The organism is Kitasatospora sp. NPDC032757 (assembly GCF_055579305.1).
Genome location: NZ_JBVINN010000047.1, coordinates 1 through 54,066, shown reverse-complemented (window position 1 = coordinate 54,066; position 54,066 = coordinate 1). Strand labels below are relative to the sequence as shown.

Annotated in this window: 53 protein-coding genes and 3 pseudogenes (1 of these 56 only partly in view); 25 read left to right on the top strand and 31 right to left on the bottom strand. The window is 73.7% G+C overall.

The genetic code is table 11. The features are described from left to right. Nucleotides 1-667, bottom strand: partial view of a fumarate reductase/succinate dehydrogenase flavoprotein subunit gene (locus ACZ5WK_RS34530; protein WP_465553557.1) — the 5' portion only. Its footprint begins 1,289 nt before the window's first position; 667 of the gene's 1,956 nt are visible here — the first part of the coding sequence; it begins with the start codon at nucleotides 665-667; its stop codon lies off the left edge, out of view. Then, nucleotides 664-1,368, bottom strand: coding sequence for a succinate dehydrogenase cytochrome b subunit (locus ACZ5WK_RS34525; protein WP_331741096.1), 705 nt, complete (start codon nucleotides 1,366-1,368; stop codon nucleotides 664-666). Before ACZ5WK_RS34525 ends, ACZ5WK_RS34530 begins: the two co-directional genes overlap by 4 nt. Before the next feature lie 83 nt (nucleotides 1,369-1,451). Between ACZ5WK_RS34525 and ACZ5WK_RS34520 the strand changes: the two genes are divergently transcribed. The 3 genes from ACZ5WK_RS34520 to ACZ5WK_RS34510 all read left to right on the top strand — a co-directional run bounded on the left by ACZ5WK_RS34520 (nucleotide 1,452) and on the right by ACZ5WK_RS34510 (nucleotide 5,741). Further along, nucleotides 1,452-2,378 (top strand): LysR family transcriptional regulator, encoded by a 927-nt coding sequence (locus ACZ5WK_RS34520; RefSeq protein WP_465553554.1) that lies wholly within the window; start codon nucleotides 1,452-1,454, stop codon nucleotides 2,376-2,378. Nucleotides 2,379-2,722: 344 nt separating this feature from the next. Beyond that, nucleotides 2,723-4,624, top strand: coding sequence for a protein kinase domain-containing protein (locus ACZ5WK_RS34515; protein WP_465553552.1), 1,902 nt, complete (start codon nucleotides 2,723-2,725; stop codon nucleotides 4,622-4,624). A 61-nt stretch (nucleotides 4,625-4,685) separates the two neighbouring features. Then, nucleotides 4,686-5,741 (top strand): hypothetical protein, encoded by a 1,056-nt coding sequence (locus ACZ5WK_RS34510; protein ID WP_465553550.1) that lies wholly within the window; start codon nucleotides 4,686-4,688, stop codon nucleotides 5,739-5,741. A 169-nt stretch (nucleotides 5,742-5,910) separates the two neighbouring features. On the opposite strand, the gene ACZ5WK_RS34505 is transcribed toward ACZ5WK_RS34510, so the two are convergent. Next, entirely contained in the window at nucleotides 5,911-6,612 is a 702-nt protein-coding gene (locus tag ACZ5WK_RS34505) for a TetR/AcrR family transcriptional regulator (RefSeq protein WP_465553548.1), read from the bottom strand. A gap of 127 nt (nucleotides 6,613-6,739) precedes the next feature. Here ACZ5WK_RS34505 and ACZ5WK_RS34500 point away from each other — a divergent pair, with 127 nt between their 5' ends. Continuing rightward, nucleotides 6,740-7,237 (top strand): SRPBCC family protein, encoded by a 498-nt coding sequence (locus ACZ5WK_RS34500; protein WP_465553546.1) that lies wholly within the window; start codon nucleotides 6,740-6,742, stop codon nucleotides 7,235-7,237. A 153-nt stretch (nucleotides 7,238-7,390) separates the two neighbouring features. Here ACZ5WK_RS34500 and ACZ5WK_RS34495 read toward each other — a convergent pair whose 3' ends face one another. From ACZ5WK_RS34495 to gcl, 6 genes are all read right to left on the bottom strand, one after another. After that, nucleotides 7,391-9,463 carry a helicase C-terminal domain-containing protein gene (locus ACZ5WK_RS34495; protein WP_465553544.1) on the bottom strand — a complete coding sequence of 691 codons (2,073 nt, stop codon included), beginning with the start codon at nucleotides 9,461-9,463 and terminating at the stop codon, nucleotides 7,391-7,393. A gap of 894 nt (nucleotides 9,464-10,357) precedes the next feature. Beyond that, the gene (locus ACZ5WK_RS34490) at nucleotides 10,358-11,563 is read right to left on the bottom strand and encodes a hypothetical protein (RefSeq protein ID WP_465553542.1); all 1,206 of its coding nucleotides are present in this window, start codon (nucleotides 11,561-11,563) and stop codon (nucleotides 10,358-10,360) included. A gap of 138 nt (nucleotides 11,564-11,701) precedes the next feature. After that, nucleotides 11,702-11,848, bottom strand: a complete 147-nt coding sequence (locus ACZ5WK_RS34485) for a hypothetical protein (RefSeq protein ID WP_465553540.1) — start codon at nucleotides 11,846-11,848, stop codon at nucleotides 11,702-11,704. A gap of 281 nt (nucleotides 11,849-12,129) precedes the next feature. Next, nucleotides 12,130-12,618, bottom strand: a complete 489-nt coding sequence (locus ACZ5WK_RS34480; RefSeq protein WP_465553538.1) for a glutathione peroxidase — start codon at nucleotides 12,616-12,618, stop codon at nucleotides 12,130-12,132. An 83-nt stretch (nucleotides 12,619-12,701) separates the two neighbouring features. Continuing rightward, nucleotides 12,702-13,103, bottom strand: a complete 402-nt coding sequence (locus ACZ5WK_RS34475; protein WP_465553536.1) for a pyridoxamine 5'-phosphate oxidase family protein — start codon at nucleotides 13,101-13,103, stop codon at nucleotides 12,702-12,704. Nucleotides 13,104-13,123: 20 nt separating this feature from the next. Next, nucleotides 13,124-14,911: a glyoxylate carboligase gene (gene gcl / locus ACZ5WK_RS34470; RefSeq protein WP_465553534.1), complete on the bottom strand. Its 1,788-nt coding sequence runs from the start codon at nucleotides 14,909-14,911 to the stop codon at nucleotides 13,124-13,126. Between the two features lie 1,014 nt (nucleotides 14,912-15,925). On the opposite strand from gcl, the gene ACZ5WK_RS34465 reads away from it, so the two are divergent. Next, nucleotides 15,926-17,458 carry a SulP family inorganic anion transporter gene (locus ACZ5WK_RS34465; RefSeq protein ID WP_465553578.1) on the top strand — a complete coding sequence of 511 codons (1,533 nt, stop codon included), beginning with the start codon at nucleotides 15,926-15,928 and terminating at the stop codon, nucleotides 17,456-17,458. Nucleotides 17,459-17,557: 99 nt separating this feature from the next. Beyond that, nucleotides 17,558-17,851, top strand: coding sequence for an MTH1187 family thiamine-binding protein (locus tag ACZ5WK_RS34460; RefSeq protein ID WP_465553532.1), 294 nt, complete (start codon nucleotides 17,558-17,560; stop codon nucleotides 17,849-17,851). A 169-nt stretch (nucleotides 17,852-18,020) separates the two neighbouring features. Here the strand turns inward: ACZ5WK_RS34460 and ACZ5WK_RS34455 are convergent, their stop codons facing one another. Next, complete coding sequence (locus tag ACZ5WK_RS34455; RefSeq protein ID WP_465553530.1) at nucleotides 18,021-18,506, bottom strand: DoxX family protein; 486 nt, start codon at nucleotides 18,504-18,506, stop codon at nucleotides 18,021-18,023. 167 nt (nucleotides 18,507-18,673) lie between these two features. Here ACZ5WK_RS34455 and ACZ5WK_RS34450 point away from each other — a divergent pair, with 167 nt between their 5' ends. The 3 genes from ACZ5WK_RS34450 (at nucleotide 18,674) to ACZ5WK_RS34440 (ending at nucleotide 21,607) form a co-directional block, all read left to right on the top strand. Continuing rightward, nucleotides 18,674-19,264, top strand: coding sequence for a TetR/AcrR family transcriptional regulator (locus tag ACZ5WK_RS34450; RefSeq protein ID WP_465553528.1), 591 nt, complete (start codon nucleotides 18,674-18,676; stop codon nucleotides 19,262-19,264). Nucleotides 19,265-19,436: 172 nt separating this feature from the next. Then, nucleotides 19,437-20,849 carry an MFS transporter gene (locus ACZ5WK_RS34445; RefSeq protein ID WP_465553526.1) on the top strand — a complete coding sequence of 471 codons (1,413 nt, stop codon included), beginning with the start codon at nucleotides 19,437-19,439 and terminating at the stop codon, nucleotides 20,847-20,849. Further along, the gene (locus ACZ5WK_RS34440; RefSeq protein WP_465553524.1) at nucleotides 20,846-21,607 is read left to right on the top strand and encodes an SDR family NAD(P)-dependent oxidoreductase; all 762 of its coding nucleotides are present in this window, start codon (nucleotides 20,846-20,848) and stop codon (nucleotides 21,605-21,607) included. The genes ACZ5WK_RS34445 and ACZ5WK_RS34440 overlap by 4 nt, the downstream gene beginning before the upstream one ends. 207 nt (nucleotides 21,608-21,814) lie before the next feature. Here ACZ5WK_RS34440 and ACZ5WK_RS34435 read toward each other — a convergent pair whose 3' ends face one another. Then, nucleotides 21,815-22,801, bottom strand: a complete 987-nt coding sequence (locus ACZ5WK_RS34435) for a MerR family transcriptional regulator (protein WP_465553522.1) — start codon at nucleotides 22,799-22,801, stop codon at nucleotides 21,815-21,817. 64 nt (nucleotides 22,802-22,865) lie between these two features. On the opposite strand from ACZ5WK_RS34435, the gene ACZ5WK_RS34430 reads away from it, so the two are divergent. Beyond that, complete coding sequence (locus ACZ5WK_RS34430; protein WP_465553520.1) at nucleotides 22,866-23,630, top strand: maleylpyruvate isomerase family mycothiol-dependent enzyme; 765 nt, start codon at nucleotides 22,866-22,868, stop codon at nucleotides 23,628-23,630. 195 nt (nucleotides 23,631-23,825) lie between these two features. Here the strand turns inward: ACZ5WK_RS34430 and ACZ5WK_RS34425 are convergent, their stop codons facing one another. Continuing rightward, entirely contained in the window at nucleotides 23,826-24,230 is a 405-nt protein-coding gene (locus ACZ5WK_RS34425) for a hypothetical protein (RefSeq protein WP_465553518.1), read from the bottom strand. Between the two features lie 171 nt (nucleotides 24,231-24,401). Between ACZ5WK_RS34425 and sigJ the strand changes: the two genes are divergently transcribed. Beyond that, nucleotides 24,402-25,346 (top strand): RNA polymerase sigma factor SigJ, encoded by a 945-nt coding sequence (gene sigJ, locus ACZ5WK_RS34420; RefSeq protein WP_465553516.1) that lies wholly within the window; start codon nucleotides 24,402-24,404, stop codon nucleotides 25,344-25,346. A gap of 129 nt (nucleotides 25,347-25,475) precedes the next feature. Here sigJ and ACZ5WK_RS34415 read toward each other — a convergent pair whose 3' ends face one another. Next, nucleotides 25,476-25,745 carry a helix-turn-helix domain-containing protein gene (locus ACZ5WK_RS34415; RefSeq protein ID WP_465553514.1) on the bottom strand — a complete coding sequence of 90 codons (270 nt, stop codon included), beginning with the start codon at nucleotides 25,743-25,745 and terminating at the stop codon, nucleotides 25,476-25,478. Between the two features lie 80 nt (nucleotides 25,746-25,825). Here ACZ5WK_RS34415 and map point away from each other — a divergent pair, with 80 nt between their 5' ends. The 3 genes from map to ACZ5WK_RS34400 all read left to right on the top strand — a co-directional run bounded on the left by map (nucleotide 25,826) and on the right by ACZ5WK_RS34400 (nucleotide 28,766). Then, nucleotides 25,826-26,593 (top strand): type I methionyl aminopeptidase, encoded by a 768-nt coding sequence (gene map / locus ACZ5WK_RS34410; RefSeq protein WP_465553576.1) that lies wholly within the window; start codon nucleotides 25,826-25,828, stop codon nucleotides 26,591-26,593. A 97-nt stretch (nucleotides 26,594-26,690) separates the two neighbouring features. Beyond that, nucleotides 26,691-27,116 (top strand): acyl-CoA thioesterase, encoded by a 426-nt coding sequence (locus tag ACZ5WK_RS34405; protein ID WP_465553512.1) that lies wholly within the window; start codon nucleotides 26,691-26,693, stop codon nucleotides 27,114-27,116. 276 nt (nucleotides 27,117-27,392) lie between these two features. After that, complete coding sequence (locus ACZ5WK_RS34400) at nucleotides 27,393-28,766, top strand: DUF2254 domain-containing protein (protein WP_465553510.1); 1,374 nt, start codon at nucleotides 27,393-27,395, stop codon at nucleotides 28,764-28,766. A gap of 80 nt (nucleotides 28,767-28,846) precedes the next feature. On the opposite strand, the gene ACZ5WK_RS34395 is transcribed toward ACZ5WK_RS34400, so the two are convergent. The 3 genes from ACZ5WK_RS34395 to ACZ5WK_RS34385 all read right to left on the bottom strand — a co-directional run bounded on the left by ACZ5WK_RS34395 (nucleotide 28,847) and on the right by ACZ5WK_RS34385 (nucleotide 31,614). Continuing rightward, complete coding sequence (locus ACZ5WK_RS34395; protein WP_465553574.1) at nucleotides 28,847-29,494, bottom strand: HAD family acid phosphatase; 648 nt, start codon at nucleotides 29,492-29,494, stop codon at nucleotides 28,847-28,849. A gap of 183 nt (nucleotides 29,495-29,677) precedes the next feature. Continuing rightward, entirely contained in the window at nucleotides 29,678-30,577 is a 900-nt protein-coding gene (locus tag ACZ5WK_RS34390) for an NAD(+)/NADH kinase (RefSeq protein WP_465553508.1), read from the bottom strand. Then, nucleotides 30,574-31,614 carry an SPFH domain-containing protein gene (locus ACZ5WK_RS34385; protein WP_465553506.1) on the bottom strand — a complete coding sequence of 347 codons (1,041 nt, stop codon included), beginning with the start codon at nucleotides 31,612-31,614 and terminating at the stop codon, nucleotides 30,574-30,576. Before ACZ5WK_RS34385 ends, ACZ5WK_RS34390 begins: the two co-directional genes overlap by 4 nt. Nucleotides 31,615-31,732: 118 nt before the next feature. On the opposite strand from ACZ5WK_RS34385, the gene ACZ5WK_RS34380 reads away from it, so the two are divergent. Together ACZ5WK_RS34380 and ACZ5WK_RS34375 are read left to right on the top strand one after the other, a co-directional pair. Continuing rightward, nucleotides 31,733-32,812, top strand: coding sequence for a hypothetical protein (locus ACZ5WK_RS34380; protein WP_465553504.1), 1,080 nt, complete (start codon nucleotides 31,733-31,735; stop codon nucleotides 32,810-32,812). A gap of 185 nt (nucleotides 32,813-32,997) precedes the next feature. Next, nucleotides 32,998-35,310 (top strand): transglycosylase domain-containing protein, encoded by a 2,313-nt coding sequence (locus tag ACZ5WK_RS34375; protein ID WP_465553502.1) that lies wholly within the window; start codon nucleotides 32,998-33,000, stop codon nucleotides 35,308-35,310. A gap of 76 nt (nucleotides 35,311-35,386) precedes the next feature. On the opposite strand, the gene ACZ5WK_RS34370 is transcribed toward ACZ5WK_RS34375, so the two are convergent. Continuing rightward, the gene (locus ACZ5WK_RS34370) at nucleotides 35,387-36,670 is read right to left on the bottom strand and encodes a glycerophosphodiester phosphodiesterase (protein WP_465553500.1); all 1,284 of its coding nucleotides are present in this window, start codon (nucleotides 36,668-36,670) and stop codon (nucleotides 35,387-35,389) included. A 2-nt stretch (nucleotides 36,671-36,672) separates the two neighbouring features. On the opposite strand from ACZ5WK_RS34370, the gene ACZ5WK_RS34365 reads away from it, so the two are divergent. Continuing rightward, nucleotides 36,673-37,284, top strand: coding sequence for a hypothetical protein (locus tag ACZ5WK_RS34365; protein WP_465553498.1), 612 nt, complete (start codon nucleotides 36,673-36,675; stop codon nucleotides 37,282-37,284). A 35-nt stretch (nucleotides 37,285-37,319) separates the two neighbouring features. On the opposite strand, the gene ACZ5WK_RS34360 is transcribed toward ACZ5WK_RS34365, so the two are convergent. Beyond that, complete coding sequence (locus ACZ5WK_RS34360; protein ID WP_465553496.1) at nucleotides 37,320-37,865, bottom strand: RBBP9/YdeN family alpha/beta hydrolase; 546 nt, start codon at nucleotides 37,863-37,865, stop codon at nucleotides 37,320-37,322. 262 nt (nucleotides 37,866-38,127) lie between these two features. On the opposite strand from ACZ5WK_RS34360, the gene ACZ5WK_RS34355 reads away from it, so the two are divergent. From ACZ5WK_RS34355 to ACZ5WK_RS34345, 3 genes are all read left to right on the top strand, one after another. Then, nucleotides 38,128-38,694: a DJ-1/PfpI family protein gene (locus tag ACZ5WK_RS34355; protein ID WP_331741138.1), complete on the top strand. Its 567-nt coding sequence runs from the start codon at nucleotides 38,128-38,130 to the stop codon at nucleotides 38,692-38,694. 367 nt (nucleotides 38,695-39,061) lie between these two features. Beyond that, nucleotides 39,062-40,408 (top strand): serine hydrolase domain-containing protein, encoded by a 1,347-nt coding sequence (locus ACZ5WK_RS34350; protein ID WP_465553494.1) that lies wholly within the window; start codon nucleotides 39,062-39,064, stop codon nucleotides 40,406-40,408. 91 nt (nucleotides 40,409-40,499) lie between these two features. Continuing rightward, nucleotides 40,500-41,042: a gamma carbonic anhydrase family protein gene (locus tag ACZ5WK_RS34345; protein ID WP_465553492.1), complete on the top strand. Its 543-nt coding sequence runs from the start codon at nucleotides 40,500-40,502 to the stop codon at nucleotides 41,040-41,042. A gap of 97 nt (nucleotides 41,043-41,139) precedes the next feature. Here ACZ5WK_RS34345 and ACZ5WK_RS34340 read toward each other — a convergent pair whose 3' ends face one another. Continuing rightward, the gene (locus ACZ5WK_RS34340; RefSeq protein WP_465553490.1) at nucleotides 41,140-42,414 is read right to left on the bottom strand and encodes an MFS transporter; all 1,275 of its coding nucleotides are present in this window, start codon (nucleotides 42,412-42,414) and stop codon (nucleotides 41,140-41,142) included. Nucleotides 42,415-42,660: 246 nt separating this feature from the next. Between ACZ5WK_RS34340 and ACZ5WK_RS34335 the strand changes: the two genes are divergently transcribed. The 4 genes from ACZ5WK_RS34335 to ACZ5WK_RS34320 all read left to right on the top strand — a co-directional run bounded on the left by ACZ5WK_RS34335 (nucleotide 42,661) and on the right by ACZ5WK_RS34320 (nucleotide 44,583). Beyond that, nucleotides 42,661-42,897 (top strand): DUF2277 domain-containing protein, encoded by a 237-nt coding sequence (locus ACZ5WK_RS34335; RefSeq protein WP_331741143.1) that lies wholly within the window; start codon nucleotides 42,661-42,663, stop codon nucleotides 42,895-42,897. Nucleotides 42,898-42,966: 69 nt separating this feature from the next. Then, complete coding sequence (locus tag ACZ5WK_RS34330; protein WP_465553488.1) at nucleotides 42,967-43,203, top strand: DUF6296 family protein; 237 nt, start codon at nucleotides 42,967-42,969, stop codon at nucleotides 43,201-43,203. Nucleotides 43,204-43,353: 150 nt separating this feature from the next. After that, entirely contained in the window at nucleotides 43,354-43,638 is a 285-nt protein-coding gene (locus tag ACZ5WK_RS34325) for a DUF427 domain-containing protein (protein WP_331741145.1), read from the top strand. Nucleotides 43,639-43,674: 36 nt separating this feature from the next. Further along, entirely contained in the window at nucleotides 43,675-44,583 is a 909-nt protein-coding gene (locus ACZ5WK_RS34320) for a hypothetical protein (RefSeq protein ID WP_465553486.1), read from the top strand. 144 nt (nucleotides 44,584-44,727) lie between these two features. On the opposite strand, the gene ACZ5WK_RS34315 is transcribed toward ACZ5WK_RS34320, so the two are convergent. The 5 genes from ACZ5WK_RS34315 to ACZ5WK_RS34295 form a co-directional block, all read right to left on the bottom strand. Beyond that, complete coding sequence (locus tag ACZ5WK_RS34315; protein ID WP_331742599.1) at nucleotides 44,728-45,012, bottom strand: hypothetical protein; 285 nt, start codon at nucleotides 45,010-45,012, stop codon at nucleotides 44,728-44,730. A gap of 181 nt (nucleotides 45,013-45,193) precedes the next feature. After that, nucleotides 45,194-45,355 (bottom strand): hypothetical protein, encoded by a 162-nt coding sequence (locus ACZ5WK_RS34310; RefSeq protein WP_331741147.1) that lies wholly within the window; start codon nucleotides 45,353-45,355, stop codon nucleotides 45,194-45,196. 335 nt (nucleotides 45,356-45,690) lie between these two features. Continuing rightward, on the bottom strand, nucleotides 45,691-46,902 hold the full coding sequence (locus ACZ5WK_RS34305) for a cytochrome P450 (RefSeq protein ID WP_465553483.1): 1,212 nt from the start codon (nucleotides 46,900-46,902) through the stop codon (nucleotides 45,691-45,693). Between the two features lie 127 nt (nucleotides 46,903-47,029). After that, a complete protein-coding gene (locus tag ACZ5WK_RS34300) occupies nucleotides 47,030-47,239 on the bottom strand; it encodes a ferredoxin (protein ID WP_465553481.1) in 210 nt (69 codons plus the stop codon). Nucleotides 47,240-47,448: 209 nt separating this feature from the next. Next, nucleotides 47,449-48,990, bottom strand: a complete 1,542-nt coding sequence (locus ACZ5WK_RS34295) for an ATP-dependent DNA ligase (RefSeq protein WP_465553479.1) — start codon at nucleotides 48,988-48,990, stop codon at nucleotides 47,449-47,451. A 356-nt stretch (nucleotides 48,991-49,346) separates the two neighbouring features. On the opposite strand from ACZ5WK_RS34295, the gene ACZ5WK_RS34290 reads away from it, so the two are divergent. Beyond that, nucleotides 49,347-49,904 carry a GNAT family N-acetyltransferase gene (locus ACZ5WK_RS34290; protein WP_465553477.1) on the top strand — a complete coding sequence of 186 codons (558 nt, stop codon included), beginning with the start codon at nucleotides 49,347-49,349 and terminating at the stop codon, nucleotides 49,902-49,904. Nucleotides 49,905-49,913: 9 nt separating this feature from the next. Here ACZ5WK_RS34290 and ACZ5WK_RS34285 read toward each other — a convergent pair. From ACZ5WK_RS34285 to ACZ5WK_RS34255, 7 genes and pseudogenes are all read right to left on the bottom strand, one after another. After that, nucleotides 49,914-50,374: pseudogene (locus ACZ5WK_RS34285) on the bottom strand (recombinase family protein); the annotation flags it as partial. A gap of 319 nt (nucleotides 50,375-50,693) precedes the next feature. Then, entirely contained in the window at nucleotides 50,694-51,302 is a 609-nt protein-coding gene (locus ACZ5WK_RS34280; RefSeq protein ID WP_465553475.1) for a Fic family protein, read from the bottom strand. Continuing rightward, complete coding sequence (locus ACZ5WK_RS34275; RefSeq protein WP_465553473.1) at nucleotides 51,289-52,011, bottom strand: hypothetical protein; 723 nt, start codon at nucleotides 52,009-52,011, stop codon at nucleotides 51,289-51,291. Before ACZ5WK_RS34275 ends, ACZ5WK_RS34280 begins: the two co-directional genes overlap by 14 nt. A gap of 152 nt (nucleotides 52,012-52,163) precedes the next feature. Next, nucleotides 52,164-52,520, bottom strand: a complete 357-nt coding sequence (locus ACZ5WK_RS34270; protein ID WP_465553471.1) for a Tn3 family transposase — start codon at nucleotides 52,518-52,520, stop codon at nucleotides 52,164-52,166. After that, complete coding sequence (locus ACZ5WK_RS34265) at nucleotides 52,517-52,858, bottom strand: Tn3 family transposase (RefSeq protein WP_465553469.1); 342 nt, start codon at nucleotides 52,856-52,858, stop codon at nucleotides 52,517-52,519. The genes ACZ5WK_RS34270 and ACZ5WK_RS34265 overlap by 4 nt, the downstream gene beginning before the upstream one ends. Before the next feature lie 153 nt (nucleotides 52,859-53,011). Beyond that, nucleotides 53,012-53,158, bottom strand: a pseudogene (locus ACZ5WK_RS34260) (Lsr2 family DNA-binding protein); the annotation flags it as partial. Between the two features lie 66 nt (nucleotides 53,159-53,224). After that, nucleotides 53,225-53,725: pseudogene (locus tag ACZ5WK_RS34255) on the bottom strand (SMI1/KNR4 family protein); the annotation flags it as partial. Between the last annotated feature and the right edge of the window lie 341 nt (nucleotides 53,726-54,066).

Genomic DNA, 54,066 nt, shown 5'->3' with positions numbered 1-54,066 from the left:
GGTCACGGGCGACGATGCCGCGGGCCCGGCCGTCGACCACCAGCAGGTCGAGCATCTCGGTGCGCGGGTGCATCTCCACGTTCCCGGCGGCGATCTGGCGCTCCAGCGCCTGGTAGGCGCCGAGCAGCAGCTGCTGGCCGGTCTGGCCGCGGGCGTAGAAGGTGCGGGAGACCTGGACGCCGCCGAAGGAGCGGGTGTCGAGCAGGCCGCCGTACTCGCGGGCGAAGGGGACGCCCTGGGCCACGCACTGGTCGATGATCTCCACCGAGACCTGGGCCAGGCGGTGCACGTTGGACTCGCGGGCGCGGAAGTCGCCGCCCTTGACGGTGTCGTAGAAGAGCCGGCGGATCGAGTCGCCGTCGTTGCGGTAGTTCTTGGCCGCGTTGATGCCGCCCTGCGCGGCGATCGAGTGGGCCCGCCGGGGGGAGTCCTGGAAGCAGAACTGCACGACGTGGTAGCCCTGTTCGGCGAGCGTCGCACCGGCGGCGCCCCCGGCCAGGCCGGTGCCGACCACGATGACGGTGTGCTTGCGCCGGTTGGCCGGGTTGACCAGCTTGGCGTCGAACCGCCGCTGGTCCCACCGCTGTTCGATCGGCCCGGCGGGGGCCTTGGTGTCGGCGACGGGCTCGCCGACCCGGTAGTCGCTGTACGACGCCTGCGTGCTCAACTCACCACTCCGGTCATCACGGCCACGGGGACGGACAGGAAGCCCACGGTCAGCACCAGCGCCAGGCCGTTGGCGGTCAGCTTCAACGCCTTGTCCCGGCGGGCGTTGTTGGCGCCGAGGGTCTGCGCGGCGCTCCAGAACCCGTGCCGGATGTGCAGGCCGACGGCGAGCATCGCGACGATGTAGATCACGCCGCTGTACCAGTGGGAGAAGGAGGCCACGATGTTCTGGTACGGGTGGCCGTGCTCCGCGGCCGGGTTCACGGTGAGCGTGGTCAGGTCGAGGATGTGCCAGACGATGAAGAGCGCCAGGATCACCCCGCCCCAGCGCATCGTCCGGGTGGCGTAGGAGGCCCGCCTCCGCTGGTGCACGTACTTGCTGGGCCGGGCGGCGAGGTCGCGCCGGCTGAGCTGGTACGCGGCCACGCCGTGCAGCAGGACGGCGGCGAGCAGGCCCGCCCGGGCGATCCAGAGGAACCACTCGTAGCGCAGGAACGGCTCCCCGAGGGTGCGCAGCCAGTGCGCGTAGCCGTTGAGCTCGTCCGGGCCGAAGAAGATCTTGAGGTTGCCCAGCATGTGCGCGACCAGGTACAGCAGCATGACCAGTCCGCTGACGGCCATGACCGCCTTCTTGCCGACGGTCGACCGCCACAGGGTCACCAGGGTGGACGGATGCCGGGCCGTCCGAGTCGCGGTTGTCATGGCTGCAACGGTAGGGAGCGGGGGATGGTCCGTCCAAGACATGATGCGGCTTGTGACGATAGGCTTGACCTATTCTGAGAGCTGTGCAGCTTCAGCAGCTCCGCTACTTCCTCGCCGTTGCCGAGACCCGCCACTTCACCCGGGCGGCCGACGCGGCGCACGTCGCCCAGCCTTCGCTCTCCCAGCAGATCCGTGCGCTGGAGCGGGAGTTGGGCGCGGAACTGTTCCACCGCACCCGTGGCAACATCGCCCTCACCGACGCCGGTGAGGCACTGCTGCCGCTGGCCCGGCGCATCCTGGCCGACACCGAGAGCGCCCGGCTGGCCGTCCAGGAGACGGTGCAGCTGCGCCGCGGCCGGGTGCGGCTGGGGGCGCCGCCGAGCCTCTGCACCAGCCTGGTGCCGGACGTGCTGCGGGTATTCCGGGACCGCTACCCGGGGGTGGCGCTGGTGGTCCGGGAGGGCGGCTCGCGCGACCTGGTCCGGACGCTGGCGGAGGGGGAGCTGGACCTCGCGCTGATCATCACCCCGGCGAGCGGCGAGGCGGCCCCGGCGCTGGACGTCACCGAGCTGCTGCACGAGGAGCTGGTGCTGGTCGCCCGGTCCGCGCAGGGCCGGCGGCGCACCGTCCGGGTGACGGAGCTGCGCGGGCGGCCGCTGGTGATGTTCCGCGAGGGCTACGACCTGCGCGAGGCCACCCTGGCGGCCTGCCGGGCAGCCGGGTTCGAGCCGGAGTTCGCGGTGGAGGGCGGCGAGATGGACGCGGTGCTCGGCTTCGTCCGGGCCGGGCTCGGGCCGGCCGTGCTGCCGGGCATGGTGGCCGCCCGTTCGGGGCTGGCCGTCACCCCGTTCGCCGGGCCCGGGCTGGGGCGGACCATCGCGGTGGCGCACGGGCACGAGGTGCCGCTGACCCGGGCGGCGTCCGCGCTGCGCGAGAGCCTGCTCGCCCACCTGCGCGACGCGGCCCGGTCGGGCGAGCTGCCGCCGGGCACCCGGCTGCTGCTGTCGTGAGCGCGCCGCTGTGCTTCGCCCGCCGCTGCTCTCGTGTGCCTGGCCCTGTGGTGGGGCTGCCCTTGGTTCGCCTGCCCGCTGTGGTGAGCCCGTTCCCGGTCCTGTGAGCCGTGCCCGCGGTGCCCCCGTGCCCCGCCGGCCGAGGCATCGGCAGGGCCGCCGGACCGGGCCGCGCGGGTGAATGGTTGGCACGGTGTGCGAATCACCCGAATCGTGACCTCACGGAGCCGGCGCCCCGGAACCCGCTGTTCACGGGCCGCGTCCCAGGCAGTGGTTGCGGTGCCGTAGGGTGCGTCGCCGCAGAGCGGAGCAGGCAGGCAGTCGGGCACGGGGAGAGTACGGCGATGGACGACGGGAAGCAGCAGGACGGCAGACCGGCCGGGGGCGGCGCCGCCCCCGCGGGCGGCGAACCGGTGATCGAGGACGAGCGCCCCTGGGAGCTCCCCGACTACCTCCACGACCGGGAGCTCGGCGCCGGTGCGAGCGGCCGGGTCGTGCTCGCCCGCCACCGGGAGACCGGGACCCCCGTCGCCATCAAGTACCTGCACGGCTCCGTCGGCACGCCCGCCCTCCGCGCGGAGGCGCAGGTCCTGGCGACCATCGACTCCCCGCACGTCACCCGGCTCTACGAGTACGTGGAGGGCGAGCGGGGCTCGGCCATCGTGATGGAGCTGGTGGACGGCATCGCGCTGCGCGACCTGCTCCGTGCGGAGGGCGCCACCACCCCGGAGGCCGCTCTGGTGGTGCTGAAGGGCTCCCTGCTGGGCCTGGCCGCCGCCCACGAGGCCGGGGTGGTCCACCGCGACTACAAGCCCGCCAACGTGCTGGTGGACACCTCCGGCATCTCCAAGCTGGTCGACTTCGGCATCGCGGTACCGGCCGGCGACGACCGCGACGTCTCCGGCACCCCCGCCTACATGCCGCCCGAGCAGTGGGCGGGCCGGCCCGCTTCGCCGGCCGGCGACGTCTACGCCGCCACCGTCACGTTCTTCGAGTGCCTCACCGGTGCCCGCCCGTACGGGGGCAGCACGATCGCCGAGCTCGCCGTCCAGCACACCGAGGCGCCGATCCCGGCCGAGCTGGCGCCCGACCCCGTCCGGCCGCTGATCCTGGCAGGCCTCGCCAAGGACCCGCAGGCCCGGCCCGGGAGCGCGGCCGCCCTGGTCGAGGAGCTGGAGGCCGTCGCGGCGGCCGGGTACGGCCGGGAGTGGGAGGAGAAGGGCCGCCTCGACCTGACGGCACTGGTCGCACTGCTCGCCCTGCTGCTGCCCGGTTCCGGCGGGGCGGCGGGCGGCACCTCGCTGGCCCACACCGCGCTGGGCGGCGCCGACGCGTCGACCGGGCCGCAGGCCGCCGCCGGGGCCGACACCGCGCCGGCCGCCGTCGTCCGGGAGACGCTCGTCCGTCGCGGCGCTCGCCCGGGCAGCCGGGGCAAGGCGCTCGTCGGCGTCGTCGCCGGCACCCTGACCCTGGCCACGCTGGCCGGGATGGCGATGGCGGGCGCCGCCGACGGCGGTGCCCGTACGGTCGTCGGCGGCGCCGTCCCGGAGGCCACCACCACGCTCGGCGCGCCCGACCCGACCGGTGACGCGTCGCCCGCGCCGGGCGGTGCCACGGACACCCCGAGCGCCGGGCCGTCCACCCCGACGGCCTCGCCGTCGACGCCCTCCGGCAGCCCGAGCGGCTCTCCGGCGGCGAGCAGCTCGGCCACGGCCGCGCCGACCGGCAGGACGCCCACGGCCCCCGGCAAGCCGCCCGCCGGTGGCGGCCCCACCACCGGCCTGCCGCCGGCCCCGCCCGGCGGCGGCCCCGCGACGGTGGCGCCCTCGGCCCCGCCCGCCGGTCCCACCGCCACCACCGCGCTGCCGACCCTGACCATCGCCCCGGTCACGCCGACCCTGACCATCGCCCCGGCGACCATCACGGTCAGCTCGGTGAACCTGGACTCGCTGACCTGCAGCGGTCGGTGGAGCCTGACCGCGACGGTGACGGTGGTCGCCCAGGGCACGGGCGCCGGCACGCTGACGCTGAACTGGTACCACACCTCGGGCGGACGGCCGGTCACCGTCGGGACGGACACGGTGGTGGTCCGCGACGGCCGCGCCACCGTCACCCGGCCGCACGACTTCGGCTCGGCCGACACCTTCCCGACCTGGGGCGTGAGCGTCGGCACCACGCCGGCGGCGGCCAAGCCGGGCAAGACGTCGGCCACGATGGCCGCCTACCTCTGCGACCCGCCGCGCTGAGCCCGGCGCCGTCACCGCCGATCCCCGAACCACCCGCCCCGCCCCGCTCGTTGGAGAAGCCATGCCCACGCCCCGCCCCGACTCCGCCCCGGTCACGGGCGCGGCCGACGACCAGACCGTACGGCTCGGCGCGGGCCCGGAGGACGCCGAGGGGACCGTGCGGCTCACCTCGGCGGCCTCGGGTGCCGAGGAGACCGTGCGGCTCGGGTCCGCGCCGAAGGGCGCCGAGGAGACCATGCGGCTCGCTTCGGCGCCCGAGGGGCCCGAGGGGCCCGAGGACGTCGCGCAGACGGTCCGGCTCGGGTCCGCGTCGGCGGCGGACGAGCGGACCGTCAAGCCGGACGGGGGCGCCGGCGTACCGGCCGGCGGCGGGCCCGACTCCGGGGCCACCGCCCGGCTCGACGGCGACGACGCCGCGAGCGCGACCTTCCTCGACCCCCGGGTCTGGGGCGATGCCCCGGAGGCGGGGGAGACCACCACGCGCGTACAGACCCCGGCCTACGGCAGTACGGTGCCCGCCCCGCCCCTGACCCGGACCACGGAGGCAACCGGTCCGGCGGGGTCCGGTACCACGTCGTCACCCAGGCCGGCGCCCGCTGACGGCTCGCCGGACGAACGGCCGCTCGCCCCGGGCGAGCTGCGGCGGTTCGGCCCCGGCGTCCCGCCGCAGGCCGCCGCGGTCTGGCACGGCGCCGCCGGGCCGGAGCCGCAGAAGCCGCGCCGCCCGCGTCGGGTGTGGCGGTGGCTGGTGCCGGCGGCGGTGCTGCTGGCCGTCCTGGCCTTCCTCCTCTGGCGCCTCACCATGCCCGCCCTGGCGGTCACCGGTGTCGGCGTGACCACCGACTCCGCGGGCCCCGGCTGCGGCGGTACGGCGGTGGTCACGGCCGGGGTGGAGACCAACGGCGGGGCCGGCACCATCCGGTACCGCTGGCTGCGCAGTGACGGCACCACCTCGGGCGAGCTCTCCCAGGACGTCCGCGCCGGCGCGCACCGCACCGACCTGGTGCTGCGTTGGAGCTTCGAGGGCCAGGGCTCGCTCCAGGCCACCGCGACACTGGAGATCCTCTCGCCGGAGACCCGGACCGCGGCCGCCTCGTTCGCCTACCGCTGTCCGTGAGAGAGCTCTCCTGTGCCCGGGGCGGCGGCCTCGACGAGATTGCGGACGCCGAGCCTGTTCTGAACGGCCGCCAGGCGGCTCCTGACGGTGCCGGGGCGAGGGTGCCGCGGATCATCGTCCGGGCCGTCGAGCGGTGGGTCCGGGCCCACCGGCCGTCGCCGTAGGTCGGTCAGGCGGGGGTGAGGCCGATCAGGGCGGCCAGGGTGCGGGCGTTGTGCTCGAACGCGGCCTCCGGGTCGAGGATCGTGCCGGCGAACTGGCCGGAGAGCTCGAAGCCGAGCCAGCCGAACAGCCCGGTCCAGGCGGTGAGGGCGCGGTAGACCACGGCGTCCGGCACCTCCGGCATCACCGTGCGGACCCGCTCGGCGTCCGGGCCGAGGGCCGGCGGGGGAACGGGGAGGTGTTCGGGGACGGCGAGGGCCGCCGCACGGTGGGCGTCGGAGACGATCCGGCCGAAGGCCAGAGTGCCGCGCATCGCGGGCGCGATGGTGTCCTCCGGAGCCCGGTAGCCGGGGACGGGGGAGCCGTACAGCAGGGCGTATTCGTGCGGGTGGGCGAGCGCCCAGGCCCGCAGGGCGCGACAGAGCGCCAGCCAGCGGCCCGTGGGGTCCCCGGCGGGCCTGGTGGTGACCGCGAGCTCCAGGGCGTCGCCGAGCGCGTTGTACGCGTCGATGATCAGCGCGGTGAGCAGTTCGTCGCGGGAGGCGAAGTAGCGGTAGATCGCGGACGAGACCATGCCCATCTCCCGGGCCACCGCCCGCAGCGAGAGACCACTCGCTCCCGAAGTGGCGAGTTGCTGCCGGGCGATGTCGGTGATCTGCCGGGTCAGTTCGGCTCGGACGTCTGCGCGGGCGCTGCGGCTGGCTGTCATGGAGGCACGCTAGCAGAGGAGGAGAGCGGCGCACTGGAACGAGAGCGGTGCTCTTGACTCGCTCTGGCCAAAGAGAGAGCATTGCTCTCAGAAGAGAGCGACGCTCTCGAATCGGGAGGGATCCGTCATGACCAAGCTGCTTTACACCGGCCCGTCGCTCGAGACGCTGCACCGGGAGTACGCCAAAGAGCGCCGGATCGACGAGGCCGCACCGGTCACCGCTGCCTCGGAGATCCGGATCGAGGCGTCGGTGGACCGGGTGTGGGGGGTGCTGGTCGACCTCCCGGGGTGGGGCCGGGTGCGCCCGGGCTACCGGCTGCTGAGTCTGGACGAAGGGGTGGCCGTCGACGCCCGGTTCACCTGGGCGATCGGGCGGACCCGGATCACCGGGCGCTTCGCCGTCGTCGATCCCGGCCGGGAACTGACGTTCACGGGCGTGGCGATGGGCGTCAAGGCGATCGACCGCCTCGTTCTGAGCACCACCGGGAACGGTGCGACCCTCTTCCGCATGGAGGAGTCGATGGCCGCCCCGCTCGTCCCGCTGTTCTTCGGCGAGGGCCGCCTGCGCGCCCAGCACCGGCAGTTCCTGAACGCGGTGAAGGCCGAGGCCGAGCGGTCCCGATGACCGCCGCCGGCGGCCTCGGCCCCTGCGCTCTCGAAGGTGACGAGGCAGGCCGCGCGGCGCTTCCCGCGGACCCGGTCCGACGGCTTGGCTCGGTACCCCCGCGCACCCCCGAGCACCGCCGCTTCCGCGCGGTGAGCTCGTTCGCGCTCCGGGCTATGCGGGCATCACCCCGTGGATGCGGGAGATGGTGAACATCCGTTCGTCGTCCCTCAGGTGACACCAGGCATTGAGGTAGGGCGCATCGAGAGCGAGCCGGCTGAGGGTGCGGACGGTCTCGCTGCCCGAGGTGGCGACGTACTCGATCGTGACCGGCTGACCCTCGTTGACGGCATGGGCGAGCTGGCGGACGTCGGCGAAGGACAGGTTGCGCGCGTATCCGGCGATGACCTCCTCGGTGTCGCTGTCGTAGGGGCGCTCGTCGTACGGGTCCGGCTCCGGGATGTCCTGCGGGGCGGCGCGCAGTCGGGCGGCGAGGGCGCTGCGGCCGGCGGCCGTCAGGGTGCGCGCCGCACGGGGGGCCGTCTGCGGCCGGCGGGACTTGCCGCCGGGAAGGCGCGGGGGCGGGACCGGGCCTGCCACGCGATGACGCGGGGCCCGCTCGATACGGACGGACCCGTCGGGTGTCTCGGCGACGGGGGCGTAGCCCGCGGACCGCAGCGCCGCGAGTGTCTCGTCCGGTGGAGTCCGGCTGACCAGCACGGTCGGTGCCAGTTGCCGCAGGCCGAGCGGGGCGAGCCGGCGGTGGGCGGCCAGTTCGGCCAGCAGGGCGGGCTCCTCGCCGTGGATCACGCAGGCTGCGGAGACGATGCGCACGCGGCCGTGGCTGCGCGCGGTGTCGTGCAGCAGGTACGAGAGCGGTTGGGGAAGCGGCTCGACGGCGACGGCGGCGAGGTCGGCCGCCATGGCGTCGGGGGTGTGGCCCGCGTCGAGGGCGCGGCGGACGCTTCCCGGGCTGAACCGCCACACGGACGCCGCACCGGCGCTCTCCCGGTCGGCGACGGAGTCCAGCAGCGTGCAGAGGGACGCCGACGGAGTGCCGGCGACGACGGCCGTGAGGTCGCTGCCGAAGCGGGCGGTCCCGGTGGCGGCGGGCAGCAGCAGCCGACAGACGGACGCCACAGCTTCGGCGTCATCGGCGAGCAGGGCGTCCCCGACCGGGGACAGGGCCCCGAGAGCGAGTACGCCGAGCAGTTCCGATTCGCGGATCAGGGTGGCGAACGGTGCGACGTCCTGGGGGAGTTCGTCGGCGAGCGGACGGTGCCACGCGATCAGCTCCCCCAGCTCCGCCGGATTCGTCGCGCCCTCGCCCACCGGAAGCTGCGTCGTGGCCGCGAGCAGCCCGTGCCGGGCCTGTACACAGCCGCCGCACGGCGGTGTCCCGGCGAGCGCCGGCAGCGCCTTCCCGTCCTCGTCGCGGCTCCCGCCGGGGGTCAGCGGCAGTGTCCACCACGCCCGGAGAAGCACGGCGAGCCGGTCGGCCGGTTCCTCCCCGGCCCAGGTGTCGTAGTCCTCCGTCGCCGCGACCCGGTCGCCGTCGCGGGCCAGCAGCCCGGCCGCGTTCGCCGTCTCCAGCGCGAGGCGTACGACGATCTGGTCGCACTTCGCCGCCCTGCCGATCCGGGACAGCTCACGTGCGCCGATCCCGCCCCCCTTGAGCCGGGCCGGCGGAGACGCGGCGCACACGGCCAGGACGGCTGAGGCGTGGACGGCGAACGCCATCGCGGCGGCCGAGGCCTCCCGGTCGATCTCGGAGGCCGTGACGGGTGCCGACCGCAGGACGGGTGGGACGGCTGTGAACGGCGCGCGCCAGCCGAGGCCGCGCAGCGCCAGCGCCACCTCCGCGGGCATCCGGGCCGGCCCGTACCAGCGACGGTCCCGGACCAGCAGCCCCCGCTCCAGCGCCCATCGTTCACCCGGCTCGCCGCCGTCCCGAGCAGTCCCGAACAAGGTGAAGTCCGGACGCCCGGGAGCCTGAACCGCCCGCTGCTCAAGGAGTTTCCGGGTGGCCGCGGGGGCCTTGGCCACCAGCGAGGCGACCCGGGCGGGATCGCTGTGATGGCCGACCAGCGCGGCCAGCCGCTGCTGCTTGCGACCACCGGCCGGCTTGAGGCCCAGCGTCGTCACCATGCAGCCCAGTTCGTCGGAGCCGGCGTCCGCGAGCAGCCGTTCCAGCGGCGCGTCCAACTCCAGGGGCGAGTCCCAGGCGCGCCGCAGCGGTCCCGCCATGTGCAGCAGGCCGTCGCCGCCCGGCCACACCAGGGCGCGATCGGCCAGCGCCTCCAGTACCGCGTCCAGGCCGCGCGCGTTCCCCGTCCGTCGCGTCCAGGATGCCCGCCAGGACCGCCAGGGGCGTGGGCGTCAGAGCGGCCACGGCCTCCGCCACTTGCAGGTCCGGCAGCGTGAGCCCGGGCAGTGCCAGGGTCACCGACGCCGGGCGCTGAAGCCGGTCCGCCAGCTCGCCGACCGACCGCGGCTCGGGAGCCGCCGCGGCGTCCGGGCGCACCGCCAGGACCCGCTCCAACCGCGGTCCGCCGACACCGTGCAGCCAGGCGGCCAGGGTCGATTCGCTCGCCGTGCCGATGGGGAACACCTCACCGTGTAGCAGGAACATCGTCATGTGCCGGAGTCCTCCGGGAGCTCAAGCATGGCGTATCCGGCGGATCGCGCGCGTCACACGACCGAGGGAAGCGGTCGAGGTCGGTCCGTGGACGACGTCTGAACGATGTTGCGTGCGGTGAGAGCGAAACCGACTGCCTGCCCGCCCGGAGCGCAGCGCCGGGAACGGACCGGGCACGACGAAGGCCCCGACCGCTGGGAGGCCGGGGTCTCCGTTTGCCCCGGCGAGCGGAGGCGGAGGATACGAGGTTCGAATGCGTGAGGGGTGTTGCCCCAGCACGCTCTCCAGTTCTCCCCAGGAGAGTCCACCGCAGTCCGCACATGTCCTGGCCTGCAGCGGAGTGAACCGCTTGCCGTGCTGAGGATACCGACGAACGGCAGTGGACGAGACCGGAACCGGGATCACGCGGCTTGCCGGGATCCTGGGCGGGAGCGCGGGAGCGCGGGCGGGCGGGTTGACCGGCGGGCCGCGGTGGTCGCGTACCCCGGACACAGGTCCTGTGCTCAGCCGCCGCCGTAGGTGGCCTGGGTGACGGCGAAGACGTTGCGTCCGCCCGTGGTCTCCTGCAGCGACCACAGCAGGTCGGGGCTGGTGGTGTCCTCCCAGTAGGAGAGGCTCTCGCCGCCGCCCACCCAGGCGAAGGTGGAGGGGCCTGCGGTCGGGGTCCAGTAGTAGAGCTTCTTCTGCCCCGAGGAGTTGAACCACCACCGGCCATTGTGGGAGGCCACGCCGTTGAGGTTGTACCAGGGCAGTCGGAGGGCCTGACCGGCGGTCGTCGTCGCGGCGAACGTCGTCGCCCCGGATGCGAACGGGAAGCGGACTGCCCTCGGCGGGCGGTTGGGGTAGTCGGTGCAGCCCGACTGGCAGGTGTACTCCGTCATGACGATCGACTTGCTGACCCGGTCGAGGGAGATCGACGACCACACCAGGTTGTCGTCGGAGGTCGTCTGCGACGTGACCGTGCCGATTTGGGGCAGCACGTAGGCGTAGTTGTGGGCGTAGTAGACGGTCTCGGACTGGCGGCCGATCTGGTCGGCGCTGCCGCCGGAGTCGGTGTTGAGGATCTTGCGCATGTCGAAGACGCGCATGCCATGCCCGGTGTCGGCGACGTAGAGGTAGTTGCCGTACCACGAGACGCCGCCCGCGTGGATCGGGATGTCCTTGAAGTCCGGTGCCGCCGCGGTGCCGGTCGGCTCCACCAGGAGGATCTTGCGGTAGGTGTTGGGATAGGTGGCGTCCCAGTCGACCAGGGTGATCCGACTGCGCTGCTGGGCACCGCCGCATCCGTCCTTGGTGTACCAGCTCACCAGCACGAGCTGATGGCCGTCGTAGTTGCCGCTGTCCGCGGTCCCCACGGCGTCCCGGCTCGTTGTGATGCCCTGCGGGAAGCTCTGGCAGTCGGAGTTGTCGCCGTCGTCGAACCGGAAGCCGGTGGACAGGCCGCCGACGGAGAAGGACGCGGGGAGTGCCTGCCGGTCGTGGTTCGCATGCTCCATCACCGTGTGCACGGCAGAGGTCCCCAGCGCCGTGACCAGGGCCGAGTTGAGCGTGTCGAACCGGTGGTAGTCCGCGGTGAGGGTGTATTCGGACGCGGGCAGCGCCGTCGGCGCCGCAGCGGCCGCCGCCGGTGATGCGCCGACGAGCGTACCGGCGACGAGCAGGCCGGCCGCGAGAATCGCGCGTGCCGCGGTTCTGACATGACGGTTCATCAGGACGAGCCTCCTCCGCGAAATGGACCAACGGTCGCACACGCTAGGGGCGCGTCGGGCGGTGCGCAACACCCCGAGAAGAGCCGGAGCGGGGCCCGAAGCCGCCGCCACCGCGGGGTCGAATCCGGAGGTGTCGGACTACGTGTAGCCGTGGCTCGCCACCGGGTAGACCTCGCAGCGGCGGGTGACGCCGGCCCCGGTGAGCGTCCGCTCCCAGTGCTCCTGTTGCTCGGGCGACATCGACTGGTCCTGGTCGGCGTGGCCGAAGTGCGCCTCCGTAGTCACCGGCGAGTGGACCCTGGCAGAAGCCGCCGAGGGCGGCCGCATGGACCACGCGGGCACCCTTCGCCTTCACGTGCGCCATAGCGAACCGCGCATGACACGAGCACGCCCCGTGGTCCACGACTGGTCCATGAGCGGCGAAGAGCCTGTCGGCACTTCACTCGCAGTTGCCAACAAGCAGCCTGAACAAGGGCCGATCAAGCACCAATGCACCCCTGCCAGGGTTGAGCGCGGACGCCGAAGAGCCCGGGGCAGGTGCCCCGGGCTCTTCGTGCGGCGTGCGGTCAGGCCGGCAGGACGGCCTCGATCGCGGCGATGACCTCGTCCGACTCCGGCTCGGTGCGCGGGCGGATGCGGGCCGTCACCGTGCCGTCGGGGGAGACGAGGAACTTCTCGAAGTTCCAGGCGACGTCCCCGGCCTTGCCCTCGGCGTCGGCGGTCTGCGTCAGCACCGCGTACAGCGGGTGGCGGTCGTCGCCGTTGACGTCCGCCTTGTCGAAGAGCGGGAAGGAGACGCCGTAGGTGGTGGAGCAGAAGGTCTGGATCTCCTCGGCGCTGCCCGGCTCCTGCCCGGCGAACTGGTTGGACGGGAAGCCCAGCACGGTGAAGCCGCGCGCGGCGTAGCGCTCCTGGAGCCGCTCCAGACCGGCGTACTGGGGCGTCAGGCCGCACTTGGAGGCGACGTTGACGATCAGCAGCGCCTTGCCCTTGTAGTCGCCCAGCGAGGCGGCCTCGCCGGACAGGGTGCGCAGCGGGATGTCGTACAGGCTCACGGAAGTCCCCTTCGGATGGTCGGTGTCGGGACAGGACTCGTCACGGAACGGTAGCCGCCCCGCCTCCCCCAACCACGACAGGGCTACGGGTGTTCCGCGCGGGCCGGGGGGATCTGCGCGTCGAAGCGGGCGGCGACGGCGGCGAAGTCGGCGCTCTGCCAGCGTTCGGGCCGCATCCGGATGGCGATGTCGGCGGTCAGCTGCCCGGTGGTGGCGGCGAGGTAGGCGCGGGCGGTGGCGGGCGGCATGTAGCGGTGGGCCATCGCGGCCCGCTCGGCGGGGTCGACCGCGTCCTCGACCGCGATCACCGGGCCCTCGACGCTCACGTACCGGCAGGGCGGTTCCTCCTGCTGGGCGCAGAGCGCGAACCGGCCGGCGGACCGGATCCGGCGGGCCTTGGCGGAGTCGCGGCCGGTGAGGACGGTGAGCACGCCGCCGGGCCGGCCGAGGTCCCCTCGACCCCGGCCGGCCGCGTACCGGATCACTGCGCGGACTACAGCGCGGGCTACAGCGCCAGCGGCTTGATCGCCGTCGGAGCGTGCTCCGGCAGGGTGGCGAGCTCCTCGAACTCGGTCACGTTGCTCATGTCGACGGTCTTGCTCATCGAGATGTTGGTGATGCGCTCCAGGATGGCCTCGACCACGACCGGGACGCTGTGCTCGGCGGCGAGCTTCTTGGCCTCCTCGAAGGCGGCGCCCAGCTCGTTCGGGTCGGTGACGCGGATGGCCTTGACGCCCAGGCCCTCGGCGACCTTGACGTGGTCGACGCCGTAGACGCCGAGCTCCGGGGTGTTGATGTTCTCGAACTCGAGGTTGACCTGGAAGTTGATGTCCAGGCCGATCTGCGCCTGGCGGATCAGGCCCAGGTACGCGTTGTTCACGAGGACGTGGACGTAGGGGACCTTGTGCTGGGCGGCGACCGCCAGCTCCTCGATCATGAACTGGAAGTCGTAGTCGCCCGAGAGCGCGACGATCGGGGTCTCGGGGTCGGCGACGGCGGCACCGATCGCGGCCGGGATGGTCCAGCCGAGCGGGCCGGCCTGGCCGCAGTTGATCCAGTTGCGCGGCTTGTAGACGTGCAGCATCTGCGCGCCGGCGATCTGGGAGAGGCCGATGGTGGTGACGTAGCGGGTCTCCGGGCCGAACGCCCTGTTCATCTCCTCGTAGACGCGCTGCGGCTTCATCGGGATGTCGTCGAAGTGCGTGCGGCGCTGCAGGGTGGCCTTGCGCTCCTGGGCGGACCCGGCCCAGGCGCTGAAGTCCGGCAGCCTGCCCTCGGCCTTGAGCTCCTTGGCGATGTCGATGAAGAGCTCCAGCGCGGCCTTGGCGTCGGAGGCGATGCCGTAGTCCGGGGGGAAGATCTTGCCGATCTGGGTGGGCTCGATGTCGACGTGGACGAACTTGCGGCCCTTGGTGTACGCCTCCAGGTTGTAACCGGTGTGGCGGTTGGCCCAGCGGTTGCCGATGCCGAGGACGAAGTCCGACTCCAGGAAGGTCGCGTTCCCGTAGCGGTGCGAGGTCTGGACGCCGACCATGCCGGCGCTGAGCTCGTGGTCGTCGGGGATGGTGCCCCAGCCCATCAGGGTGGAGATGACCGGCACGCCGGTCAGCTCGGCAAACTCGACCAGCAGGTCGGAGGCGTCGGCGTTGATGATGCCGCCGCCGGCGACGATCAGCGGGCGCTCGGACTCCAGCAGGAACTGCAGCGCCTTCGTGGCCTGCGCCCGCGTGGCCTGCGGCTTGTAGACCGGCAGCGGCTGGTAGGTCTCCGGGTCGAACTCGATCTCGGTCAGCTGGACGTCGATCGGCAGGTCGATGAGGACCGGGCCCGGACGGCCCGAGCGCATCAGGTGGAAGGCCTCCTGGAAGACGCCCGGGACCTGCGCGGCCTCCAGCACGGTGGTGGCCTTCTTGGTGACCGGCTTCGCGATCGAGGCGATGTCGACGGCCTGGAAGTCCTCCTTGTGCAGCTTGGAGACCGGGGCCTGGCCGGTGATGCACAGGATCGGGATCGAGTCGGCGATCGCCGAGTAGAGGCCGGTGATCATGTCGGTGCCGGCCGGGCCGGAGGTGCCGATGCAGACACCGATGTTGCCGGCCTTGGCGCGGGTGTAGCCCTCCGCCATGTGGGAGGCGCCCTCGACGTGCCGGGCCAGCGTGTGCCGGATGCCGCCGCCTTCCTTGAGGGCCTTGTAGAACGGGTTGATCGCTGCGCCCGGCACGCCGAACGCGACCTCAACGCCTTCGAGCTTGAGGATCTCCACTGCCGCGCGGGCGGCTGTCATACGAGGCATCGGGTTTCTCCTGCGTCGGCCCGCAGTGGGTCGGAGGGCTCATCTCCAGAATTCCACCATACGGAAGAACGGTTTCTGTATGCGGAAACAAAGTAAGGCGGTGCCTGTCGGGGCGTCAAGGGGACTTTCAACAGAATGTGTAAGCCGGCCGCTCGGCGGAAGCCGCAGGTCGCGGGTGGCGGGCGGCCCGAGCGGGGGTGTGCCGGGGTGGGGTTCCGGCCGTTCGGCCAGGCTGTCACGGTGGGGGCGGCCGATCCATCGCCCGTTCCTCCAGCCCGCGGCGCCGGGCCAGGGGTGCCCGTCGTCCCTTCCTGCAAAGTGCCGGCCTTGCGGGAGTGCTCTCGTTCGTGCACCTGCGCGACGTGCGAACGTGCGTACCCTCCGGAAGTCCCGATCCGGGCCGAAAAGCGGCCCCGGTGTGCCGCCGGGGTGAAGGCCTGGTGTGTGAGGTTGGCCCGACCCGGACCCCTGGGTACCGTCGGTGGCACGCCGGGCCCGTCATGGTTTCCATGTTCAACTCGGGCTGTTGCAGGGGGGTTTGGGATCGGTCGGGGAGCGGGGAGCTCCGGCCGTCGGGTCCCGCCGACTGCCCCGCCGAGGCGCCGTGGTCCCCGCCGACCTGCCCGGTTCTCCCGCTGGACTTCCCGTGCCTCCCGCCGACCTGTCCGGTCTCCCACCGACCTGTCCGGTCCCCCCGCCGAACCTCCCGTGCCTCCCCGCCGACCGCCCGGGCCGCCGCCCCGACGTGTCCGGACGTCTCCCTCCCAGCGGCGCGCCCGCCCTCCGGCGGGTGCGCGGAAGGAACGCACCCATGCACCGACCCGCCTGCCGTCCCCGCTCCCGTCCCCCCGTCCGCCCCCTTCACAGCCTTTGCCCCCTTCGCCCCCTTCGCACCCCGGCGACGGTCCGGTGAGCCGCCTGCCCCGCCGCCGCAAGAGCCCGCCGGGCGGCCCGCGGCGCGACGCCCCGCCGCGCCGCAGCGCCCCGCCGGGCCGCGCCCTCCCGGGCCGCTCGTTGCACCATCACGCCCCGGCCGCCGCGCTGCGCGCCGTGCCCTGGCGCTTCGACCTGCCGGCCTCGCTGGTGGTCTTCCTCGTCGCCCTGCCGCTCTGCGTGGGCGTGGCCGTCGCCTCGGGCGTCCCCGCCGAGCTCGGGCTGGTCACCGGGATCGTCGGCGGCCTGGTCGTCGGCGCGCTGCCCGGCAGCAGCCTCCAGGTCAGCGGACCGGCGGCCGGCCTGACCGTCCTGGTCTACGAGGCCGTCCAGGAGTACGGCGCCGGCGCGCTCGGCGTCCTGGTGCTCGCCACCGGCCTGCTCCAGCTGGCCATGGGCGCGCTGCGTCTCGGCCGTTGGTTCCGGGCGATGTCCGCGTCCGTGGTGCACGGCATGCTGGCGGGCATCGGCCTGACCCTGCTCTTCGGTCAGCTGTACGCGCTCGCCGACCGCAGGGCGCCCGCCACCGGCCCGGAGAAGATCGCCGGCCTGCCCGTGCTGCTGCGCGACGCCGTCACCGGCGCGGCCACCCCGAGCGCGGTGGCGCTCGGCACCGGCACCCTGCTGGTGCTCGTCCTCTGGACGTACCTGCCGGCCCGGGTGGCCCGGGCCGTCCCCGCACCGCTGGCCGCCGTCGGTCTCGCCGCCGCCGTCACCGCTGCCGCGGGCCTCCCGGTGGCCCGGGTCCGGGTCTCCGGCCTGCTGGACGTGGCGCAGCTGCCGGACCGCGGCGCGCTCGGCGCCCTGGCGAGCACGGCCGGCCTCGGCACCATCCTCGCCTTCACCCTGATCGCCTCCGCCGAGACGCTCTTCAGTGCCGCCGCCGTGGACCGGATGCACCACGGCCCGCGTACCGACTACGACCGCGAGCTGACGGCCCAGGGCGTCGGCAACACGCTCTGCGGGTTGCTCGGCGCCCTCCCGATGACGGCGGTGATCGTCCGCAGCGCGGCCAACGTCCAGGCCGGCGCCCGGACGAAGGCCTCGCGCGTGCTGCACGGGTTCTGGCTGCTGCTGTTCACCGCGCTGCTGCCGGGCGCGCTCGGCCTGGTGCCGCTGACCGCGCTGGCCGCCGTCCTGGTGCACGCGGGCGCCAAGCTCGTTCCGGTCCGGCGGATCACCGGGCTCTGCCGGGACCACCGGGGCGAGGCGGTGGTGCTGGCGGTGACGGCGGTCGCGGTCATCGGCACCGACCTGTTCGAGGGCGTGCTGATCGGGATCGGCCTGGCGGTGGTCAAGTCGGCCTGGCAGACCTCGCACCTGCAGATCGGCGTCGAGGAGCTGCCGGCCCGGGACGGCGCGGCGGGCGCGGTGACCGGCGAGGGGCCGCTGATGCGGGTCCGGCTGAGCGGAAACGCGACCTTCCTGCGGCTGCCCCGGCTGCTGGACGCGCTGGAGCGGCTGCCCGCCGACCGCCCGGTCGAGCTGGACTGGTCGGGGCTGCGCCACCTGGACCACGCCTGCACGGTGGCCCTCGCCGCCTGGGCCGCCCAGCACCGAGCCCGCAGCTCCGCCCCGCTGGCGGTCGATCCGCCGCTGCCGACGGTGGTCTGACGGGGTGTCGGCCGCGCAGGGCCTAGCCTGATCGCGGCGCCCGGTGGCCCGTCGGGCCGGGGTGCCGTGGCCAGTCGTCCGGGAGAGGAGAGCAGAACCGTGATCGCAGCATTCTCGGTCACCCCGCTGGGGGTCGGCGAGGAGGTGGGGGAGGCGGTGGCCGCCGCCGTCCGGGTGGTCCGCGCGAGCGGGCTGCCGAACCGCACCGACGCGATGTTCACCAGCGTCGAGGGGGAGTGGGACGAGGTGATGCCGGTGATCCGTGAGGCGATCGAGGCGGTGAAGGCGTACAGCGGCAGGGTGAGCACCGTCATCAAGATCGACGACCGGGCCGGGGTCACCGACGGGCTCACCTCCAAGGTGGCCGCGGTGGAGCGGTACCTGGCCGGGTGACGTACGGGAGCGGGGGGGGGGGGGGGGGGAGGGGGGGGGGGGGGGTCCCCCCCCCCCCCCCGGGCCCCCCCCGTTCCCTCTACCCCCTCTTCCCCCCCCCTCCCCGCCCTCCCCCCACACGCCCCCCACCCGCCCGCCGCCCCCCCCCCCCCCCCCCCCCCCTCGCCGGTCAGGCCGCCGGGGTCGGCTGCGAGCTCTGCCCGGCGTGGCCGGTGCGCCCGGTGTGGGCGTCCTGGCCGGACGTCCGCCCGGTGAAGAGCCGGTCCAGTGCGAACGGCCCGGAGCCGAGCGCCGCGATCGCCAGGAACGCCCAGCAGAACATCACCGAGGGCTCGCCGCCGTTCTGCAGCGGCAGCAGCGCGTGCTCCTGGTGGACGGTGAAGTACGCGTAGGCCATCGAACCGGAGCAGATCAGCGCCGCGATCCGGGTACCGAGGCCGGCCAGCACCAGCACGCCGCCGACGAGCTGGATCAGCGCGGCCCACCAGCCGGGCCACTGGCCGGCCGGGACGGTGCCGCCGCCCTTGGCGCCGCCGAACACGCCGAAGAGCGAGGCGGCGCCGTGGCAGGCGAAGAGCAGTCCGACGACGGCCCGAAAGGCCGTCAGAACGAATGGCCGGGCGGAGTCTAGCGCCTGTTGCAGGGCTATCGGCATGGGGGCAGGTCTCCAGTGGGGAGGGGACGGGAAGCAAGAAACGGCGGAAAGGGTAACCTCGCCGCCAGTATTTGACAACGCTCCGTCAAATAGGCTGTGCCCGAAGTGACATCCTGGGGCTTCGGCCTTTCTTGACCGAGCGGTCTCGATATGACTAGGGTTCAGTCATGGCGCGGACCAAGGCATTTGATCCCGACGCCGCCCTCCAGTCGGCTCTCGAGCTGTTCTGGCGGCGCGGTTACGAGGCCACCTCGATGGCCGACCTGGTCGACGGGCTGGGGATCGCCCGTGCCAGCATCTACGCCACCTTCGGCAGCAAGCGCGAGCTGTACCTGCGTGCGCTGGAGCGCTACGGCGAGCAGTGCGATCCGGCTCTGCTGGCCGAGCTGTCGCAGCCCGGCCCGGTGCTGCCGGCCGTCCGCGGGCTGGTCCGCCGCTATGCGCGGGAGGCCGCCGAGGACGGTGACGGCGGGCTCCGGCGCGGCTGCTTCGTCACCAACACGGCGGTCGAACTCGCCCCGCACGACCCGGGTGCGGCCCGCCGGGTGGCGGCGAGCCTCGGCCACCTGGAGACGGCGCTGACGGCCGCCCTGGTCCGCGCCGAGGCGCAGGGGGAGCTGCCCGCGGGGCGCGACCCGCGGGCGCTGGCGCGGATGCTGCTGGTGCTGCTGCAGGGCATGCGGGTGATCGGCAAGGCCGGCGGCGGTGCGGCCCGTCTGGACGACGCGGCGGAGCAGGCGCTCGAGCTGCTGGACTGAGTTGTTTCGGGTGGCCCGGTGGCCGCCGTTTTCGCCGGTCCAGATTCTGGATCGAACGGTAAATATAGTAAGGGGGGTTTCAATGGTTCCGCTGTCCTTACGGCCGGGCTCTGCCGGGTCGGCTCTCGCCGGGTCGGCGTCCGCGCGGCCGGGCACGGTGCAGTCGGCTTCCGTGCGGCCGGACACGGTGGGGCCGGGCTCGGCGCGGCCCGGGCGTGCGCGGTCGGCCTTCGCGCTGCTCGGCGCCGTCCAGGCGACGCTGGTCTTCACGATCATGATCCTCTCCGTCCCCCTGCCCCTGGTGGCCCGGGAGTTCGGCCTCGGCCCCTCCGGCGTCCTCCTGCTCAGCGCCGCCTACGGACTCTCCTTCAGCTCCCTGCTCCTGCTCGGCGGCCGGCTCGCCGACCGGCACGGCGGCCGCCGGATGCTGCGCGCGGGCCTGCTGCTGCTCGCCGCCGCCTCGGCCGCCTCCGTCGCCGCCCCGACCTTCCCGCTCCTGCTCGCGGCGCGGTTCGCGCAGGGCGTCGGCGCCGCCCTCGCGGCCCCGGCGGCGGTCGCGGTGGTCCGGGCGCTCTTCCCCCAACCCACCGCCTACGGAAGGGCGATGGCCACCTGGGGCGGACTCTCCGTCCTCGGCGCCACCGCCGGGAGCCTGCTCTCCGGAGCGGTCACCGCCTGGGCCTCCTGGCGGTGGCTGTTCGCCGTGCCCGTGCTCGTCGCCCTCTCCGGCCGGCTGCTCCCGCCCGCCCGGCCGGTCCGCACCACCGCGTCCGCACTCGACCTGCGCGGCGCCGCTCTCGCCACCACCGGTGTCTGCGCGGCCGGTTACGGCCTCGTCGCCGCCGGCGAACACGGCTGGCGCACACCCCTCGTCCTCGGTCCGCTGGCCGTCGGAGCGGCCCTGCTGCTCGCCTTCGCCGCCGCCGAACGCCGTACCGCCGACCCGCTGCTGCCGCCGGGCTTCCTCGCCGACCGCCGCCGGGCCACCGCCCTGACCGCCGTCATGGCGACCGCCGCCGGCACCGCCCTGGCCTTCCTGCTGCTCCCGCTCTACCTCCAACAGGTCCGCGGATGGGGCGTGTTGGCGACATCCGCCGCCTTCCTGCCGTACGCCGCGGCGCTGCTCCTGGCCGGCCGCCTGGCCGCACCGCTCACCGCCCGGTACGGCGCCGCCGCCGTCACCGCCGGTGGTCTGGCCGTGGCCGCCGCCGGACTGGCCCTGCTGGCCGGCCTCGCCCCCGGCAGCCCGTACACCACCGGTTTGCTGCCCGGCCTGCTCCTGCTGCCCGCCGGCGCCGGTCCGGCCTTCGCCGGCGCGGCGGTGCTCGCCACCGGCGGCGTTCCGCCCGAGCGCACCGGCCTCGCGGCGGGTGTCCTCAACACCGCGATGGAACTCGGCCCCACCACCGGCGTCGCCGCCCTGATGGCGCTCGCCGCCACCCGCCCGACCGTGGTCGGCGGCTACGCCGCCGCCTTCGCGGCCGCCGCGGCGGGGCTCGCCCTGACCGCCACGGCGGTCGCCCTCCTGATCCGATCCACCCGTTCAGAGCGCCAGCTCACACGCACCGAGGAGTACTCAGCATGACCACCCGATTCGCCGACAAGTCCGTCCTGGTCACCGGTGGCGGTAGCGGCATCGGCCGCGCGGTCGCCCTCGCCTTCGCCCGGGAGGGAGCCCGCGTCGCCGTCGCCGGCCGCACGGAGAGCTCGCTCGCCGAGACCGTCGCCCTGATCGAGGGCGAGGGCGGCAAGGCCGTCGCCCTCATCGGGGACGTCGCGAAGAGCGGCGACGCCGCCCGCCTCGTCCGGGAGACCGTCGAGTACTTCGGCACCCTGGACGTCGCCGTCAACAACGCCGGCATCCTCGGCACCCCCGCCCCGCTGGCGGACGTCGAGGAGGAGGACTGGCAGCGCCTGATCGACACCAACCTGACCGGCACCTGGCTCGCCATGAAGCACCAGATCGCCCGGATGCGCGAGAACGGCGGCGGCGCCATCGTCAACATCTCGTCCAACCTCGGCACCCACATGCGCCTGGCCGGCCTCGGGGCCTACGCCGTCACCAAGGCCGCCGTCGCCACCCTGACCCGCGCCGCCGCGCGCGACCACATCGCCGACGGCGTCCGGATCAACTCCGTCAGCCCCGGCCCGGTCGAGACCACCATGTCCACCCGTCCCGGCGAGAACGCCACCGACAAGGCCGACCGCATGAAGGCCCAGGTCCCCGTGGGCCGCGCCGGAACCCCGGAGGAGATCGCCGCCGCCGTCCTCCACCTCGCCTCCCCGGAAGCCGCCTACACCGTCGGCGCCGACCTCGTCCTCGACGGCGGCGTCACGGCCTGACCGGCCGCCGGGTGAACGGCCGGCCGCCCCACCGGCCGGCCGTTCACCCGCGCACCGGGGAACCGCCTCCCTCGGTGCCCGCCCCCGGGAGGCCAGGAGCCCGGCGGCACCGCCCAGGGCCCGCCCGGGGTGAGGCGGGCGCTCGTCGTCCGGGACGGCCAGGCCCCACCCCGCCGCATGGCGCCTGGGGCCAACCCGCCTTCCGAGTCAGTCGTCTGGCGCGCTGTCCGGGGCCGGCGGAGCCGCCGTCGGTCCCGCGCTCCCCGCCCCGGCGGTAGCGCCGGCCCGCACGGAGCGTTCGAGCGAGTCGGTCAGCCACAGATGGACCGCGCCGAGGCTGGCCCGGTCGCCGCCGGCCTCGGTCACGAGCCGCCAGTAGCGGCGCATCCCGGGGACGCGGTCGGCGGCCACGTGGGCCAGCAGCAGGCCCCTGAACGGCGGGGTGTCGCTGCCGCCGCGCACCGAGGCGTGCGCCGCGACGAACCGGTCGAGTTCGGGGCCCGCGCGGGGCGGCTCGCCCGCCCGCACCACGGGCCGGGCGAGCGCGCACGCCTCGCCGATCCCGAGCAACAACTCGGCCTCGTCGGCGACCAGTTCGGCGTTGGCCCGGGCCATGGCCAGCAGGCCGCCTCTCAGCTGCCGGTCGCCGGCCAGGACGAACAGCTCGGCGAATGCCACCACCTGCGGCGGGGTCGGGTCGGCGGGCGGCTCGGGCACGGCCATGGTCACGAACGCGGTGAGCATCGCCTCGGAGACCGGGGAGACCATCGCGCGCCGCCAGAAATCGACCAGCGCGTCGCGGGCGGCAGCCCCGTCCTGCACGGCGGCCAGCAGCTCCAGCCGCGCCGCCCGGTCGGCCGGTCCGGCCTCCTCGACCGCGCGCAGCGAGGCCCGCCGCCAGGCCAGATCTGCGAGCCGCACGTCGAGCGCGGCCCGCTCGGCCGCGACGACCTCCGCCACGGAGCGGTCGCCGGCGAGCACGTGCCGGACGGCGGGCAGCCCGAGCCCCAGCCCGCGCAACCGCCGGACCAGGAGGAGCCGCTCCACGGCCGCCCGGTCGAACCTGCGGTGCCCGCCCGTGCTGCGCACCGAGTCGACGATGCCCTCGTCGCAGTAGAAGCGGACGGTCCGCACCGGCACACCGGTCAGCCGGGCCAGGTCGCCGATTCCGAGCGTCTCATCGAGCAAAGGCACTTGAACCTCCACCGGACTGGAGGTTCTACCGTACCGGCGTCACCCCGTGAGAGGAGCTTTCGTGATGACGTCGACCCTGGACACCGCACGGCTCGTGGAGGGCCTGCGGGAGCAGACCGGAGGGTTCGCCCGTGCGGTCGCCGGGCGGGACCCGGATACCGCGGTGCCCACCTGTCCGCACTGGCCGCTGCGGACCCTCGTCGGGCACGTGGGCCAGGAGCACCGGTGGGCGGCCGCACTCGTGCGCACGGGGGAGCGGCTGCCCGCCCCCGACCCGCGGCAGGCCGATCCCGGAGCCCCGGACGGGTGGGCCCGGTGGCTGCGCGAGGGCGCGGAGGAGCTGGTCCGTGCCATCCGGGAGAGCGGCGCGGACACCGGGACGCACACGTTCGTCGGGCCGCGGCCGGCCGTCTTCTGCCTGCGCAGGATGATGAGTGACACCTGCGTCCACCACTACGACGCGGCGTCTGCGACGGACACCGCGTTCGGGATCGCCGACGACCTCGCGGCCGACGTGATCAGCGAGAACCTGGACCTGCTCTCGACGCCGGCCCTTGCGACGGCCAGGCCGGCCGTCGCCGAGCTGCGCGGCCGGGGCGAGCGGATCGGGTTCCGGCCGGCGTCCATGAAAGGTTGGGTGATCACCAGGACGCCCGCCGGCCCGCGGTGGGAGCGCGGGCCGGCCGACGAGGCCGACGTGCTGGTGTCGGGGGCCGTGGCGGACCTCATGCTGCTGTTCTCACGCCGCGTGCCGCCGGAGGACGACCGCGTGACGGTGACGGGAGACCGCGCGCTGCTGGACCACTGGCTGGCCCGCACGGCGCTCTAGTGCTGTGACCGCGACGGTTCACCGAGGTGTGACGATCCGTCGAGGACTGTTCCACCGCGGGTGGCCGCGCCGTCGCCGTGACGGCGGTGGGAACGCGTGCCCGGCAGCGCCGTCGCCGGCGGGCACGCGTCAGGCCGTGACCGCGTCGGAGCACGACCGCGTCAGGCCGTGACCGCGGTCCGGAGCAGGGCGCGACTACGACCGGGCGCCGGAGCGCTCCGGCGGGCGGGTGAACAGCACCTGGCCCAGCGCCGGCACGCTCAGGCCGAACATCAGGACGCCCAGGGGCACGTGGAGCGAGGGCTTGTGCGCGATGCCCAGCACCACCTGTACCGAGGCGAGTACGAGGAAGCCGGACGCGTACAGGATGGGGCGGCCAGGCCCGCCGCCGGGCCGCCACGCCAGGATCGCGGCGAGCACGTACACCATCGAGGCGCCGTACATCACGCGCGCTCCGGCGCTGTGCAGCGTCTCGCCCTGAGGCGAGGTCAGCAGCAGTCCGGCGGTGGCCGCCTGGAAGAAGATGGCCAGGGTCTGCAGGGCGATCGCCACCTGCAGGAACGTCACCCTGTTCGGTGCGGCCGTCGTCCGTGTGGCCATGATGCGGTCCCCTCTTCTGCCTCGCGGCGGTGGATCGGTACTGTCTCGCCAGTCCGACGACGCAGGCCCGCGGAATGTGAGGTGAAGCGCCGGCCGGACAGTCCGGTGCGGTGATCCGTCGCAGTGGCGAGAGCGGACGCGGACGAGAAGAACCAGGGAGCGGGCACAGCCATGAACACCCCATCCGAGACCCGGTCCGAGCCGGGCCAGAGCGTGATCGTCGACGAGCGGCGCCATCTGCTCAATCTCGCCTACCGGCTGCTCGGTTCGCTGGCCGAGGCCGAGGACGCCGTGCAGGAGACCTATGCCCGCTGGTACGCGATGTCGCGGCAGCGGCAGGAGGCCGTCGAGTCGCCCGGCGCCTGGCTGACGACGGTCGCCGGCCGCATCTGCCTGGACGTGCTCGGTTCGGCGCGCGCCCGCCGCGAGCGCTACGTCGGTGCATGGATACCGGAGCCACTGCCCGACCGCACGGAGTGGTTCAGCGGGCAGGCGGGCGGCGGCAGGGCCGAGCCGGCCGACCCCGCCGACCGGATCACCCTGGACGAGTCGGTGACCATGGCCTTCCTGGTCGTGCTGGAGTCGATGACTCCGGCCGAACGCGTGGCGTTCATCCTGCACGACGTCTTCCGCTACCCCTTCGCCGAGGTCGCAGAGGTCGTCGGCCGGACGCCCGCGGCCTGCCGGCAGCTGGCCTCCTCGGCCCGTCGGCGTGTTCGCGCCGCGCAGGCTCCGCCGGGGCCGGCGGCCGGGCAGGCCGGTCTGGTGCGGCACTTCAAGGAGGCGTGGGAGGCCAGGGACATCGAGGCCCTCGTGGGTCTGCTCGACCCCGACGCCACGATGGTCGCCGACGGCGGCGGTCTGGTCGGCGCCGTCCTGCGCCCGGTCGAGGGCAGCGAGCGCATCGCCCAATACCTGATCCACATCGCCGGGAAGGCCCCGGGGCTGACGCTCCTGGAGCGGAGGGTCAACGGCCGGCCCGGCCTGGTCGCCCAGGTCGCCGGTGTCACCGTGACGGTGGCGGCGTTCAGCCTCACCGGAGGCCGCATCACGAGCATCTGGGCGGTCCGCAACCCGGAGAAGCTCCGCTCCTGGACCGAGCACGGACGGGGCTGACCCGGCGCCGGGAACCCGGCGAGGCTGCCGGCACCTCGGGGCCCCCGGCACCCCCGGCGTCCCGGGCCAGAGCCGCACCCCGGCAGAGCGGCAGGGGGACGCCCGGGGCGGATCTCCGGGGGCCGTCGCCTACGCGGTGAGCGCCTCGCCGTCCTCCGGGAGGGCGCTGGCCTCGGCGAGGTCGTCGAGGGAGAGGCCGAGCGCGTGGGCGAGGGCGGCGACGGTGAAGAAGGCCGGCGTGGGGGCGCGGCCCGTCTCGATCTTGCGGAGGGTCTCGGAGGAGATGCCGGCCGCGGCCGCCACCTCGACCATGCTCCGTGTGCCACGCGCCTCGCGCAGCAGGGCGCCGAAGCGCTCGCCGCGTTCGCGCTCCCAGGGGGTCAGCGGGGTCCTCACCATGTGCCGATACTAATACCGCCGCAACCGTGATAGATATACCGGTATAAGAATTGGCTGTACGGATCGAGGGGATCAGCGGCATGGTCGAGCTCAAGTCGGAGGCGGCACTCGCGGGGATGCGGGAGACCGGGCGAGTGGTCGCGGACGCACTGGCGGCGGTCGAGAAGTCGGCGGGCGTCGGGGTGAGCCTGCTGGAGCTGGACGAGGTGGCCCGCGAGGTGCTCCGCGCCGCCGGGGCGACGTCACCGTTCCTCGGCTACCGGCCGTCGTTCGCGCCGGTGCCGTTCCCGGCGGTGATCTGCGCCTCCGTCAACGACGCCGTGGTGCACGGCATCCCGGACGGCTACCGGCTGCGGGACGGCGACCTGGTGAGCATCGACTGCGGGGCCGTGCTGGACGGCTGGGCGGGCGACGCCGCCGTCAGCTTCACGGTGGGGATGCCGCGGCCGGAGGACGAGCAGCTGATCGACACCACCCGCCGCGCGCTGGAGGCGGGTATCGCGGCGGCGGTGGCCGGCAACCGGACCGGCGACATCGCACACGCGATCGCCGGCGTGGCGCGCGGGGCCGGCTACGGGCTGCCGGAGGGGTTCGGCGGGCACGGCATCGGCCGGCGGATGCACGAGGAGCCGCACGTGCCCAACGAGGGCCGCCCGGGGCGCGGATACCCGCTGCGGCCGGGGCTGGTGCTGGCCATCGAGCCGATGCTCACCGCCGGCGGCCGGGACGACTACGCGACCGACCCGGACGGCTGGACGCTGCGCACCACCGACGCCAGCCGTGCCGCCCACATCGAGCACACGGTGGCGATCACCGAGGACGGCCCTCGCATCCTGACCCTGCGGTAGCCCCTTCGGCCGGCCCCTGCCGGCCCCGGTGCTCGCCGGGCGATCCGTGACGGACGCCACGCCTTGCCGGCCCGGCGTCCGGAGTAGCGTGCGGGTCATGACGGATCAGGACTTCACGGTGCGGGTCACCGTCCGTGGCTACGAGACCGACGCACAGGGCCACCTCAACCAGGCGGTGTACCTCCAGTACGCCGAGCACGCCCGGTGGGAGTACCTCCAGGCGGCGGGCGTGCGGCAGGCCGAGCTCCTGGCCAAGGGGATCGGCCCGGTGGTGCTGGAGACCACCGTCAAGTACCGGCGGGAGCTGCGCGCGGGTGACGAGGTGGAGGTGAGCTGCCGCTTCGTCTGGGGCGCCGGGAAGACCTTCGAACTGGTGCAGGCCGTCACCCGGGCCGACGGCGTCCTCGCCGCCGAGGTGACCTGTGTGGGCGGCTTCCTCGACCTGGCGGAGCGCCGGCTGGTCGCGGACCCGCGCGAGCCGATGCTCGCCCTGGCGTCGGACCCGGGGCTGCTCGGGCTCTGAGCCTCCGTACGGCCGGGGGGCTTCGCCGCCCACCCTTCGCGGTCCTCGCAGCCCTTCGCGGTCCTCGCCACCCTTGGTGCTCCCCGCCGCCTGCCGCCCGTCGCCCGCCCCTCGTCGTCCCGCCCGCCCCTCGTCGTCCCATCCGCCCGGCCGCGTCGCCGCGGTGCTGCCGCCGCCGGGCACGGCACCACCCGACCGGCCCCCGGGCGGGCGGCCCGGCGGGCGGTCGGCGCCCGGTCGGCCAACGCTTGACGTGAGCAGGCGTTCGGCGGGCCGGTGCGCGGTGGACTGGAGGCGGGCGAGGTGATCGGTGGGGTCCACCTGGAGGCGCAGTGGCGCCGGGAGGCGCTGCGGACCAACCTGTGGGTGGTGCCGATGCTGGAGGTGCTCCTCGCCGGACTGCTCTTCCTGCTCACGTGGTCCCTGGACCGGGCGGCCTACCGGGGTGAGCTGACCCTGCCGACCTGGGTCATCAGCGGCACCGCCGACGCGGCACGGCAGATCCTCGCCGCCATCGCGGCGGCGCTGATCACCGTCGTCGGCGTGGTGTTCTCGATCATGATCGTGACCCTGACGCTGGCCTCCACCCAGTTCGGGCCGCGGATGCTGCGGACCTTCATCCGGGACCGCACCACCCAGCTGACCCTGGGTACCTTCGTCGGGACGTTCGTCTTCGCGGTGCTGGCGCTGGTGGTGATCGGCCCGTCCTCGCACGGAGAGTTCGTCCCGCACCTGTCCATCACCGTGTGCATGGCCCTGGTACTGGCCGACCTCGGGGTGCTGATCTACTTCATCCACCACATCGCCACGTCGATCCAGCTGCCCCGGGTCATCGCCAACATCGCGGCCGAGCTGTCGGCGGCGATCGAGGCGGGGGCGGGTGAGCCCGCACCGGGCGGCGACGTTGAGCGTGGGCCGCCGCCGGCCGAACTGCACGCCCGGCTGAACGCGGCGGGGGCGGCCGTGCCGGCGCCGGCCAGCGGTTACCTCCAGTTCGTCCGGCACCGCACGCTGGTCCGGATGGCGACCGAGCTCGACGCCGTCATCCGGCTGGACCACCGGCCGGGGCACTTCCTGGTGCAGGGGCACCAGCTCGCGACGGTCTGGCCCGCGGAGGCGGCGGCCGAGGTGACGCGGAGCTTCGCCCGCGCCCACATCACCGGCCCGACCAGGACGCTCGCCCAGGACATCGCCTTCGCGGTGGACCAGCTGGTGGAGATCGCCATCCGGGCGCTGTCCACCGCGGTGAACGACACCTTCACCACCCTGACCTGCATCGACTGGCTCGGCGAGGGGCTGTGCCGGATCGCGGCCCGCTGGCACCCGGACCCGGTCCACCGCGACGCGGCCGGGTACATCCGGGTGATCTCCGCGCCGGTGAGCTACGAGCGGCTGGTCGAGCGCGCGTTCGAGAAGATCCGTCAGACCGCCCACGGGATGCCGGCGGTACTGATCCGCCAGCTCGACGCGCTGGCGGAGATCATGGTGGAGACCACGACCGAGGCGCAGCGCCAGGTGCTGCTCCGCCAGGCCGCGATGATCGACCGGTTGAGCGCGGAGTCGGTGACCGAGCCGGCCGACCGCGAGGACGTGCGCCGCCGCTACCTGGCCGTGCTCGCCGTGTACGCGAGCCGTACCGGGCAGCCCTGACGCCCGGTACCCGGCACCGCCGTCGCCCGGCACCGCCGTCGGGCGGTGCCGGGCACCGGGGCGCCGGTGACGCGGCCGTGCTAGGAGAGCAGGCCGTCGTAGTCGGGGAGCTTGAAGGTCCGATCGGCGTGGCCGCCCACCAGGTCGGTGGTGTTGTTGCCGACGTTGGCGATGATCGTGTAGCCCTGCTGCTCGACCGCGGTGCGCTGGTCGGTCTTGAAGTCCTGGACCGGCTGGAAGAGGTCGTCGAGGTCGCGACCGTACAGGCCGTCCACCGGGTAGCCGGCGCGCTGGAGGGCGCAGCGGGTCAGCGAGTCGATGAAGTCCGGGCGTGCGGTGATGAAGATCACCGCGACGCCGCGCGAGTGCGCGTAGGCCGCAAGGTCCAGCGAGGGGCCGACCGCGGGCTGACTGAACGGGTGGAAGTGCGACTGGAGCGTCGTGTTGTCGATGTCGAACACGATCGCGGGCCGGACGGCCGCGTCGGCGCCGGAGGTGCGCTGCTCGATGTAGCCGCGGGCCGGGGCGAGGGCCGTGCGGACGTCGGCCAGCCACTGGCTCTCGGTCACCCCCGCCGCGGAGAGCGCTGCCCGCGCCGCGGCCTGGGGCGCGGTCTGCGCGACGGCGGGTGCCGGGTGTACGGGGGCGGCCGCCGCCGGGCCGGCGAGGCCCGCGAGGACTATGCCGGCCAGAACGACGGGGGCGGCTGCTTTGCCGACCAGTCTCATACCTGCCACCGGGGAGCCTTTCTGTCATGGTGTCGGGAGCCCGCGGCGCGACGAACGCGACGCGGTCATGGCAAATCTCGCACACCATCAGGTCCTGCAACAGGACTCGCGCTTACCGGCAGGTAACAATCTTCTGTGCATCCCGCGTGTGAACGCTTCGGGTGCCGCGCGGAGCCGGGCCGGTCACCCGAGCAGCCGCAGCCGGGTCGCCGCGACCCCCAGCCGGATGCTCTGCCCCCAGGTGAGTTCCAGCGCGTCCGTCTCGATGCCGTCGCCGAAGGCGACCAGGCGGTCCGACTCGACCGTCAGCACCAGCTGCCGGCCGGCGTCCAGTACCCCGTGCACCCGGCCGGTGCCGGTCGCGGGGGAGGGCCAGGCCTCGCGGACGAACCAGGCGAGCGAGGGAGCGGCCGCCTCGGGCAGGGCGAGCGGTCCGCCGCGCTCCAGCCAGGCCGACCGGCACCAGCCGGTGGCGCCCGTCCCGGTGCCGACCAGCACTCCGGAGGAGGCCTGGGGCTCCGGTGACTCCTCGTCCGTGGCCAGCCGGTACCGCGCCGTCTGGTGCCCGGGCTGTCCGACGTACACCTCGTTGAGCGCCAGCAGCCGCTGGGTGTCGTCGGCGACCGCCTCGACCATGGTGCGCTCCTCCAGGTGCCGCGCGCCGCTGCGGGCGCCGGCGGCCGGGAGGAGGGCGGGCAGGGCGTCGGCGCGGTGGCGGACCAGGACGCCGGGGTTGCGGCCCGGGTCCGCGTCGACGCCGATGACCGGCTGGCCGTCGAGGTACTTGGCGACGTTGGCGACCAGCCCGTCCTGGCCGACCACGACCACCACGTCCTCCGGCTCGAACAGGAAGCGCGGCAGGTCGGCCCGCTCGACCCGGGTGCGCCGCCAGTCCAGGGGGACGGCGGCCGCGGCCCGGGCGAGCGCCTCGGCCTGCCGGTGGTGACGGTGCTCGACCTCCGTGACGGACCGGCCGCGCGAGGAGAGGAAGAACGCGGCCTGCCCGGGCGTGCCGTGGTGGGCGAGCAGCTCCTCGTACTCCGTGCGGCGGTGCACCAGGACCGCCCGGGGGGCGAGCGTCACCGCTCACCCGCCGGGCCGGCGAGTTTGGCGAGCAGCCCGGTGAGCAGGTCCGGGGTGACGGTGACGCTGTCGATCTGCGGCAGGTGCTCGGCCAGCCGCATCAGGGCGAGCGCCCGCAGCACGGCCGGGTCGGCCTGCTGGTGGGCGGTGAGCCAGGCGGCCTCGGCAGCGGCCTTCGCGGCGCCGAGCGCGCGGGCGGCGTCGGCCTCCGCGCCGGAGAGGGCGCGGGCGGCTTCGGCCTCGGCGGTGGCGAGCCGGGTGCGGCGTTCGGCCTCGGCTTCGGCGCGGACCCGGTCGGCGACCGCCTCGTCCTCGGCCTGGAGCCGCGCGTTGGCGCCCCGCTGGGTGATCAGCTGCTTCTCCCGCCGGGCCAGTTCGATCTGGTTGGCGAGCTCGTTCTCGGCGATGCCGCGCTCGTGCTCGACGGCGACGGCGCGCCGCTCGAAGGTGGCCCGGTCGGCCTCCTGCTGGACCAGCTCGCGGGCGGGGGTGCGCAGGGCGCGCTCCACCTCCGGTTCGGGGCGCAGTGCGACGACACGGACGGCGATCACGGCGAGGCCGGTCTCGGCGATCCGCGGTTCGGCGCCGAGCCCGGCGGCCATCCGGTCGCGGACGGTGCTGACGCCGTCGACCAGCGCGGCGGCGAGCGGGGTGCGGGCGAGCAGGCCGAGCGCGTGCTGCTGGGCGGTCTCGGTGAGCAGGGTGGCGATCTGGTCGAGCGGGGCGGCGCGCCAGGCGCCGGTGTCGGGGTCGATGCCGAAGTCGACGCGGGCGGCCGCGGTGGCGGGTTCGGTGATCCGGTAGGTCAGCGTGGCCTGCACGGTGACGTCCTGGAAGTCCGAGGTGCGGGCGTGGAAGAGCATCGCCAGCTCGCGGTCGTCCACCGGCACTTCGGAGAGGGCGGCGGTGAGCGGGCGGAACCAGAAGGCGAGGCCGGCGCCGTCGTGGGCGACCTTGCCCCGGTCGAGGTGGCGGATGTGGGCGGTGGGGACGGCGCGCAGGTGGCGCAGTCCGAAGCGCTTGGTGATGTCGGCCATGAGTGGGACCCCTTTTCGTCACTGCGACGATATTGGGCGCCCGGCAATCTCGTCAAGATGACGAAAAGGGGCCCCGATCGGTCCTCCCGCGTCGTGGGAGGATCGGCGGGTGCTGAGGATGCGAACGAAGACACGGCGGCAGCGGCATCGGGGGGCGGCGCGCGCCTCGGCCGCTCTCGCGGCGGCCCTCGCGGTGACCGCCCTCACCGCCGCCCCGCCCGCCCGCGCGGCCGGTGGCGCCGGGCAGGCGTTCACCATCGGCGACCCGCGCATCACCGAGTCCAGCGGCCTGGCCGCCAGCCTCGCCCACCCCGGCGTCTACTGGACGCACAACGACAGCGACGACGGCCCGTACGTCTACGCCGTCGACTCGCAGGGCCGCACCGTGGCCACCGTCACCCTGCGCGGCATCGAGCCGCGCGACGTCGAGGCGATCTCGCTCGGTCCCGACGGGCGGGTCTACGTCGGCGACATCGGCGACAACCTCGGCGGCAAGTGGTCCGAGGTCTGGATCTACTCCTTCGCCGAGCCCGCCGAACTGCGCGACCAGTCGGTGGACGTCGTCCGCTACCGGGTCCGCTACGAGGACGGGCCGCGCGACGCCGAGGCGCTGATGGTCCACCCGGTCACCGGCCGCGCGTACATCGCCAGCAAGAAGGAGGGCGGGGGTGGCCTCTACCAGGGGCCGGAGAAGCTCTCCACCGCCGGCATCAACACCTTCCGCCGGATCGGCGACGTCCCCTGGGTCACCGACGGCGCCTTCTCGCCCGACGGCACCCGGCTCGTGCTGCGCGGTTACCTCGCCGCCGAGATGTACCGCTGGAAGGACGGCGCTCCCGCCGAACTCGGCGCGCTCTCCCCGCCGTTGCAGCGCCAGGGCGAGTCGGTCACGTTCACGGCGGACGGCCGGGCGGTGCTCTACGGCACCGAGGGCAAGGACAGCCCGGTCTGGCGGGAGCCGCTGGACGACGAGCTGCTCCCGGACACCGTCAAGCCGTTGGCGTCCCCCTCGCCGTCGGGCGGCGCCGCGGCGGCCCCCGGCCAGGCCGCCGGCTCCTCGCCCTCGGGGGCATCCTCGGCCTCTTCCTCCTCGTCCGACTCCTCCGCGGGACCGTCGGACCGCGCCCTGGGCGTGGTGTTCCTGCTCGCCGTGGTGGGCGCGGTGCTCGGGCTGCGGAAGAAGCGCCGGTCGGACTGACGGACGTTCACCGTGCCCGCCCGGAGCCGTCGAACGGGTGTAGGCGAACGACCCGCGCCGCTGCGCGGAGTTGGGGCGGACGTGTGTCCGACCGGCCCGGATGCGGCGAATCTGTCGCAGATTTGTGACATACCTTGGCCAACACCCGCCCCACAGGCGGTTTTCGTGGACGTAGTGTTCCGGCTATGTCACGGAAGAGCCGCCGCACCGTCTCCCCGGAACAGGGCGACACCTGGATCCCGCGTCCCCGGCGCCGCGAGACGCCGCTCGGCCTGGTGGGCCACGCGGTGAAGTTCCTCGGCTACAGCACGCTGGCCGGCGTCCTGCTGGCAGGGGTGGCCCTGCCGGCGGCGGGTGCGCTCGGGCTGTCCGCCAAGAGTACGGCGGACAGCTTCGACAGCATCCCGGACGACTTCAAGACCCCGCCGCTGAGCCAGGCTTCGCAGATCTACGACGCCACGGGCGTGCTGATAGCCAAGGTCTACGAGCGTGACCGCACGGTCATACCCGCCGACCAGATGTCACCGCTGATACGCCAGGCGCAGGTGGACATCGAGGACGCCCGCTTCTACGAGCACGGCGCGGTCGACCTGAAGGGCGTGCTCCGGGCCGCCACCAAGAACGCCGAGAGCGGCACCGCCGTCCAGGGCGCCTCCACGCTGACCCAGCAGTACGTGAAGAACGTCAACGTCGAGAAGGCCGGCGACGACCAGGCCGCCGTCCTGGAGGCCCAGCGCAAGACCCTGGGCCGCAAGATCCAGGAACTCAAGTACGCCATCAAGCTCGAAGAGGAACTGACGAAGGACCAGATCCTCTCCAACTACCTGAACATCACCTTCTACGGCCACCAGGCGTACGGCATCCAGGCCGCCTCCCAGCGCTACTTCAGCAAGGACGCCAAGGACCTGACCCTCCCCGAGGCGGCCACGCTCGCCGGGCTGGTGCAGAACCCGTCGCAGTACGACCCCAAGACGCACCCGGTCGCCGCCCAGAAGCGCCGCGACACCGTCATCGACAAGATGGTGGAGAACAAGCACATCACCGCGGACCAGGCCAGGGAGGCCAAGGCCGCCCCGCTCGGTCTGCGCTACAAGGAGCCGCAGAACGGCTGCATCACCGCCAACGCCGGGATGGGCTTCTTCTGCGACTACGTGCGCCACGTGGTCAAGCAGGACCCGGTGTTCGGCAAGACCGCCGCCGACCGGAAGAAGCTCTGGGACCAGGGCGGTCTCAACATCTACACCACCCTGGACCCGCAGAAGCAGGCCGCCGCGCAGAACGCGGTGACCAAGAAGGTGTTCGTCTCCGACCCGGTCTCGGCGGCGATGACCATGGTCGAGCCGGGCAGCGGCAAGATCCTGGCGATGGCCCAGACCCGCCCGTACGGCCTGGACCCGAACAAGAACCAGACCGTCGTCAACTACAACGTCGACGCGGCGATGGGCGGCGGCAACGGCTTCCAGCCCGGCTCCAACTTCAAGCCGATCGTGGCCGCCGCCGCACTGGAGGCCGGGCTGTCGCCCACCCAGCAGTACCCGTCGCCGAACCGGATGGACTGGCCGACGATGTCCACCTGCTCGGGCAACTGGAAGAACCTGCAGAAGGGCAAGAAGGAGGGCTCCGTCCCCAACGAGTCGGCCAGTGAGGTCGGCCCGTACCAGCTGAAGCAGGCGATGGCCCTCTCGGTCAACACCTACTTCGTCCAGATGGAGCAGGAGATCGGCCTCTGCTCGGTCAAGCAGATGGCCAACAAGCTGGGCGTCGCGGGCAAGGCCAGCGGCGACCCCCTCCAGGAGTTGCCCGCACTGGGCCTTGGCACCCAGGAGGTCAGCCCGCTGGTCATGGCGAACGTCTACGCCACCTTCGCCGCCCGGGGCACCTACTGCACGCCGATCGCGATCAACAAGATCACCACCGTGGACGGCCGGGACGTGCCCGTCACCCCGGTCAGGTGCGGCCAGGCGGTCTCCGAGTCCACCGCCGACGTCATCAACACCGTGCTGCTCGGGGTGACCGAGAAGGGCACCGCCCGTGACCTGGGGCTGGACGACGGCCGGCAGATCGCCGGCAAGACCGGCACCGCCGACGAGAAGAAGGCGGCCTGGTTCAGCGGCTACACCCCGCAGCTCGCCGCCTCGGTCTGGCTCGGCGGCCCGGCCAAGGGCGTGCCGATGAAGAACATCCGGATCGGCGGCAAGTACTACGAGGAGATCTTCGGCGCCACCGGCCCCGGCCCGATCTGGGAGATGGCGATGAGCCAGGCGGTCAAGGGCATGCCGGAGGAGGACTTCCAGACCGTCTACATCCCGGACCCTCCGCCGAAGAAGGACCCGAGTGCGAGCCCGAGCGGCTCCGGTACGGGCAGCAGCGGCCCGAGCGGCACCGCCGACCCGGGCAACAGCCGGCCCGAGACCGCGCCGGGACGGCCCGGCGGACGGACGCCCCCGCCCGGACGGCCCCGCAGCGCCCCGCCGACCGACCAGGGCGACGACCACTGACCCCTCACGACGATGACGGTGCCCCGGACCGGCCCACGGTCCGGGGTACCGTCACGCACGGGGCCTCAGCGGTTGCTCAGCTGACGCCCTTGGCGGCCCAGAAGTCCTGCCGGGCCAGGATCGAGGTGTCGGTCTGGTCGGTGAAGAAGCCGTCCACGCCCAGGTCGTAGAGGTACGTGGCCCAGCCGATCGCGTCGCCGTACGCGTTCGGGTCGGTGCCCCGGCGGTAGTCCAGCGGCAGGAAGCCGTTCTCGTTGCGCACCGTGTACGGGTGCAGCAGCAGGTTGGCCGCGTGCGCGTCGCGCACCAGGGTGGTCGGCGGCTGGAGCTTGCCGCTCGCGTCCACCGGCGCGATCAGCTGCGTGGTCGGGCCGATGCCGTGCGCGAAGGAGGCGATCCAGCGCAGCCCCTCCGGCGTCACCAGGTCGGCCACCGTCCGCTTGTCACCGGCGAGCACGAAGTCGTACGGCCGGGTGGTCGCGGCGCCGAGCAACTGGATCCGCGGGTTGTCGACCAGCTTCGCCAGCCGCTGCAGGCTGCTCGGCTCGAAGGACTGCAGGATCGCCCGCCCGCGCTTGCCCGCCAGGCCGGTGCGGCGCAGCTCGTCCGCGAGCCGCTCCTCCAGGGGCAGGCCTATCGAACGGAAGTAACTCGGGTGCTTGGTCTCGGGGTAGAGCCAGACCTCGCGGCCCAGCTCGCGCCCGCGCTTGCGCGCGAAGTCGGCCAACTCACGGAAGGTGAGGATCTGCCAGCGGCCGTCGTACAGGGTGTTGCGCTGGCGCTGCTGCGGCAGGCGCTCCTTGGCCCGCAGCGTCTTCAGCTCGGCCAGCGTGAAGTCCTCGGTGAACCAGCCGGTGAGCGGCGTGCCGTCGATGGTCTTGGTGGTCTGGCGGCCCGCGAACTCGGGGTGGCCGGCGACATCGGTGGTCTCGGCGATGTTGTTCTCGTGCCGGATCACCAGATGGCCGTCCTTGGTGGGCACCAGGTCCGGCTCGATGACGTCCGCGCCCAGCTCCAGTGCCAGCTCGTAGGAGCCCAGGGTCTCCTCCGGACGGTAGCCGGGGGCGCCGCGGTGGCCGATGACCAGCGGGTGCGGCAGGCGGTCCAGGCCGGTGCCGGTGCGCACCGGCGGGCGGGTCCCGGCCGGGCGGGCGGCGGCCGCGCGCTCGTCGGAGGCGTCGGGCTGCCCGGCGTCGGGCTGGTCGGCGCCGGGTGCCGCGAAGGCGTCCCCGGCACCGGCGGCCAGCGCGGCCGCGCCCAGGCCGGCGACACCGGTCGCGCGCAGGAACAGGCGGCGCGAGGAGTCGGCGCCCTGCACGGGCTCTGCCGGGGTGCTGCCGTCGAGCGAACGGTACGTCATGGATGCTCCTTGCCCGCGCTGGTGGCGCGGCGGTGGTGGCCGGGACGGTGGTGGCCGCGGTGGTGCCGGTCGCGGTGGTGCGCGTTGAGATCGTGCTCGTCGAGGTCCAGCTCGTCGAGGTGGTGCGCGTCGAGGTGGCGTTCGTCGCCCGCAGACTAGGAGCAGCGGCCCGCGGCCGGGTGGCCTACGGGCGAACTGCGGGAGAAGTTCCGCTGCTCGTCCGTGTGTTGCCGGGGTCGCACGGGTGCGCACCGATCGCCCGTCTGAGTACGGGTACTCATGCGGCCGTCCGGCGCCCGGCGCAGGATGGGCCCATGCCGCACACCGTCCTCCCCGGCGTTCCCGCCGTGCTCTGTCCCGCCGCCGGGTACCTCGCGTTCTCCCTGGCGTTCGCCGTCGCCGCCGCCCGCGAGCTGCGGGCCGGGACCGGCCCCACCCGCGCGTACCGGCAGTGGACGGTGGCGCTCTGGACGATGCCGGGCTTCTTCCTCGCCCTGGCCCTCAACCCGTTCCGGGACGGCACGCCCGCCCGATTCCTCTCCGCCGCCGCGGCCGGCGCGGCGGGCAACGCGGCGCTGCTCACCCTCACCGCGCACGCGGCCGGCCTGGGCTGAGCGCCGCGGGCCGCCGCGCCGCGTACCTCCGGCCGTCAGAGCTCGGCCAGCAGCTTCCGGCCCTCCGGCCAGTCGCCGAGGGCGGACGCGGAGTTGAGGTGCCCGTGCGCACCGACCTCGACGTAACGTGCGCCCCACGCCTCGGCGAAGCCGCGGCCGCGCTCCGGGGTGACCCACGGGTCGTCGGTGCTGTTGACCACCAGGGCCGGGAACGGGAACGGCTCCCGCGCCACCGGGCGGAAGCCGAACAGCGCGGGCACGTCGGCGTTGTCGATGTCGGCCGGCGCGACCAGCAGCGCACCCCGCACGACACGGGTCCGCTCGGCCGGCGCCGTGGCCACCCAGCGGGCCACCGCGGCGCAGCCGAGGCTGTGGGCGACCAGGACCACCGGGCCGTCGGCCGCCGCCGCCGCGACCGCGGCGTCCACGGTGGCGACCCAGGCGTCCGGCTCCGGGTGGTCCCAGTCCTCCTGCTCGACGCGCCGGAACGCCGGGTCGGCCGCCTCCCAGTGGGTCTGCCAGTGCTCGGGCCCCGAGCTCTCGTAGCCGGGCAGGACGAGGTAGGTGACGCGGTCCGACATCGGTGCGGACTCCCTCCGGGAGGACGGTGGCGTGGGCACCGTGGAGTTTACGGTCCTGGTGGCGAGGGGGCGCAGGTGGAGGACCTTCCGCGCACACGGCGGGGGACGGGCGCACGCGGGCGCTCATGCGCTGCTGCGCGTCCGGTGCGCCCTGTTGCGGCGGGGGCGCCCGGTGCGGGAGGTTGTTCCCGGCCCGCGCCGGTCGCCACCGGGACGGGCCCGCACCATGTCTGACGGTCGATCATGTGGAGGGATGTCGGCGATGACATCGAAGATCCTGCTCGTCACCGGTGACGCCGCGGAGTCGCTGGAGGTGTTCTACCCCTACCAGCGGCTGCGCGAGGAGGGCTACCAGGTCGACATCGCGGCGCCGGCGAAGAAGCGGCTCCAGTTCGTGGTCCACGACTTCGTGGACGGCTTCGACACCTACACCGAGAAGCCCGGCTACACGTGGCCCGCCGACCTCGCCGTCGCGGACGTCGACCCGGCCGACTACGTCGCGTTGGTGATCCCGGGCGGCCGCGCCCCCGAGTACCTGCGGAACAACCCGGACGTGCAGCGGATCGTCCGGCACTTCTTCGAGACCGACAAGCCGGTCGCGCAGATCTGCCACGGCCCGCTGGTCAGTGCCGCCGCCGGGGTGCTGTCCGGCCGCCGCAGCGCCGCCTACCCGGCACTGGAGCCGGACGTCGCCGCCGCCGGCGCGGAGTACGTGGACGGCGAGGCGGTCGTCGACGGCGTGGTCGTCTCGGCCCGTGCCTGGCCCGACCACCCGGCGTGGATCCGGGCGTTCGTCGAGGTGCTGCGGGTGAAGGCCCCGCTCTCCTGATCCGGCGGGCGTCCCGGGTGCGGCTGCGCCCGCCCGGGACGCCCGGGGCCGCCTCGGGCCGCAGGGCCTTGCCGGCGCAGGCGCACCCCCGGGTGCTCTCGGGGTCGCCTTCGACCTGAGATGGAGCGACACGCCGGAGGCGGATGAGACCTGGGGCGGAGAGGTTCCGGCCCTGGGGCTGACGACTGCTTCGTGTCCGACTGTCAGAGTGTCAGCTGTCAGAACCCGGACGGCTGGTGGGGGAGGCCGTCCGTTCGATCCGCGGGAGGGCGGCGGCATGGCGGAAGCAGCGTACGAACAGGCGGGGAGCACGGCACGGGGGAGCGCACATCGGAGCGTGCGGGCAAGACGACGGCGCGGGCCGGCCGTGCGTGCGGCCTCCGTCGTGCTCGCGGGCGCGGGCCTGGTGGGCGCACTCGCCCCCATGACCGCCGCCCAGGCCACACCACCGGTGCCCTACCGGTTGACGGTGACGGACGAAACGGGCTCGGGCGGCGATGTCACCGGCGGTCCGGGCGCGGCGCTCGGTGTTGCCGATCCCGCGGCCGATCCCGCGACCGATGCCGCCCGCGGGGTCGACCGGGCGGCCCTCGACGCCGCCGTGCGCGGCCTGGTGAGCCCGGGCGGAGCCTCCGCCGCACTCGGGCGGGTCGACGAGCGCGGCCGCACCGTCTGGAAGGGCGTGGCCGGCACCGCCGACCTCGCCACCGGAGCCCCGGCCACGGCCGAGGGCCGGTTCCGGATCGGCAGCGTGACCAAGACCTTCGTCGCGACGGTGGTCCTCCAGCTCGTCGCCGAGCACCGGCTCGGCCTCGACGACCCGGTCGAGCGTCACCTGCCCGGCCTGGTGCCGGGCGGCGGGCAGATCACCGTCCGCCAGCTGCTCAACCACACCAGCGGCCTCGCCAACTACACCGACGACCCGAGCTTCTCCTTCGAGGAGGACCCAGCCGCCCTGCAGCAGTGGCTCAGCACCGGCCGCTGGCGCTCGTACACGCCGCAGGAGTTGATCGGCATCGCCGCCAAGTACCCGCCCTACTTCGCCCCAGGCCGGGGGTGGCACTACTCCAACACCAACTACATCGTCGCGGGGCTGCTCATCGAGCGGCTCACCGGCCGCAGCTGGGGTGACGAGGTGGAGCGGCGGATCATCCGGCCGCTCGGGCTGAGCGGCACCTCGATGCCGGTCGACTCGCCCTTCGTCCCCGGCCCGCACGCCCACGCCTACTACAAGCTCGCCGCCGGCCCGGCGGACATCACCCGGCTGAACCCGAGTATGGCCGGCTCGGCGGGCGCCGGGATCTCGACCACCGCCGACCTCACCAGGTTCATCTCCGCCCTGCTCGGCGGGCGGCTGCTCGGTCCGGCCGAGCTGGCCGAGATGAAGCGGACGACACCTTTGAGCGGGCCCGCCGAGTACGGCCTGGCGCTCCAGCGGACGGTGACGGCGTGCGGCGAGTTCTGGGGCCACGGCGGCGGCATCCCGGGCTACAACACCCTGATGTACGGCGCGGCCGACGGGCGGCGGCAGTTCGCCGCCTCGGTCAACCCCTACGACATGTCCGACCTGCCCGCCACCAACGCCGCCTTCGAGACCCTCGTCGCCACCGGCACCTGCGCCGGCCGCCCGCCGGCCGCCGCCCGGTCGCTCGCCCCGCCCGCCACGGCCGGCATACCGGCGGCCGCCGGCCCGGCCGTCCCCCTGCTCGACTGAGCTCGAACGAGGGGGACGGCGGTCGGGCCGGGGGCCATGGGTGCGATCATGCCCGGAACATGATGGCCGCACGTCAACAGGAGGACGAGACATGGCAGAGCCGCTGATCGCCGCAGTCGGGGGCCGGGTGCCCGCCGTCGACCCGTCGGCGTTCGTCGCGCCGAACGCGGTGGTGGTGGGCGACGTGACGGTCGCCGCCGGGGCGAGCGTCTGGTACGGCGCGGTGATCCGCGGCGACGCCGAGTCGATCAGGGTCGGGGAGGGGAGCAACATCCAGGACAACTGCACCCTCCACGCGGACCAGGGCTTCCCCCTGGTCATCGGCGAGCGGATCTCGGTCGGGCACAACGCCGTCCTGCACGGCTGCACGATCGAGGACGACGTCCTGGTGGGGATGAACTCCACGGTGCTGAACGGCGCCCGGATCGGCTCCGGGTCGCTGGTCGCGGCGGGCGCGGTGGTGCCGCAGGGCATGCAGGTGCCGCCGGGCTCGCTGGTGGCCGGCGTCCCGGCCAAGGTCCGGCGTGAGCTGACGGAGGAGGAGCGGGCCGGGATCAAGTTCAACGGCGAGGGCTACCGCCTGCTGGCCGACGGGCACCGGGAGATCGAGCCGGTCGAGCGCCGGGCCGGGTAGGGCGGGGAGCAGTGGTGAGCCGGTGCGCCGTTCCGGTCGCCGTCCAGGCCCCCGGGGGGAACTGGGGACGAGGCGGGACGGCGTACCGGCCGGGTGCTCAGGCGGGCGTGCTCGCCCCGGTGCGCTCCGTCCGCCCGGCCGGGGCCGGCGCGGCGGCGTCCACCCCGGCCGGGCCGTCCGCCCCGGTCGGCACACCCACCCCGTCGGGCTCGGGCCCGACAGTCCCGGGGCGCCGGCGGTCGGCGGCCCAGGCGACGACGGCGATGGCTGCCCCCGAGGCGGCCAGCCCCGAGCCGACCAGCGTCGGCGAGGTCCAGCCGAGCCCGGCGTCCAGGGCGAGGCCACCGAAGTACGCGCCCTGGGCGTTGGCCAGGTTGAACGCGCCCTGCACGGTCGCCGAGGCCAGCGTCGGCGCGCTGCGCGCCTTCTGCAGCACCAGGGTATGCACGGCCGGGACGATCGCGAAGCCGGACAGCCCGATCAGCACCACCGTGACGGCGGCCGACCACGCCGCGTGGGCGGTCACCGCGAAGAGCGCCAGGGTGGCGGCGGAGAGGAGGAAGGCGGCGCAGACGGTCGGCCGCAGCGCACGGTCGGCTGCGAACCCGCCCAGCACGTTGCCGATCGTCATCCCCACGCCGAACAGGGCCAGCACCAACGTCACCGAGCCGGTCGCGTACCCGGAGACCTCGGTGAGGAGCGGGGCGATGTAGCTGTAGCACGCGAAGAACCCGCCACAGCCGAACACCACCGTGGCCAGCGCCAGCCAGAGCTGCCCGCTGCGGAACGCGCCGAGCTCGTGCCGGAGCCCTGACTGCGCGGGGGAGGGCAGCTCCGGCACCAGCCGGGCGATGGCGACCGTGCCGGCCGCGGCGATCGCGACCACCACCAGCATGGTCGCCCGCCAGCCGAGGTGCTGGCCGAGCAGGGTGGCGGCCGGCACCCCGACGATGTTGGCGACGGTCAGGCCGGAGAACATCACGGCGACCGCCCGGGCCCGCCGGTGCGGTGCGACCAGCTCGGCGGCCGCGACCGCCCCGGCGCCGAAGAACGCGCCGTGCGGCAGGCCGGTGATCAGCCGGGCCGCGGCCAGCGTCCAGAAGTCGGGTGCGACCGCGCAGAGCAGGTTGCCGGTCGCGAACAGGCCGGCCAGGGTGACCAGCACCGCCTTGCGAGGCCGTCCGGCGGCGAGTGCGGTGAGCAGCGGGGCGCCGATCACCACGCCGATGGCGTAGGCGGAGATCAGCCACCCCGCCTGCGGTATGGAGACGTGGAGGTTGTCGGCCACCTGGGGGAGCAGCCCCATGGCGGCGAATTCGGTGGTGCCGATGGCGAACGCGGTGACGGCCAGGGCGACCAGCGCGAGTGGCAAGGCGGGACTCCGGGGTGACGCCCGTACGAGGGCAGGGCGGAGCGGTCGTCGGCACGGTCGTCGGGCCGGCGGGAGACGGGAGGAGGGGAGGGGAAGAGCGGGGATGAGGGGAGGGATGGTAAGGGCGAAAGAGATTAGTTCGTCCGAAATCCTAATCCGAGCGGATGACGACCCCGAGTGGTCTCCGCGTCGGAACGGTTGAGGACGGGGGTCGCCAGCCGGGCCCCCGCGCGCGAAACTGGGGGCATGTGCCGCAGTATCAAGACCCTGAGACCACCCGTGACGCCCGACCCCTCCGAGGAGGACTACCGGGCGGCCGCGCTCCAGTACGTGCGGAAGGTGTCCGGGTTCCGGGCCCCGGCGGCGCACAACCGGGAGGCCTTCGACCGCGCCGTGGACGCCGTCACCGAGGCGACCGCCAGGCTGCTGGCGGAGCTGGAGGTGCGCGGCGCGCCCACCCGGACCGTTCAGGCCTCCGCCTGACCGGGCGGTGACAGCAAGCGGCGGGCCGGACCGAGGCCGGCCCCCACCAGCAGGAACAGGAGGTCGGCGATGACCCCCGCGGACCGTTACGCGCTCACCTTCCCGGGCACGCCCGGCACCCAGGCCCCGCAGGACGTCGTCGTGGTCATCCGGACCAGCGCGACCGGCCCCGGCGGGCACCCTGTCTACGAGGACGCCAGCGGCATCGTCCGGGCCGAGATCAGCGACTCGGGCGAGGTCCGGATGCTCGCCAGCGGCGGCCACCAGTCCCCGCACTTCCCGGTCCACGCCCAGCCGCTCCCGTAACGCCCTCCCGGCGGCCACCCGCCTCACGCCCTCGCCGGCGCACCCGCAGACCGGGCCGCGCCGGCGCACCCGCCCCACCGGGCCCGGGGCCCCTCCCACCGGGCCCGGGGGCCCCTCCCACGGCGCGCGGCCGTCCGGCAGAATCGCCGCATGACCACAGCGCGCTGGCAGGGCACGGTCATCGCCGAGAGCGATGACACCACCGTCGTCGAGGGCAACCACTACTTCCCGGCCGAATCGGTCCGCACCGAGTACCTGCGGCCGTCCGACACCACCACCGTCTGTGGCTGGAAGGGCATCGCCGAGTACTACACCCTCCACGTCGACGGGGAGGTCAACCCCGACGCCGCCTGGTACTACGCCGATCCGAAGGCGGAGGCGGCGCACGTCCGCGGCCGGATCGCCTTCTGGCGCGGAGTGGAGATCACCGAATAGGGCGTACCGCCGCGCGCCACCGGGTAACCGCACAGCATGGCAATCTTCAGGAAGCCGGGACGCTCCGGGCAGCCGAAGCCCGCCCCGGAGCCCACCCCGGGGCAAGTCGCCGAAGAGCTGGCCGAACTGGTCGAGGAGCTGGAAGAGCCCACCGCCGGCCCGGCGGACGGCGGTCCCTCCCGGCAGGTCGCCGAGTACCAGGTCGAGTCCCGGGCCGAGCGCGGCCGGCGGCGGGGCGCGACGCTGGTCGCCTCGATCGCCAAGCTGATCGGTGCCGGCAGCCGGTCCGCCGCCAAGGGCGCCGCGTACGGCGGCCGGGCCATGGCCGACCAGCTGATGCAGGCGGCGCCGCGCATCCCGGTCCGCAACCTCGCCACCCTCCGGGCCCAGCACCCCACGGCCGCCGACGCCGACCGGCTGGCCGCGCTGCTGATCACCGGCGCCTCCCGCGCGTCCGCCGCGCTCGGCGCCGGCGTAGGGGCGGCGGCGATGCTGCCCGTGCCGCCGGCGATGGCGGTGGAGATCGCCGCCGAGACGCTCGCCGTGGCGGCCGTCGAGATCAAGCTGATCGCCGAGCTGCACGAGGTCTACGGCGTCCGCGCCCAGGGCAACGTCACCCAGCGGGCGTCCGCCTACGTCGCCGCCTGGGCCAACCGCCGGGGCATCGATCCGACGCTGCTGGTGAAGCCGGCCGGGCTGGCCGCGATGGCGCTCGGCGCGGAGGTCCGCCAGCAGGTCCGCAAACGGCTCACCCGCAGTACGCTGCGCCGCCTGCCCTCACTCATCCCGCTGATGGTCGGCGCGGGCATCGGCGCCACCGTCAACCGGCGCGACACCCGCAAGGTGGGCCGCCAGGTCCGCGATGACCTGCGCTCCCGCCGCCCCGCCGACGCCGCCTACTGGTCCGCCGCCGCCCCGGCCCTGCCGGGCGAGACGGCTCCCTGAGGGACACCCGGCGGCGGCCCCACAGGCGGCGGCTTCGGGCAGCCGACCCCGGCGCCCGGGCTGCCGTGAGCCGGGGACGAGGCCGGGCCCCGCCCCGGCCGGGGGCTTGCCCAGCAGGGACGGGGCCCGGAAACGCGGCCCGCGTCAGATACCGGGCGCCTGCGGGGCGGCCGCCCCGCGACCGGCCTTGACGGCGTTCACCATGGCCTGGTGGATCGCCCTGGCGGTGATCTCGTCCGCCGCCGGGACGGGGCTGCCGGACACGGTGTACCAGTCCAGCGCGCCGGTGTACTGCACGGTCAGGCGGGCCTCGCCGTCCACCCAGGTGGTGTGGACGGTGAGGTCGCCGGAGATCGGACCGACCTCCGCGGTGGTGACCCCGCCGGGCCCGCTGATGATCGACTGGGTGGTCCAGGTGGCCCAAGACATCCGCGGATCCCCGGGTGGCTCGGCCGGCCGGCCGCCCTGCGCCGCTGCTGCGCCCTGCTGCTGCTCGCTCATTCGCCCATCCTCCCCCGCCGGTCCGCCGCCGATGCGGCAGCGACACCCGCGGTCGCGGAGGCCGCCCGTGCACCGGGCGGCCTCGTGGAAACTCGTTCGTCGCGGACGGTCAGCTGCGTGCCTCGGGTTCGTCCAGAGGCTCGCCCTCCGCCTGCGAGGTGTCCTGCGCGTGCTGGTTCTGCATCGAGGTGATGCCCTCCTCCGGGTCGGCGGCGCGGACATCCTCCTCGCGGTCGACGCTCACCTCGGACCGTGCGCTCATGTCGGTCATCGCGGGCTCCGTCTCCTCGGCCGGACCGGGCACGTCCGGGTGCGCCGTGGTGCGGGTGGCGCCGGGCGGGCGCCGGACCGGGTCTCTGTCTCGCCCTTCCAGCCTGCCCCCGCGCCCGCCCCACGGCCAACCGGGCCTGGACATTCGGCCAGGCCCACGCGGGCCGCATGCTGCCGGTCGCGGGTGTCGCCGTCCCACGCTGCCGGGCCCGCCGTCGCTCCGCCGTCGTCCCGCGCGCCGTCGTCCCCCCGCCGTCGTCCCGCGGTGCGGCCCCGCCGTCGCTCCGCCGTCGTCCCGCGCGCCGTCGTCCCCCGCCGTCGGCCCCGCACCGCGGCTCACCAGGTGACCGGCAGCTCCCGCAGACCGTGGATGAGCGAGTCCGAGCGGAAGGCCGGTTCGCCGTCCGGCGCCGCGAGCCGCAGTCCGGGCAGCCGGCGGAACAGGGTGGGGAGCGCGATCTGCAGCTCGGCCCGGGCCAGCGGCTGACCCAGGCACTGGTGCACGCCGAAGCCGAAGGCGAGATGGCGCCGCGCGTCGCGGTCCACGTCCAGTTCGTCCACGGGCCGGGTGCCCGGGGTGCCGAACAGCTCCTCGTCCTGGTTGGCGGTGGAGAGCATCGCGATCACCCCCTCACCGGCCCGGATCAGGGTGCCGCCCAGCTCGACGTCCTCCACGGCGAGCCTCGGCAGGCCGGTGTGGACGATGGTGAGGTGGCGCAGCAGCTCCTCCACCGCCCCGGGGACGGCCGCCGGGTCGGCCAGCCGGGCCGCCTGCCCGGGGTCACGGAGCAGCAGGAGGGTGGAGAGCGCGATCATGTTGGCGGTGGTCTCGTGGCCGGCGAACAGCAGCAGCAGACCGGTCGAGGCGATCTCCCGGAGCGAGAGGTCGTCACGGGCGGCCAGCCGGCTGAGGATGTCGTCGCCGGGCCGGTGCCGCTTCTGCGCGGCGAGGCCGCCGAGGTAGTCCAGCATCTCGCCCTGGGCCAGGGCGACCTCGTCCTGGCCGGTCGTGGTGCTGATCAGCACCCGGCTGAGCTCCTGGAACATCTGCCGGTCCTCGTAGGGGACGCCGAGCAGCAGGCAGATCACCAGCGAGGGCACCGGCAGGGCGAAGCGGGTGACCAGGTCCGCGGGGCCGGCGTGCTCGGTCATCCGGTCCAGGGCCTCGTCGACGATCTGCTGGATGCCGGGCCGCATCGCCTCCACCCGCTTGACCAGGAAGTCCCCGGTGACCATGCGACGCAGCCTGGCGTGCTCGGGGTCGTCGAGGCGGAGGAAGCTGGGGTTGGCGGCGGCGAGCTCGCGCCGGCCCGGGACGAGGCTCGGGAACTCCGGCCGGCGGACGTCCGCGCTGAACCGGTGGTCGGAGAGCACCGTGCGCACCTCGCGGTAGCCGGTCACCAGCCAACAGGAGGAGCCGTCCAGCAGCTCGGCGCGGGTGACGGAGCCCGCGCGGGCGGCCTCGGTGTAGACGGGCGGCGGGCTGAACGGACAACGGCTGTCGTGGGGGGCGGGCAGCAGCGGGGCGGAGGCAGGGGCGGTGGGCATGCTCGTCAAGGTGGGATCTCCTTGCGTGGCAGGTGGCAGGTGGTGACTGAGGGCCGCCGGTGTCGATGGCCAACCGGGCCCCGGTGTCCGGAGGTCGGCGGGGCGGGCCGGCGGGCGGGTGCGGCTGCTACGCGCTCCGGTCGTCCTCGGTGACGGTGATCGCACCACCCGGGCAGAGCTCGGAGGCGAGTCGCACGTCGGCGTGGCGCGCCGGTGGCAGGACGGTCAGGCGCAGTCTCACCAGGCCGTCCTGGTCGTCCTGTTCGAAGACCTGCGGCACGGTCAGGACGCACTGGCCGGAGCTGCAGCAGCGGTCCGGGTCGACGCTCACCTGCATGTACGGACACCTCTCAGTGGTGTGGCACCGGATCGCCCGGGCCGGCCGCCCCCCGCAGTCGTTGTCAACCTAACCGCCGCTCTGTCGCACACGAAGGGTGTGTCGCCGCTTTCGCGCAGAATGGCCGATTCGCTCCGATGGAGAATGCCCTTGGCCCGGAGGATGTTTGAGAGATCGTCAGCACGGGTGTGCGGACCGCGGACTGCCCCTCAAAGCCCCTCCGTCGCGGCGATCTCCCGGACGGTGGCCACGGTGTCCGCCTCGGCTGCGCTCTTGTCCGGCCGGTAGCGGAGCACCCGGGCGAACCGGAGGGCCAGCCCGGCGGGGTAGCGGGGGCTGCGCTGGACGCCGTCGAACGCGATCTCCACGACCAGTTCCGGCCGTACCCGCACGGTGTACGAGTCGCGTTCGACCTCGCGGGCGAGGAGTTCCGTGGTCTGCCAGGCGAGCGTCTCGTCGGTCAGGCCCTTGAAGGTCTTGCCGAGCATCACCCACGGACCGAGCCCGGGCTCCCCGGCGGCCCGGGCGCCGAGATGGAGGTTGCTGAGCCGGCCACGGCGCCGGCCGCTGCCCCACTCGGCGGCCAGCACCACCAGGTCCAGCGTGTGCCGGGGCTTGACCTTGACCCATCCGGCGCCGCGCCGGCCGGCCGCGTAGCCCGCCGCCGGATCCTTGGCCAGCACGCCTTCGTGCCCCAGTGCCAGGGTCTCCCGGAAGAAGGCCAGCGCCTGCTCCTGGTCGCCGGTCTCGGTGCGCGACACCCGGAGCCCGGCCGGCACCGACTCGGCCAGGGCGGACCAGCGCTCCCGACCCGGCCGGTCCACCAGGTCCTCGCCGTCGCGGTGCAGCAGGTCGAAGAAGTAGGCGCTGAGCGGCACTTCGGCCCGCAGTCGCTCGGGGTCCTGCCGGGAGGCGGTCCGCGCGGCGGTCTCCTGGAACGGGCGCGGGCGTCCGTCCGGGCCGAGCGCGATCGCCTCGCCGTCCAGCACCGCCGAGCGGACCGGCAGGGCCAGTGCCGCCTCGGCCACCTCGGGCACCCGGGCGGTGATGTCGTCCAGGCTCCGGGTGAACACCGCGACGTCCCGGCCGTCCCGGTGCACCTGGACCCGGATGCCGTCGAGCTTCCACTCCAGCGCGGCCGGGCCGATCCGGTCGAGGGCGGCCGCGACGTCCGGCGCGGAGGCGGCCAGCATCGGCCGGACCGGGCGGCCCACCTCCAGCCGGAAGACGTCCAGCGCCGGCGCCCCGCCGGTCAGCGCCGCCTCGGCGACCGCGCGGGCCGAACCGCGGAACATCAGCGCCCGTCGCACCGCCGCCGCCGGCACCCCGGCGGCCTGGGCCACCGCGTCCGCCACCACCGCGTCCAGCGCGCCCTGTCGCAGCTCGCCGACCAGCGCCGCCCGCAGGAACGCCTGCTCGACGTCGGTGGCCCGCTCGAACAGTCCGACCAGCAGCCGGCGGCGCTCGGCCTGCGCGCCGGCGCCGTGCACCCCGGCGATCGCCTCCAGCGTCCGCTCGGCCTCCCGGACGCCCAGCGAGGGCTCGGCGGCGGGCGGCGGCAGGTCGCGCAGGGAGGCCGGGCCGATGCCGGTGCGCAGCCGGTGCGACTCGCCGGAGACCAGCGCCACCGCCGCCGGGGCCTCGGCCGGACCGAGCTCGCGCAGGCAGTCGGCCAGCAGCGTGATCTTGGCCCGGCGGCCGGGCTCGCCCGCCACGGCGCGGGAGGTCTGGGCCAGGTGACGGAGCAGCATACGGGGCTCCTCGGGGGTGGTGGTGCAGGTCGGATGCGCCGGGTCGGATGCGTCGGGGAGGGTATGCCAGGGCGTTGGTGCAGATCGTTGGTGCGGGGCGTCGGTGCGGGGCGTTGGTGCGGGGCGTCGGTGCAAGGGCGTGCGCGGGCTCCAGCATCGGCGACGAGCCCGTCCCGGACCACAGGACACGCCTTCGCGGGCGGCAGTCGGGCTGCGCCGTTGTGGAGCGAAGCCCGCTGTGCTCTTGTCCGCGACGTCCATCTTCGGCAGCCCGACGGACCGTCATGCTGGCGCGATACCGTGCGCGGTGCACCGCCGCGTGCCGACCGTGGTCCACCCGACACCTGGAGGCCGAGATGACTCCCCAGACCGCCACCGCCGCCGCGACCGTCACTGCGACTGCTGCGGCGCCCCCCGCCGCGACCCCCGCCGCGACCGCCTCCGCCGCCCGCTGGAGCGTCGGCGCGCCCGAGAGCGGTGACTTCGCCGCCTGGCGCGAGCTGTTCCGGGGCTACTGCGCGTTCTACCGCGTCCCGATGCCGGAGGAGAAGGCGGAGCTGGTCTGGTCCTGGCTGACCGACCCGGCGCACGAGCTGGACGGCCTGCTGGTCCGCGACGCCGACGGCACGCCGGTCGGGCTGGCCCACTACCGCCCGTTCTCCCGGCCGCTGCACGGCGCCGTCGGCGGCTTCCTGGACGACCTGTTCGTCAGTCCGGACGCGCGCGGCGGCGGCGCGGTGGACGCGCTGCTCGCCCGGCTGCGGGAGATCGCCGCCGAGCGCGGCTGGAACGTGGTGCGGTGGATCACCTCCGACGACAACCACCGGGCACGCAGCAAGTACGACCAGGTCGCCACCCGGACCATGTTCGTCACCTACGACATGGCCCGCGGGGAGGATCCGAGCGGCCAGTAGCGGGAGCAGTCAGCCGGCGGTGAGCTGGTAGAGGGTGCCGGGGCTGATACCGAGGAGCTTGGCGATCGAGGTGATCGAGTTCTCGGGGTTGGGGAGCAGGTCACGGGCGGCCCGGATGATCTCGGGCGTGGCGACGGTGGGCCGGCCGCCGACACGGCCGCGGGCGCGGGCGGCGTCCAGGCCCTCGCGGGTGCCGGAGACGATCAGCTCGCGGATGAACTCGGCGAGGGCGGCGAAGACATGGAAGACCAGGCGCCCGCCGGGTGTGGTGGTGGCCAGGCGCTCGTGCAGCAGAAGCCGATCTCACGGCGCCGCAGCTCGCCGACCATGTTCACCAGGTCCTTGAGGGAGCGGCCGTAGCGGTCGAGTGCGGGGACGACCAGGGTGTCGCCGGGCGCGAGGAAGGCGTGGCAGGCCTTGAGCTCCGGGCGCAGGTCGTCCTTGCCGGACTTCTTGTCGGCGAAGATCCGGCGGCAGCCGGCGGTGGTGAGGGCGTCGAGCTGGCGGTCGAGTTTCTGGCCGCCAGTGGAACCCGTGCGTAGCCGATGAGGATCTCGGTGCGGTGGGCGGGTTCGGCGACCAGGAGGTCGAAGCCGTCAGGTTCGAAGGGGGTGTTCACGCCCCGGGATTCTGTTAGAAAGCAGTGTTCCGGAGTTCTTGAACAGCCCTGGTTTTTGAAGGAGTTTTTGAAGGCTCCAAGGGGCCGCCGGGTGGTCCGGCCGCCAGGCTTCAACAAACGATGGTTTGTTGAAGCCTGGCGGAAGTTGTCGGTGCTCCCGCCCGAACGCTTCAGTGTCGGCGGCGGTTGAGCACCCCGATGAGTGCGGCAAGGTCGGCGGCGCCGGCTGGGTCGTCTGCGTAGCGGGTGGTCTGGAGAGGGCCGACCTCAGGAAGGACGATGTCCTCCCGGGCCAGAACATAGACCAAGGTCAACAGCGCGGCGCGGGCATTGCCATCGGTGAAGGGGTGGAAAAATGCCACGTCGAGGTAGGCGCGGGCCGCACGAGCCGCCAGCGGGATGTCCGGGACTGTCGTCTCGCGCAGGCAGGAATCGAAATCGGCCTGCGTGCGAGGGGTCAGACCGTAGCGCTCGCGGCCGGCCTTCGCACAGGCGTCGCTCACGCGAAACGGCAACCGTGTCGCAGCGAGGACTTCGCGCTGCCAACCGGCCAACAGAGCGAAGTCCAGCGGCGTGCGGCGTGCGGCATCTTCTCGGGCCAAGGCGTGTGCGGCGAGCAGACGTTCGGCGCGAATCGGGTCGCGCCGACGCACCGGTCCCTCGCACCAGGACCGGAACCCATCGCGGTCGGGCGGGACCCGCTGTAGGGCCGGTGCACATTGCCAGTCGGCCTCGCGGCGCACGCGCAGCCAGGCCGAAAGGCTGTCAGTAGCGGTCATGGAACTCCTCCAACGCCGCCCTCTCACGGTGGTCCTGGTACGGGGTGTGGCCGGTGAGGCCAACGGCCAGATCCTCGCCGACGGACTCGATCAGCGTCCGCTCCGGGTAGACCCAGCTCTTGAACCGGCCCCCGATCGCGTTCTCCACTGCTCGCGCGGCTTCGGCCCGGTCCATGCCGGTGCTGGTGAGGAACCAGCCCACGACGATCGAGGTCTGGCCGCGCCAGGCGTTGTCCGCGCCCGAGTCCAGCGTGTAGGTCACGAGCCGGACGCAGGCCCGCTCCAGGTGCCAACTGCGATCCTCGGGTGAGGCGTCCGGCGGCGGCGCCAGCTCGGCGAAGCGCTGGGCCGTCCGCTCCAACCACTCCCGCCACTCCAGCAAGGCGGCTATGGCGCTTGCTGCGGTCCGGTCGGCAGTCGTCACCGAGTCCGGCGTGCTGTCCCAGCTGCCGATGGGCCCGCCGTCGCGGTAGCGCCAGTTCCATCCCCAGGTCCAGGCGCCGTATCGCTCCCGAAGGATCGCGTCCACGTGGCTCTCGCACCAGTTTTCGCCGTGCCACCCGACGGCCATACCGGAGAGCAGGGGTGACAGCATCGCGCAGATCAGCGAGCGGAGACGGGCCTCCTCGTTCTCGTCCCAGGCGAACGGGTGACGGGCCGGGTCGAACTCATCCCAGTTCCGAATGCCCTCGTAGGTGACGCGAGGCACGCGGTTGTCGGGGAAGGGCAGGGTGTCACGGTTGTACGTCAGGGCTGGCCACTTTTCCTGTTCGATGTGATCGACCTATCAGTCTCGGCTCGAAGCCCCTGCGATCGCGAATGGTTTTCGGACCCCACCCCGTGCGGCCATCCGTGCAGAACCTATAGCCCGCTCTCATCGTCACCGACCGATGGATCGCGCAGCGGTCGGCGCCCGGCCTCGGCCGGGCGGAAGAACGCGTACCGGCCGAGGAAGTTGATGTGGTCGAACTGGAGCGGCGAGAGGCGGGCGAGGAGGTCGTCGGAGACGGGGAAGCCGTCGGCGGCGAGCTGCTTGGCCGCCCGGTCGAGGTAGAGGCTGTTCCAGATGACCACGGCATTGAGCGCCAGGCCGAGCGCGCCAAGCTGGTCCTCCATGCCCTCGCGGTAGTTCTGCCGCAGCGCGCCGCGCCGGCCGAAGAAGATCCGGCGGGCGAGGCGGTGGCGGGCCTCGGTGATGTTCAGCTGCTTGCCGATCATGCGGCGGTAGCCGTCGTCGGAGATGAACTGCAGCAGGTCCAGGTCTTGAAGATCCGCCCGTAGTGGGCGAAGGCGTCGTCCAGGCCGGTTGGGCGCCCGTCGCGGGAGAGCATGCGGACCAGGTCGTGGCCGCGGACCTCGCCGAGCGTCAGGGAGCCGGCCACCCGCAGCATGTCGCCCCAGTGTGCGCGGATCCGGTCCAGACGTACCGTGTGCCGGGAGACGTCCTGCAGCGGCCCGTAGTCCGCGCCGGCGTGGGTGCGCCACAAGCGGGCGTCGGAGATGTCGGCGATCCGCGGGGAGAACTGGTAGCCGCAGATCGCGAACAGCCCGAACACGATGTCGCTGTTTATGTGGACAGTTCAAGTTGATCATCGTCCGGTGTGCCGACAATGGCGAGGAAGGTGCGGACTGACGGCTTCAGGAGCCAACCAGGGTGCCAACCAGCGCGTGAGCCGCTGGCTTGGTCAGCAACGGGGCAGCCTTGGTGCTCACAGTGAGGCTTCGTACGCCTCTCGGATAGAGGCAGGGATACGTCCCTTGTCATTGACGAGGTAGCCGTTCGCTCGGGCCCATAGCCGTATTGCCTCGCCCTCCGCACCGGTGTCCCTCACGGTGTCCCTCACGGGGCCCCTGACGGGTTCCCTCGGATGTTCTGAGGACACCCCTTCGAGGTGGTCCGCCACATCGTGGAAGAAGTCGGCCAGTGAGGCGAAGCGTCCTTCCTCAGGGTTCTGCCCCTCGCTCCAAGAACCGACGGTGCCGGTGCGTGTGTCCAGGAACCTGCCGTAGAAGCCGTCGCTCTCCGCGGCGAACGGTACCCACTCCCGGCGCCAGATTGGCCATTCGGGGTCTGCGGACGGGTCCATCTTCTCCAAGCCCCACATGTGCAGGTAGACACGCTGAATATCTGTGAGTCCCAGCAGGAGACCGCCGTTCGGGATGACTCCCTCACACCCCAGCGCTACCAGGCACGAGTCGGCGTTGGGTTGCTCCTCACCATCGATGTCGTTGGCCAGAAGCCACTGAGCCATCTCCCTCGGCAGCTTCAGCCCCATGCGCTCTTCAGCATCGCTGATGGCCGTCTGGCTGCCCGGGCCGCCCAGACCAGCGAAAACGCTGGGAGCGTTCTGCCTGAGCCAGCTGGTGACGCGGCCCCACGCCTGTCCCACGTCTTCTTTCTCGTGCGTCGGTATTTCGCTCATGTCCGCCCCCCAACGGAAGGAGCACGTCCGCTCGCGTTACTAGCCCCCAGGAACCGCAGAACCGGCTTCAAGGTTCTGACATCATCTGTCGAGAAAGAATGCGACCGCTGATCATCCATGGGCAGACCGTACGTGGGTTCACTGACATCTGATCCTTTGGGCCACCATGCCGCTCTGTGCGTCAACCTAGTGGCTCCGCACAGATGGTTGACCAGGTAATCATCCGGGCCATCGTCGGCCGGGCTGTCTTACGACCTGGTGCGTGATTGCGGCGGCGATGTGACCAGTAGCGTTGTGGGCGGCATGATCTGACGCTGTGACGATCAAGGTGAATCGTGCGG

Bases quoted from the DNA above. Each gene is read 5' to 3' on its own strand.
- ACZ5WK_RS34525 (WP_331741096.1), bottom strand. From the start codon at position 1,368: ATGACAACCGCGACTCGGACGGCCCGGCATCCGTCCACCCTGGTGACC.
- ACZ5WK_RS34515 (WP_465553552.1), top strand. From the start codon at position 2,723: ATGGACGACGGGAAGCAGCAGGACGGCAGACCGGCCGGGGGCGGCGCC.
- ACZ5WK_RS34510 (WP_465553550.1), top strand. From the start codon at position 4,686: ATGCCCACGCCCCGCCCCGACTCCGCCCCGGTCACGGGCGCGGCCGAC.
- ACZ5WK_RS34505 (WP_465553548.1), bottom strand. From the start codon at position 6,612: ATGACAGCCAGCCGCAGCGCCCGCGCAGACGTCCGAGCCGAACTGACC.
- ACZ5WK_RS34500 (WP_465553546.1), top strand. From the start codon at position 6,740: ATGACCAAGCTGCTTTACACCGGCCCGTCGCTCGAGACGCTGCACCGG.
- ACZ5WK_RS34495 (WP_465553544.1), bottom strand. From the start codon at position 9,463: ATGGCGGGACCGCTGCGGCGCGCCTGGGACTCGCCCCTGGAGTTGGAC.
- ACZ5WK_RS34490 (WP_465553542.1), bottom strand. From the start codon at position 11,563: ATGAACCGTCATGTCAGAACCGCGGCACGCGCGATTCTCGCGGCCGGC.
- gcl (WP_465553534.1), bottom strand. From the start codon at position 14,911: ATGCCTCGTATGACAGCCGCCCGCGCGGCAGTGGAGATCCTCAAGCTC.
- ACZ5WK_RS34455 (WP_465553530.1), bottom strand. From the start codon at position 18,506: ATGCCGATAGCCCTGCAACAGGCGCTAGACTCCGCCCGGCCATTCGTT.
- ACZ5WK_RS34450 (WP_465553528.1), top strand. From the start codon at position 18,674: ATGGCGCGGACCAAGGCATTTGATCCCGACGCCGCCCTCCAGTCGGCT.
- ACZ5WK_RS34440 (WP_465553524.1), top strand. From the start codon at position 20,846: ATGACCACCCGATTCGCCGACAAGTCCGTCCTGGTCACCGGTGGCGGT.
- ACZ5WK_RS34430 (WP_465553520.1), top strand. From the start codon at position 22,866: ATGACGTCGACCCTGGACACCGCACGGCTCGTGGAGGGCCTGCGGGAG.
- ACZ5WK_RS34425 (WP_465553518.1), bottom strand. From the start codon at position 24,230: ATGGCCACACGGACGACGGCCGCACCGAACAGGGTGACGTTCCTGCAG.
- sigJ (WP_465553516.1), top strand. From the start codon at position 24,402: ATGAACACCCCATCCGAGACCCGGTCCGAGCCGGGCCAGAGCGTGATC.
- ACZ5WK_RS34415 (WP_465553514.1), bottom strand. From the start codon at position 25,745: ATGGTGAGGACCCCGCTGACCCCCTGGGAGCGCGAACGCGGCGAGCGC.
- map (WP_465553576.1), top strand. From the start codon at position 25,826: ATGGTCGAGCTCAAGTCGGAGGCGGCACTCGCGGGGATGCGGGAGACC.
- ACZ5WK_RS34405 (WP_465553512.1), top strand. From the start codon at position 26,691: ATGACGGATCAGGACTTCACGGTGCGGGTCACCGTCCGTGGCTACGAG.
- ACZ5WK_RS34395 (WP_465553574.1), bottom strand. From the start codon at position 29,494: ATGAGACTGGTCGGCAAAGCAGCCGCCCCCGTCGTTCTGGCCGGCATA.
- ACZ5WK_RS34385 (WP_465553506.1), bottom strand. From the start codon at position 31,614: ATGGCCGACATCACCAAGCGCTTCGGACTGCGCCACCTGCGCGCCGTC.
- ACZ5WK_RS34380 (WP_465553504.1), top strand. From the start codon at position 31,733: ATGCGAACGAAGACACGGCGGCAGCGGCATCGGGGGGCGGCGCGCGCC.
- ACZ5WK_RS34375 (WP_465553502.1), top strand. From the start codon at position 32,998: ATGTCACGGAAGAGCCGCCGCACCGTCTCCCCGGAACAGGGCGACACC.
- ACZ5WK_RS34370 (WP_465553500.1), bottom strand. From the start codon at position 36,670: ATGACGTACCGTTCGCTCGACGGCAGCACCCCGGCAGAGCCCGTGCAG.
- ACZ5WK_RS34365 (WP_465553498.1), top strand. From the start codon at position 36,673: ATGCTCCTTGCCCGCGCTGGTGGCGCGGCGGTGGTGGCCGGGACGGTG.
- ACZ5WK_RS34360 (WP_465553496.1), bottom strand. From the start codon at position 37,865: ATGTCGGACCGCGTCACCTACCTCGTCCTGCCCGGCTACGAGAGCTCG.
- ACZ5WK_RS34355 (WP_331741138.1), top strand. From the start codon at position 38,128: ATGACATCGAAGATCCTGCTCGTCACCGGTGACGCCGCGGAGTCGCTG.
- ACZ5WK_RS34345 (WP_465553492.1), top strand. From the start codon at position 40,500: ATGGCAGAGCCGCTGATCGCCGCAGTCGGGGGCCGGGTGCCCGCCGTC.
- ACZ5WK_RS34335 (WP_331741143.1), top strand. From the start codon at position 42,661: ATGTGCCGCAGTATCAAGACCCTGAGACCACCCGTGACGCCCGACCCC.
- ACZ5WK_RS34330 (WP_465553488.1), top strand. From the start codon at position 42,967: ATGACCCCCGCGGACCGTTACGCGCTCACCTTCCCGGGCACGCCCGGC.
- ACZ5WK_RS34325 (WP_331741145.1), top strand. From the start codon at position 43,354: ATGACCACAGCGCGCTGGCAGGGCACGGTCATCGCCGAGAGCGATGAC.
- ACZ5WK_RS34320 (WP_465553486.1), top strand. From the start codon at position 43,675: ATGGCAATCTTCAGGAAGCCGGGACGCTCCGGGCAGCCGAAGCCCGCC.
- ACZ5WK_RS34315 (WP_331742599.1), bottom strand. From the start codon at position 45,012: ATGTCTTGGGCCACCTGGACCACCCAGTCGATCATCAGCGGGCCCGGC.
- ACZ5WK_RS34310 (WP_331741147.1), bottom strand. From the start codon at position 45,355: ATGACCGACATGAGCGCACGGTCCGAGGTGAGCGTCGACCGCGAGGAG.
- ACZ5WK_RS34305 (WP_465553483.1), bottom strand. From the start codon at position 46,902: ATGCCCACCGCCCCTGCCTCCGCCCCGCTGCTGCCCGCCCCCCACGAC.
- ACZ5WK_RS34300 (WP_465553481.1), bottom strand. From the start codon at position 47,239: ATGCAGGTGAGCGTCGACCCGGACCGCTGCTGCAGCTCCGGCCAGTGC.
- ACZ5WK_RS34295 (WP_465553479.1), bottom strand. From the start codon at position 48,990: ATGCTGCTCCGTCACCTGGCCCAGACCTCCCGCGCCGTGGCGGGCGAG.
- ACZ5WK_RS34290 (WP_465553477.1), top strand. From the start codon at position 49,347: ATGACTCCCCAGACCGCCACCGCCGCCGCGACCGTCACTGCGACTGCT.
- ACZ5WK_RS34280 (WP_465553475.1), bottom strand. From the start codon at position 51,302: ATGACCGCTACTGACAGCCTTTCGGCCTGGCTGCGCGTGCGCCGCGAG.
- ACZ5WK_RS34270 (WP_465553471.1), bottom strand. From the start codon at position 52,520: ATGATCGGCAAGCAGCTGAACATCACCGAGGCCCGCCACCGCCTCGCC.